We start from the raw sequence: 57181 nt of genomic DNA on the forward strand, positions 1-57181 counted from the left end.
AGGAGAAAGCAATAGCGCCCCACTAATCATAATAAAAACAGGGACACACCAACGCACCAGTGAATCATAGATATTTCCTGTCCACCAGGAGAAATTCCCAATATCGGCCAAACTCACAGTATAAGCAGAGACATGTAAAACAATAACAGCAAAAGTTGCTACAATTCTAGCTATATAGAGCCATTCCATTTTATTAACTTCTCTTTGTTATATATTCCATAAAATTAAGCTACATGTTATTTTTTATTTGAATCGGTCTCTATCAATAAGCATTCGTGCCGTAGCTAATGCACAAAAATTGAGCCAGCGACAAGAAAATTGTCCAACTCAATGGATAAACGTCGAGAGTAATCCATAGCGTGCGAATATATTGGAGACTACCCAGATTAAAAAATGACAATTGAAATAATCCTAATGGGACAATAGATTAATCATATCACAGTAGAAATAGCATTCCACGCATAAAACACACTACTGACAGAATCGTGAGCAAAGTAGTGTTGCCCAACCAGTCCAGCCAGCAGTTCGACTGTACACCAGCATTGTCTGACAGAATCCGCCGTTATGTGATCTGGCTCATATGGGGCAATCACGGTGCGAAATTCAATATCCCTACATTCAGTGGTACTCCCCCATTGTTCGGCCCCTCCGGTCAGTTAGTCATTTTTTATGCACAAAAAACCGGTCTGGCGTGTCGTCACCAGCTTCAATGGTAACGGCATCGTGCTGTTCTGGTTCAAATATCCCACATCGTCCCCAGGCTGCACCTTACTGCACCTCGCATCACTTTACGCTTCTTTATATTTTCTCATGTTATGCAGAATTACGGCGCTGTCACAGCCAGATAAATATAACCATCATACACTATGATTATACAGCTGTTTTCCTGATTCCAACCTCACCTGGATGTGCATATGACTCATACACAGCAAGAAAAATCACCAGGATTATTGGCTATTTCCGCCCTGGGCATTGTTTTTGGCGATATAGGTACCAGCCCACTTTATACCTTCAATACCGTAATAGAATTAGCTAACGATACCACGCAGCCAGACACTATCCTGGGCCTGCTTTCTACCTTGTTTTGGACGCTGATTATCGTTACATCGATCAAATATGCGCTATTCGCTATGCGGATCGACAATAAAGGTGAAGGCGGCGTATTGGCACTGATGTCATTGCTACAGAGTAACCAACCCAAACGTCAGAAATGGATTATTGCCGCCGGTCTGCTCGGCGCGGCATTTATCTACGGTGATGGCGCGATTACGCCAGCGATCTCGGTGCTATCAGCATTGGAAGGGTTGGAACTGGCCTTGCCCGAAACCGCCAACTACATCCTGCCGTTGACGCTGGCTTTGCTGGTTCTGCTCTTCGCCATTCAGCCGCTGGGCACAGCTAAAATCAGTCAATTTTTCGCTCCGGTGATGCTGCTGTGGTTTGCCGTATTGGCGCTGTTGGGGATCAGAAGCATCATTAATTATCCAACCGTTCTCCTGGCGTTGAACCCTGTTTATGCTCTGATGTTTTTCGTCACCCATGGACATATCGGCTTGTTAATTTTGGGCGGAGTATTTTTGTGTGTCACCGGGGCGGAAGCACTGTATGCCGATATGGGCCATTTTGGCCGCAAACCTATCTGGATTGCCTGGTATGTCATCGCCCTGCCTTGCCTGCTACTCAATTACGCAGGTCAGGCTGCGTTTATTTTATCCGGTGCTGATGTCAGCAATAATATTTTTTATCGTCTATGCCCGCCATCATTACAAATGCCATTGATTGTACTGGCAACCCTGGCCACCATCATTGCCAGCCAGGCAATTATCTCCGGTGCATTCTCGATGACTCGTCAGGCTATTCAGTTAGGCTGGCTTCCCAGGATGAAGATCACCCAAACCGCAGAGCAAAGCTATGGCCAAATTTATCTGGGAACCGTGAATTGGCTATTGATGGCAGTGACGCTGAGTCTGGTCATTTTTTTCCGGTCATCAGAGCGGCTAGCCGCTGCCTATGGTATTGCGGTTTCTATTACGATGTTGATGACCACGCTGCTACTGTATATGGCAATGAGGAAAATCTGGCACTGGAATCGGCTGCTGAGCCTGAGCATTACTGCTGTTTTCATCTTTATTGACGTAGGGTTTTTTGTTGCCAATATGCTGAAAGTATTCGATGGCGGCTATGTTCCGCTGCTGTTGGCCATTCTGATTTTCGGCATCATGTTTATCTGGCGTCGAGGCGCGACTCGTGTTTCACAAACCGTGGTGGAAAAAACACAATCGGTGGACGAATTTTTGTCGTCGTTACCCGCGAACGGGATTTCACGTGTGCCAGGTTTTGCCATATTTCTGACCCGTGTGCAGAATGTGGCTCCGCCAGTCATGCGTTGGCATGTTAAACGCAACCACGCACTACATGAAAAAATCATTTCTCTTACAATTCAGGTTCTTGATGTACCAAGGGTAAGACAGGAAGATAAGCTGGTTTTGATAGAGAAACACCCTGGGTTTTGGCAAGGTGTAGCTTATTATGGGTTTATGGAAAAACCGAATATTCCTGAGTTGCTAAAACAAACGCCGCCGTTACAAAATTGTACCGACCATGAGTCAGTGACTTATTATATTGGCCATGAATCTATTGTCGCCAAAGATGGTACCGATGCCCTGCCTCACTGGCAGTCCTACCTGTTTGCCTGGATGATGCGAAACAGTCTGCATGTCACGGAGTATTACCAGTTGCCAGGCGACCAGGTAATCGAAATTGGCCGACGTATCGCCATCTAATCACTTCACACTTCATTATGCAGGGGAAATTGCTCCCCTGCATACCGTTGATATGGCATTTGCTGAACAGAGTGACGCATTTGCGTGTAAGCCTGAATAAACTTCCCTGTCCGACGACTGAATCGCAGATGCTAATCCGGTAAGTTGTATGCCAGATTATTGTATGTTGTAACTAAAATAACATAACGACCTGCCGATGATCTTAGTAAACCGCATCGCCATGCTATGTAAATGATAAAACAGGGCAGATGAACTGCCCTGAACGATATTTTTAGGCGTTCATTATACGATGACGTCAGCCTGCGTCGCCTGACCGACTATACGTACCAGGAAATCGACCGAACTGTGGCCAGTTTCATGCAGCCACAGATTGGTGATGCTATTAGCCGCATCCCACTGCAGCATAACTTCCTGCCCTTTGCCCGTGAACTGGTCCTGCACAAAGCTCAGTTGGCCTTCACTGCGGAACGCAGACAGGTCAATTTTATCCACGCCTTTCTGGAAATCAGTAATCCAGTCGTAAGATGATACGGTGGAATCCTGACCACTACCGTAGACAAAAGTATCTCGGCCAGCGCCACCTGTCAGAGTATCTGCACCAGCAGCACCGTACAGCACATCATTGCCCGCACCGCCTTTCAGTACGTTAGCCACGCTGTTGCCCACCAGAAGATCGTTGCCGGAACCGCCAATCACATTCTCAATGGTCACGCCATGTGCAATCGATACGTTACCTTTCAGACCGCCAACATCCGAGAACGAGCCTTCATTGAGGTTGACGCGTTGGTTACTGCTATAACCGGAGAAGTCAAACGTGTCGTTGCCACCCGCATCCCATACCGAGAACATCAACGCTTTGTTGCTGCCAGTCGCGGTATAGAAATCACGATCAGTATTGGAATTGAAGCCATACACAGTATCACCAGTGCGAGTGGTCATATTGGCGCCATATAGCTTCTGGATCGCTGCAATATCATCGATCATCGGGCCGGCAGAATAGTGACCTCTAAAGTCGCCGCCGGTACTTTCCACATCCCAGTAGCTCATGATGCTGAACTGACGGGAGTCTTCCGCATAGGCAGCACTATTCTCGTAACTGATATCCCCTTCACCCGCGTTATATTCAGCAGGATGAGATAAACCCAGCGCATGACCGATTTCATGGGTAAATGTCTGGCGACCATACTCTTCGGCCCCCGGACTACGGATATTAGACTGATTATAGTTAAACCAGGTGCTGCCAGCCGCCTGATAATTGCCCGGATAATAGGCATAAGCCTGAGTGCCGTAGTCCAGATTGCCGCTCGCATCACGTGTGTAATTACCAAAAGTGATATTGGCTGATTTATTTCCCGTCACCTCGGTAAAGGTAAGATTTGCGAGATCTGACCATGATTGCAGAGCCAACTTCGCTTGCGCCACCTGCTCTGCATTGAATTTCACAAAGCCGGTATCGCCAGCCGGAGTTGAACTGGCCGATTGCAAAAACTTAAATGTTAGACTAGCTGATTTTCCAAATACATTGTTCCCATTCCAGCTAACATTTTCACGGGTAATTTGCGACGTCGCTTGTTCAGCAGAATAAGATGCTTTTCCGTTGACAGTGAGGTTATTGCCCCGATCATGATAATGCAGGAAATCATAAATGGAATTATACGTACTACTGGCATTTGCCGATAATGCGTTTTGAGCATCAATTTGACGTAACGGCAGATTTTTTTCCATAAAATCCTCCAGAGATAACATAACAGAATGTTGTCATTGTTATTCAGAGCAGGCAAAGCTCTGTCAGAATGACATTATTAATAAGATTTCCGCAGAAATCTTATTAAACAGGATAGTGATATAGTGATACCACCCTGTTTAATACCTTTAGTGGTTGTTTTTGCACTCCACTGCTTTATTTGTGATATATCTCGCCATTAAATCGTCAGCGTCAGAAATTATTCTAATCAGCGAATTTAATGACGCACTACACTTTCCCAACAGCCTGGGAAATCAATTTTGTGACAGTCATACGAATTAACGAAAAAACATTATCAGTTTGCTTTATTTCCGGGTGTCGTCTTTACCCTATTCTTATTAGCAGCAGCAACAGGTTGAAACCAGGCAGCCAATTGCATCATATCTTGTTCGTTCAACGTACCGGCGGTATAGCGCAGATTCAGCCACGCCTGAAGCCAACGATATTTAACCTCCGCCAGCTCGCGTCTGGCGTTGTACCATTCTTGTTCTGCCATCAGCACATCAAGATTGATACGCTCTCCTCCCGCAACGCTTTGCCGCGTGGCACGGATGGTTTCCTCTGCCGCAGCCACACTCATCTGCCAGGCACGGATTCTGGCAGCCCCGTTGGTACACAGATTGAACTGGCGGCGTAGCTCAGCGAAAGTCTGGCGGGTCTGATTATCCAGCTCAGCCTGACTTTGCTGGTATTCCGCAGCAGCCTGACGCATTGACGCGGAAACAGCGCCACCGGAATACAGCGGCACACGGACTTGCAATCCAACGGTCTGGGTATCGTATTTCTGATTATAGTTATATTCGGACTCCGACAAGCTGTTGCGGGTGGACGCGACCAGATCCAACGTCGGCAGATGACCCGCGCGGTTACGCTCAATTTCATAGCGACTGTAATCGACAGTTTCACGTTGCGCCGCCAGCTTCGCGTTATGCCGAACTGCCAGCTCACGCCACTGCGTCAACGAGCGGTTTTCAGTCACATTATCCGGCAACCCTTCCAGCACCAACGGTGATAAATCATGAATCTGTAGTGGTGAACCGAGCATGTTTTCCAGCGTGGTCATGGCGGCATCCAGCGTATCTTCCTGCTCAATACGCTGCGCTTCTGTGACGGTGTAACGTGCTTCCGTTTCACGCAGATCGGTCTGCGTTCCTTCACCCGCTGCCAATAAACGCCGGTTCAGCACCAGTTGCTCCTGATAGGCGCGGCGCTGCGCATCCAGCAGCATCAGTTTTTCCTGCGCCAACAGCGCTTCGCTCCAGGACTGATACAAACGTACCATCAGTTCCTGACTGCGATCACGAAATCGCTGATCGGCCATCAGTTTTCGGGTAATCCCCTGTTGGTAACGTGCCCAGGCGGCATAATCCAGCAGCGGCTGACGCAGCGTCAACGTCGAGACATAGTTATCGTAATCGCGTTGGGTCGTGTTATTCAGCGTCCGATCTCGTTGTGTCACTTTGGAATGGCTGTAATTGGCACCATAGCTGTACTGTAACGATGGCAGCAATCCAGCACGGCCAATTGCCACCTCTTCCTGACCAGCATCACGCTCAAAACCGGCAGCCCGAAGCTGTGCATCATTACGCAGTGCCAGTTCCCATGCATCCAGCAGCCCCATTGCCTGAGCAGTGCCGCCCGACAGAGATAACACAATTGCTAGTAATAACACTGTCCTTCGCATGTATTCCTTCCGCTATTCTTCCGTCAACGCCAGATGCATACGATCCATCAAAGGCTTAAACAGATAATTGATAAACGACCGCTCTCCAGTACGGACAAATCCCTGTACCGGCATACCGGGTTTAATTTCCAGCCCATGCAACGAGCGTTTGCCTTCTTCACTCACCTGAATACGCAGGCTGTAGTACGGCGTACCGTCTTTTTCATCCACCAGCCTATCAGCGGAAAGCAGGGTCACCGTACCCGGTACTCTCGGCGTGGTGCTCTGGCTGAACGCAGTAAACTGCAATTCCACCGGCAGTCCGGCCCTGATTTTGTCTACCATTTCCACCGGAATACGACCATCTACCAGCAGAGGTTGATCCTCAGGAACGATATCCATCATCACCTGTCCTGGGGCGATCACCCCACCCTCTGTGAAAATCTTCATATCCACCACGGTGCCGGCAACCGGCGCACGCACCTGTACATTGGCCAGATTGAAATCCGCCTTCTCACGCTGGCTGATCACTTCATTCAGCCTGGCCTGCACGTCCGACAATTCGCTGTTAACCTCTTTATCGTATTCCTGCTGGCGTTGAGCGATACGCAATTTTTGCTGCTGAATATCGCGTCGGGTTCTCCCCACTTCACCACTAATTTTCGCTAGTTCGCCGCTAACTTGTGCGAACATGCGTTCTGTCTCCAGCATTTTATTGCGCGGAACATAGTTATCCGCCGCCAATGGCCGCAACCCTTGCAACTGTTGGTTCAATGCCGTTTGCTCAGACTGCTTGCTGGTCATCACTTTTTCTAATGCGCTAAGGGATGTTTCCATACCATCGATACTGGTGCGAACCCCTTCGGTTTCCAGCTTCAGCACCCACTGACGACTGCGCAGCAGGTCTGCCTGCAATGCCATGATGGTGGCCATTTCCGGTCTCTGACGTGCCTGAACCAGCCGCGGCGTCTCCACCAGCGACGATTGGTTTCGTTGTTCCGCCAGTAACCGGGCTTCACGGGCAATCAGTTGATCATACTGGGCGCCCAGTCCTTCGCTGGTGGTACGTGCATCGACCTCATTCAGCGTTAATAGTATCTGTCCGGCAGCAACACGCTCGCCTTCCTTCACCTGTATCCGGTCAATAATCCCGCCTTGCATGTGCTGAATCACCTTGCGATTGCCGGACACCACGACATTGCCTGCGACCGCGACCCCTTTATCCAGCGGCGCCAGCAATGCCCACAGTAGAAAACCGCCAAAACCAGCAAACACCAGCCACCATCCCAACCGTAACGCCCGCTCTTCATCACGAATGGCACGATCACGCATTGCCGTTTCGTTTACTTCATCCAGTGTCGTTACATCCATGCTTGTCATCAGTTAATCCCTGTCATTGCGGCATCGCAGCCGGGGCGTTCATCCGGGCCTGATTAGCGGCGCTGCGCTGCTGTAATTCCGTCAGCACATCCCGCGCTAACCCCATACGCTGCTGCTGACCCTCATGAAGGATCAGAATTTTCTGCGCCAGCGTGGTTAATGCCGGACGGTGGGTAATCAGTACCACGGTGGCACCCCGTTTTTGCAACGCGACAATCGCCTGCATCAGGGCCTGATCGCCTTCACTATCAAGGCTGGCGTTCGGTTCATCCAGAATAAGCAGACAAGGTTCATCGTACATGGCGCGCGCCAGACCGATACGCTGTCGCTGGCCGCCGGACAAACCACTACCGCCCTCGCCCAATTCCGTGTCATAGCCATTCGGTAATGACAGAATCAGTTCATGTACTCCCGCCAGTTTTGCTGCCGACACCACTTTTTCCGCGACGGCATCGCCAAACCGGGCAATGTTTTCCGCCAGCGTTCCTCTGAACAACTGCACATCCTGCGGCAAATAACCAATGGCAGGCCCAAATACGGTTTTATCCACCAGATTAAGATCAGCACCATCCAAACGCACTTTGCCTTGTGTCGGCGCTTGCGCACCGGCCAGCAAGCGAGCCAGCGACGATTTGCCGGAACCGGATGCCCCCAGAATCACCAGAGTTTCGCCAGCCCGTAGTGAAAAATGGATATTCTGCAAGCGAGCTTTGCCATTGTCCTGTGCTGATCGCAGCAAAACCTGTTCGACACTCAGATTCCCTTCCGGCGCAGGCAACGCCATCCCGATTGAACGCGGTGGATAGGCGGCAATCAACCGGGTCAGACGTTGCCAGGCAATGCGTGCACTGCTCCACTGTTTCCATACTGCAATCAGTTGATCGATAGGGCTAAGTACCCGACCAACCAAAATTGAGCCGGCAATCATCATCCCCGGCGTAATTTTGCCTTCAATCGCCAGCAATGCTCCCAACCCCAGCATCAGCGACTGCAACGCAATGCGACTGTACTTGGATGCCCCACCGACCGCGGCGGCACGCTCACTGGCCAGGTTTTGCAGAGAAATAAAGCGATAATGACGCGCCAGCCAGCGCCGACGCAGATTGCTCAGCATTCCCATCGCTTCAATAACGTCGGCATTGCGCAACTGCGCATCCGCCAGGTGAGTCGCCTGCTGCGACTGCTGGTTGGCTTCCGCCAGCGGCTGACTGGTCAGGCGCTGGTTTAACCAGGTCAGTGCGACCAATACCACCGTTCCCCCCAGAGCCAACAACCCCAACCACGGGTGTAGCAAAAACAGCACCAGTAAAAACAACGGGAACCACGGCACATCGAAAAAGGCGAACAGGGCGTTGCCGGTAATAAACTGGCGTAACAGCGTGAGATCGGTCAATGCCAGCCCGGCACGACCATCGCCTGCTTCCAGATTACGGGCAAACGCCGCATTAAAGACATCCTGATTGAGCGCCAGATCAATACGGGTACCTAAACGTACGACCAGCAGGCTGCGAACCCACTCCAGCGCTCCCATGAAGGCACACAGCCCTGCCATCAGCAACGTCAGCATTAGCAAAGTGACGCCATTACCGGACGCCAACACCCGGTCATACACCTGCAGCATATAAACCGAAGGTGCCAGCATCAGCAGGTTGATGACGGCGCTGAAAATTCCGACGCTCCAGAAACTACGGCGGAACTGACGCAGTACGCCGAATAACGAACGATCTTGCTCAGAAGAAACATTCACGGCAGGCCTCTCTCCTTCAGGCTTTCTTTTTCAAAGTGCGAACGCGGCCATCGGTCAGCTTATGTTCGAAGTGATCGCGGTTGCGGCTGAAAAACGCCACTGCCGAGCCATCTGCCTGCGTCAGCGTCAAACCGTCGGGCGTAGGTCGCCAGCCGACCGGCGCCTGCGGCAGCAATGCCTGCAGGCACGAGTGGTCGCCAGTCAATGTCCAGGTAGTGCCGTCAAGCACATCCGTGTTCAGCCGAATATCGCAGTGCTGCTCCGTGCTGCTCAATACCCACTCGCCGCTCAGCTCAGCTGCGGATGGTAATCTCAGACTGCTCGCCATACATCCTCCACTCAGTGCACTCAGTAATGTTGCAATAATCAGCTTTTTCATGATATTTCCATCATTCGGTTATCAGAGCGCGCCATTCATGATTCAAGCTATCTGGTTAAATATATTGATAATGGCAGGCTCATCCATATGAAGCATGGCCTGCCATTATTGATGGCCTTGTAAATAACAGATTTTTTTCTATTTTTGTTAAAAACTCACACTGTCGTTAAACGAACACACTGTATTTAAACAATGAAATCCGACGGCTGTAATATCTTACCAACAATATTAACCATAAAATCAGCGGTGCTGTGTCCGCTTAAATGCATCCACATATTGGTTTGATTAGATTGATCATCCCAATTCAACAACACTTCGTTTCCGGCGCCGGAGAAATGCTCGACAAACTGGAGGTCATGATTCTTATTAAATGCGGACAAGTCGATTTTGTCCTGGCCACGCTGGAAATCAGTAATGGTATCCGGTGCCGATGCGAGTGAATCTTTTTCCCAAGCATAAACAAAAATATCTTTACCAGCCCCGCCAGTTAACATATCTGCGCCACCATCACCGTAAAGCACATCATTACCCGCACCGCCGTCAATACGATTATCAGACAGATTTCCCACAATCACATCATTGCCTGAACCGCCAATCGCATTCTCTATTACCGCACCCGCTGCAATGGAGACATTGCCTTTTAATCCGCCGACATCTGAAAAAGTTTCGCTGATAAGGCTGATGCGCTGATTAGCGCTATAACCGGAAAAGTCAAAGGTATCATTGCCGCCCGCATCCCAAACGGAAAATATCAGCGGTGTTTTACTGTCGGTCGCGGTATAAAAATCACGACCTGCATTGGAGTGGAACCCGTATACCGTATCGCCAGCGCGGGTAGTCATGTTAGCACCATACAGTTTTTGGATCGCCGCGATATCATCCATTAGCGGGGCAGCGGCATGATAACCATGAAAATCACCGCCGGTATAACTTTCATTCCAGTAACTCATGATACTGAACTGGCGGGTATCTTCAGCGTAGGTCACGTCTTTATAGCCCGGATTGCCATCGGAAGAATCATAATCGCCAGGGTGATACAACCCCAGCGTATGACCGATTTCATGCGCCAGCGTATTACGGCCAAATTCATTGATATCTGGCCGTTGATTATCCGCCTGATTGTAATTAAACCAGGCTGAACCAGCCCACTTCCAATTACCGGGATAGAAACCAAATGCCTGACTATCGTTATCCGTATAGCCATCCGAAGTTAATGTATAGTTACCGAATTTAATCGTAGCGCGTTGAGGATCTTTAACTTCCGTAAAAGTCACATTCGCTATATCCGCCCAGGATTGTAATGCCAGTTTGGCCTGCTGAATTTGTGCAGCGTTAAATTTGACGAAACCCTTGAAATTATCAGGCATGTTGGCATCAGAAACCGACTGAAGAAAAGCGTAAGTCAGTGCCGCAGGTTTACCGAAAACGTTTTCGCCATTCCAGGTGACATTGCCTCTGGTTATTTGATCTCGCGCCTGTTCCAGCGTATAGGATGATTTATCGCCAATATTGCCATCCCCACGGTGGTGATAATTCCAGAATTGATAGACATCCGCCACACCGGTATAACCGCCAGATGATGCGGAAGACAGATCGATTTTCTTACTATATAAAGCCATAGCATTTCCTCCATAAAATTCGTTTTACGCCTGATGCGTTGTCCTTTGTAGGGATGACATCCGTTGATCAAACCGTGACTTTCATAAACGACTTGCTAAACGCTAATCCTTCGTTTTGTGGAATGTTCCTTGTTATTGCGTTTATCAAATTGAGAATCAGCATAACCTGAAGATATAGATAGATTAGTGAAATAGAAAAAAAAGACAACGATACGAAAAAAAAATCGACAAATTATTACCCTGCTTCTAGGTTACAAAAAAAAACCAGATAGAACATGGCGGTAGGGAAAATTCACAGAATAAAAAGTGGCGCGACGGTAATCTGTCGCGCCACTTTTCATGATATGAAAATAAATTACAGCGATGCCAGCGTACTACGAATGACCTCGGCATAAGGCGTTGTCGGACGCCCCAGCAGCGCTGACAGCGCATTCTTATCATCAAACAACTCGCCTTTTTCCGCCCCCGCATCCGAATCAGCCAGCATATCGGCAATGCCTCCTGGCAAGCCTGCGCCTTTTAGCGCGTTGGCAAAATCGGCTGGTGACAGGTTGACATACTGCACCGGCTTGCCGCTCTGCCGGGCGATCTCGGCAGTAAATTCCGCCAGCGTGTAACTATTATCACCGGCTAGTTCATAGATTTTCCCTTCCTGACCGCTCAATTGCAGCACGATAGCCGCCGCTTGCGCATAATCGCTACGCGCCGCCGAAGCAATGCGGCCTTCGCCGGCGGCACCAATAAACGCCCCGTGTGCCAGTGCCGGGGCAATACTGGCGGCATAGTTTTCGGTATACCAGCCGTTGCGAAGAATCACATAAGGAACGCCGGATGCCTTCAGCGCCACCTCCGTCGCCAGATGCTCAACCACAAGCCCCAGCGATGAGGTGTCCGCATGTAGCAGGCTGGTATAGACAATCAGGCTGACCCCTGCTTCTTTGGCAGCGTCGATTACCGCTTTGTGCTGCGTTTCGCGTTTGCCGACTTCACTAGATGAAATCAACAGCAGTTTATCTACCCCGTTTAATGCCTTGACCAGTGTTTGCGGTCGGTCGTAATCGCCATAACGTACATGCACCCCTTTCGACGCCAGCCCATTGGCTTTAGCCGGGTCGCGCACCACAGCAACGATCTGTGCTGTCGGTACTGACTTCGCCAGCGACTCAATCACCAGACGGCCCAGTTGGCCAGTAGCTCCTGTAATAGCAAACATCGTTTACTCCCGTTAAATGAAAAACCACTGCACACCTAACCCGGATACCCCAGGCCCATACCAGCTGAAGTTCTTTCCAGCAGCATAAGCCTAAATTCATTTTTAGTAAGTACTCGCAGAAAGGTTAATCTAAAATAAAATTGTCGATAGCATCACAGAACACTCGCCATCTGCTTTCCGCAGGTGTGTTAGCGGCTCATCAGCGACCGGTTTTTTAGTTCCAGTCGCATCGTACTTATGCGATATTGCTTTCCCAGAGAGCTTATGGAGCAAATATTTGTCATATTTGTCACTTCTTTACGTATTTGATTCGCGCTCATCAGAATTATAATCGCAGATATTGAACATGATTTTCTGCCTTTACGGTTTATCACAAAGGGTCTCTTTGGCGTGGCAAAATTATTTTTACGCAGCGGAAATTTAGACGATTTTCTTGCGTTGGGAGAAAACGGCCAACCCGTTTATGCTTCAGCGCTGCAATTACGAGAAACACTGCGTCTTCGCAAACAACAGCCTATCGCTGATTGTCTGGCCATTCCGCAACCGAACGAAGAGGGTGACCGCATCGACTGGTATGCACCCTTCTCCGGTAAAATTACCTCCTGGATGGCAGCCAGCGACGAACAACGCGAACAGGCGTTGACGCTTCTGGAACAGTATCTCAGCACCGTTGACGCCATCAGTGAACGGGCGCGTCAATCCGACAAACCGGCACAGAAACTCTTTGGGGTGCTACTATCCAAAGCGTTCCAGTTTCCTGGCTCCAATCACGTCTATCTGGTGGATGATAAACCGGTTGTCACCTTCTGGGGATTCGTCAGCCTGGGCAAAAAATCCCGTGCTGATGTGCTGGAGTGTCTGCGTCCGGTCGAGCCGGTTGAAATCCCGGAACCCGTTGCGGAACCACTGCCGGAAGTCATTACTCAGGTAGCCGATCCCGAACCGGAGCAACCGCCGCAACCAGTTGAACCAGAACCGGTCATCATTGCAGATATTCCAGAGCCGGTCGCGCCTGTGCAAGCTACGCCAGCGCCGCGCCGGATGTGGACCAACATCTGGTGGCTGGCGCCGGGTGCCGCGCTGCTGGCAACGCTGGCGTTCCAGATCCGCGGTTGCGTCTCGCAGCCCGAAAGCAGCACGCCACCAGCCGTCACCGCTATCAAGCCGGAAAAACGTGCGCTGAGCGCAACGCCAACAGAGGCGCTTGTGCAGCCGGAACTGCCGCTGCATGTCGCCACCTTGTTGCCGCAGACCACCGTAGCCGAACAGAAAAAACCGGAAGAAAAAACAGAAAAAGCACCGGAAACAACAGCTCCCACCGTGTTGGCCGCTGCACCGAAGGGTGCACTGGTGATGCCTGCCGATGCGGTGAAAATCGGTTCCATCCGTTTCCTTGATGGCATCTGGCTGACAACCGTGTCGGTGAAAAATCCGCTAACCGGTAAACCACCGGTTCTCCGCTACCAGATCAAAGACGGCAAAGGCCGAGTGCGTTTTACCTACGGCGAGAATGTGACCTGTCATGCCGAGGTGGAAGCCGGGTTGCATCAGTCCGGTAATCTGGTGATCAACAGCCGCTATCGAGCGCGCTGCAGCGATGGTTCCCGTTATCCCATGCCGGAAATCGTCTGTACTCGCCAGGAATCGAGCGAGGCTGCGGAATGTAAAGGCCGCTATGATGCCGATACTTTGCTACCGGTGACGATTAAGCGTGAGAGCAAATAACCATGCTGGCAACCCTGACAGACTATAAACAACAGATTACGCTGATTCAGAATAGCGGTATTCAGTTTCTTGATTTTGCACTGAAGCTCACGCCGGCGCGTTCAGGCTTCGCTAATCGTTTTGTGCGCAAGAGCGCCAACGGGCCGCTGCTGCGGCTGACGTACAACGAACACAACGGAAAATACACATTGCCGAGTGCAATGCAGGTGCTGCCGGAAGCGGTCAATCCGGAATCCAGCTACACGCTGGAACAGTCACTGCACTTGTTGAGCAACGTGTGGTTGCCACTGCCCTTCTTCCGCTTCAATCCACCGCGCACCTTCATGGGCGGCCCGGATAACTGGGCGCGGGTACAAGTGCTGGAACTGGCTGAGCCAGACGATGACGGCAATACTCACCGCATTTGTCTGGCGTTCGATACCCGCGTTTACCCGGAAAGTCACGATCTGGAAGCGCTGGCGCCCAGCGAAAACGACATCAACGCCGGGCGCTTGTTCACACTGGCTTACCACAGTGAAGAACTGGACGATTTCCTCGACCAGACCTGGGTGGACGGCTGGCTACGCGAAGCATTTTCCCAGCAGGCGCTGGCGGTGGAAAACCGTAAGCCCCGCGATATTCGCCAGAACCTGCGCGAGTTCGAATATCAGGCGCATTACCTGAATCTGCTGGATATCATGGTGACACTGTTAAATGTGCCGGAGATTCGTATCACCAGCAGTACGCTGAAAGAACCTGCCATCAATGTGGACCTGATTCTTGATGTCGGCAACTCCCACACTGCCGGAATTTTGGTGGAAGACCACGCTGACGAGAGTAACGGTCTCAAGCAGACCTACGAACTGCAGATCCGCGATTTGGAACAGCCCCATTATCTGTACAACGAACTGTTCGACAGCCGGGTGGAGTTCGCACAGGCGCGGTTCGGTAAACAGAACTTTTCCTTCGAAAGCGGACGCGACGATGCGTTTGTCTGGCCATCGATTACCCGTGTCGGGCGCGAGGCCAGCCGTCTGGCGCTGCAACGTCAGGGCACCGAAGGCGCCAGCGGCATATCCAGCCCACGACGTTATCTGTGGGATGAAGAGCCGTACGCGCCAGGCTGGCGTTTCAGTCAGACCACCAGCCCGCGCCAGCAAGAACCGTTAGCGACCGCCATGCCGTTGACCATGCTGGTCAACGATGAAGGCCAGCCGTTGTTCAGCCTGCCGCTGGACGAACGTCTGCCGGTATTTGACCCGCACTACAGCCGCAGCTCGGTAATGACGTTCATGCTCTCCGAACTGCTGGCACAGGCGCTGATGCAAATGAACAGCGCCACTCAGCGCCTGAAAATGATTCACACCAACGCGCCGCGGCAGTTGCGCAATATTATTCTGACGCTGCCCTCGGCGATGCCCAAACCGGAGCGCGAGATCTTCCGCCGCCGCATGATCGAAGCGATAGGGCTGGTATGGAAAGCGATGGGCTGGCACCCCGCCGATGAAGATTTCCTGGCGGCAGACGACAAGCGCCACAGCAGCGTGCCGGTGCCGGAAGTCCAGATGGAGTGGGATGAAGCCACCTGTGGGCAAATGGTGTACCTCTATAACGAAGCACAGGTGAATTTTGGTGGCCGGGCGGAAGCTTTCTTCGCCAGTATGGCGCGGCCAGACAAAGAATTGGCGGATGATGAGCAACCGGGGAAAACCCTGCGCATCGCGTCTATTGATATCGGCGGCGGCACCACCGACCTGGCGATTACTCAATACTGGCTGGACGACGGCGTCGGCAGCAATGTCAAAATCATCCCCCGCCTGCTGTTTCGTGAAGGGTTTAAAGTCGCCGGCGATGACATACTGCTGGACGTGATCCAGCTGTATGTGTTGCCTGCATTGCAAGCCGCGCTGAAAAAAGCCGGCGTCACCAGCCCGGACAACCTGATGACCCGACTGTTTGGCAGCGAAGGCCGCATGGACGGCCAGTTGACGCTACGCCAGCAGGTGACGCTGCAAATGTTCATTCCTATCGGCCAGGCGATTCTGGAAGCCTACGAGCAGTTCGACCCGCTCGATCTCAATGCGGAAATCGACACCACGTTTGGTGAAGTACTGCTGCAAACACCGACGCGTAAAGTGCTGGAATACGTTAACAACGAGATTCAGCGCGAGCTGCCGGACGAAGAAAGCCCGTTCGATATTTTGCAGGTACCGCTGATCCTGCGTCTTGGCAAGCTGCACAGCGAGTTTCTGGCTAACCGCATGAGCATTACCCAGCATCTGCGTCTGATGTCGGAAGTGGTATCGCTGTATGCCTGCGACGTGCTGTTGCTGACCGGTCGGCCATCTCGTTTCCCTGGCATTCAGGCGTTGTTCCGCCACCTGCAACCGTTGCCGATTAACCGCATGATGTCGCTGGACGGTTATCACACCAGCGACTGGTATCCGTTTAACAAACGCGGTCGTATTGAAAATCCGAAATCTACCGCGGCGGTGGGCGCGATGCTCTGTCTGCTGGCGCTGGATCTGCGCCTGCCCGGTTTTTACTTCAAAGCCGGGGATTTCGAACCCTATTCCACGGTGCGTTACCTCGGCATGTTGGACAGCACGAACACGCTCACCGCTGATAATGTCTACTATAACGATATTGATCTGGATGATGCGGATTTCACGCTGGACGATCAGAGCGGTTTCGAAGTACGTGGTTCACTGTGTCTCGGTTTCCGCCAGTTGGATAACGAACGCTGGCCCGCCTCGCCGCTCTACTCGCTGTCGATTGTTGATCCGGAGTTGGCTCGCAAGGTCGCCGGTGACAGCGTACTGCATGTACGACTGAAAGTGGTGCCGGGCGACGATAACCTGACGCCAGAACGTTTCGAGATAGCCAATGCGGTGCTAGGCTCCGGGCATACCATTTCACCACATCAATTGAGGTTAAAACTGAATACCTTGTCCAGCACGGTTTCCGGCACGGCACACTATTGGATCGATAGCGGGAGCGTCTTCAAGAAATGAAACCATTAACGCCCAAACAGTTGTCGAGCCGCCTCAGCCGCCAGTTGCAATCCGTTTCGCAAGGTGTGGATCAGGCGATCACCTGGGTGGAGGAAACCCGGCGTAACGTTCCCCGCCTGGACATGGAAGCCGATAGGCTCATCATCAAATTGCGGCGTTGCCGCAACAAAGCCCGCGGGTTGTCTGACTCATCACTCAAAGAGATCGCCATGGGGATGTTCGGGCTGGCGCAAGGCGGCAAAACCTACCTGCTGACCTCACTGGCTGGCGGAGAAAACGGGCGCATCGAAACCTCCGTCGGCGGTGTGACGCTGGATTACCAGAAAAATATTAATCCAGATAACCAGCAACCGGCCTTTGTCACCCGTTTTACCCGGCAGGCTGAAGGCAAAAATACCCCGAACCCGGTGCAACTCCAACTGCTTAACGAAGCCGACATCGCCCGTATTATGGCCTACGCTTTCATACTGGACGATAGTCAGAACAATGCGCCGGAACTTGATGAGCAACATATTGCCGAACACCTGAAAACCCTGTCGCGGCATCGCCAGCAGGAACCCGTAGCCGGGCTGAGCAGCGATGATGTGGTTGCGATATGGGATTACCTGATGCGCCATGACGCCCGGCGGCAAAAACCACTGGAGCGAAAATTCTGGCCGCTGGCGGTCGAACTGGCACCGCACCTCGGTATTGATGACCGCGCCAGCCTGTTCTCGATTCTATGGGGTGAGCGGGCGGAATATACCTCACTCTACCGCCATTTTGCCCACACGCTGGAACAATTGTCCGGCGCACGCAAAGTACTGGCGCCGATTAGCCTGCTGGTAGACGATGCGCTGCAACCTGACAGCGGCATTTTTAATGCCAATCAGTTTGATCGCCTCAACAGCCCTTCCGATCTCAGCGCGCAGGTCCGCCCTATCGTCAATGGCAGAGCCGCCAGAACGGTAGAGCTGTCGCTGGCAGAACTGATCATGCTGACCGCTGAAGTACAGATTCCGCTGTTATCGCCCCCCAAAGAAACACTGTTCGGGCAGGTCGATTTGCTCGATTTTCCAGGTTTCAGCCTGCAGGACGAGCCAGAATTCGAATCGGACGACGAGAATCCAGACCGATTGTTGCGACTCAAACCGCACCCGCTGTCTCGTGCATTGCTGCGCGCCAAACGTGCCTATCTGCTGGAGCGCTATACCGACGATCAGGAAATGAACCTACTGATGGTCTGTACTGCCGCCGCCTGCAAAGCGGACGTGCGCCATGTTGGTCGGGCGTTGGATTTCTGGGTACGCCATACTCAGGGGGAAAATCCGCAAATCCGCAGCCGCCGTAAACCCGGCCTGATTTGGGCGGTAACTCGCCATGACCGGCGTTTTACCCACGGTCAAAACAACGATGAGGCGGTACAACGTTATGTGGGCAACCCCGGTGATGCCTGGGGCACTATGCTGGCAATGGACAAGCGCGGTATCAACCGGATGGCCGCGTGGCTGGATACCGAAGTTCGCCGTGAGGTCAAATTGGGTCGCATCAACGAACAATTGAGCGAGTTACAGCGTGAGTTGTCCGATAATCTGCTTGGTAGCTGGTATCAGCCAAGCGGTGCCGATGACCCGGCGCACAAACAACGGATCGCTGAGTCGATGCTCAAAGCGTTGCAGACCCGAACCGGCGTACACGGCGAATTGCTGGAACGGTTGCTGCCCTCCCGCGATGAGCTGCGCCGCCTGTATCTGCAACAGCAAGAGCAACCACAGCGTAACTTTGCCTCCTATCAGGAAACACCGGATACAGCAGTACCACTGGTCAGTTACGAACCGTTTGGCGTCGGACTGGATATCGACCTGTTCAGTAATGATACCGAACAAGCCGACAGCGAAGAAAAAACGCTGCTTGCCGCCCCGGTACACACCGATGAAGATCAAGCCGAAAACCACAGCTACGAGACAGAGTTTGCCCGTAATCTGTACCGGTACTGGGTCAACCACCTGCGCAATCTGCCGGAAAACACCGCCATTATCGAATTGCTGGGCATCAATCGCCCCACTATCGAAATGTTGGTGGAAGAGTTGATCACCGCCAGCGTCCGATTGAGGATCGAGGACGATCTACAAATTATGCTGGTGGATTCGGGGCAGTTGGGGGTTAACCGTGAAAGCAAGGCGGATCGTCAGGTGTCACGTGCACTCAACGTACTCGGCGACTTCGTCGCCTGGCTGGGCTTTCAGCAAGTATCGGAATCTCTGCGCCCAGATAGCCGCGTCAACAAAGGCAACAAGATCTTTGCCAAACCGGAGAAGCAGACAGCCAACTTTGGCTCCTCACGACGGCTGACCAAGTTATCGGCAACACCGGTCAACAATACCGCGTATTACATCTATGACTGGCTGATAGGCCTGAATGAGATGATCATCCAGAACGCCGGTTACGCCGCTGGTCGTGATATCAAACCCAAGCAGCGTGAACGGCTGGGAACCATCCTCAGTTTGATCAAACCAACTGAAGGCTAACGCGTGGGCGGAGCATTACGCTCCGCCTTCCACCATTCCATGGTGCAAAAAGTTAAGCAATCAAATAATTATATTGTTTTCCTTGCTTATTCTTTCGACAACATCACGTTATAAATCAGGCTGATCTTGCAAAAATGCAGCGCTCACGTCATAGTTTTAGTCAGGGTGCGTACTGTTGTTCCGAAAGTTGTACCACATGTTGTATCGAATATTGTTATTGTCATGTTTTTTCTTTGATTCGCCCGGTTTAAAACACACTGTTTATTCAAAAAAGGAACACAGGCCACCCCGTTCTTTTTCCACCATCTTTCTTTATGCCGCTCTGTTTTCTGCCAAAGAGAACAGTAAAGGCACCACTTCCAGGGATACCGGTTGCCGTTACCTGTTAGGTATGTTCCAGACATACAGACTAACCCCGTACTGGCATACCAGGCTGCTGCTGAGATCGCTTTACCGGCTAACGGCGCTGTAAAACGATTGCTATAAATAGTGAGATAAATAATGCATTTCCCGTTCCACGACGTCTGATACCTGACACAGACGCGCGGTTTTCTCTTGGCTGTTCACGACATGGCACAGGTAACGCATCATGAGTAACAGTAGTGAATCCGACACCGCATTCGACGATTTTCTAACGCTCTCCGCCCTGCTTACCGGTTTTAGCCGATTTGAGCTGACCGGAACTGGGCTGGCCCATGACTATTTCACCTGGCTGCAACAGGCTGCTGCCATACCGTTCAGGCAACTGCAGCACGATTTTTCGGCACAACCGGATGACGAAGCGATACGGCTCAACTGGCTGCAAGCCACAGTACTGACATCGTCGTCGCTCGGCCCGGTCACACGCAGCTTGTTGCGGTTGTGGTATACCGGACAATGGGTTCCCGTTAGCCCGGCACCGAACGACACCGCCACATTCCTTAGCGATGCCGCCTGGCGCGAAGCGTTGATCTGGCAGGCCATCCATGCTCATCCTCAGGCTATCCGTCAACAGGAATTCGGCGCCTGGGCCGAACCACCGACGGCTGAATGGGGAGCACACGAATGAATTTCGTCACCCCTCATCAGGCTGAACAGACTGATTACGACGTGGTGATTGTCGGCGGCGGCATCGCTGGTTCACTGTTGGCCAAAACCCTGACCCATGGGGGAAAACGCTGCCTGATACTGGAAGCCGGCGACGCACAGAATCAACATTACACCGGCTACCGGCATACACTGCAGCGCTATCGCCAACGGGCGGATAAAAACCATCAGGTACCCAGCCCACATAACGTCAATGCACCGGTGCCGCACGATACGGCATTGCACCCGTTAATACCTGATGGGTATGACGATCGCGGCTATCTGGTGCAACGGGGACCATTGCCGTTCAGTTCTACCTATTGCCGGCAACTTGGCGGTACTTCGCTGCACTGGCTTGGCAGCGCCATGCGTATGCTGCCGGAAGACTTCGAATTGCAAAGTCGCTATGGCATCGGGCTGGACTGGCCACTGCGTTATAACGACCTCGAACCCTGGTATCGGGCCGCCGAATATGAACTGGGGGTATCGGCCAATGTGGAGGAGCAGGCTTATCTGGGCATTCGCTTTCCACCAGATTATGTCTATCCGATGCAAGGGCTGCCGCCTGCCTGGAGTGACCGACAGCTGGCACATCGCCTCACCGACATGGTTATCATGGAAGACGGGCGCTCAATACCGTTACCTTTGCGCAGCACCCCATCAGCCCGTAATGGCGTGCCCCACCCCGGTTATGACCATGGCCACGGTTATCACCCCCGCGGTGCGGCAGGCGGTTCGCCTCTCGGCTTACGCTGTACCGGCAGCAGTCACTGCACGCCGCTGTGCCCAACGCAAGCGCGTTACAATGCGTTGAAAACACTGGAAGATGCCGATCCGGCATTGTTGGATATTCTTACCTGTAGCGTGGCACACAAGTTGCTGATTGACCCATCCACAGACGCTATTACCGGCATCCAGTTTCGTCATTATGTGCACCATGAAACCGCGTTACATCATCTACATACCGTCAGTGCCCGGCGTTATGTATTGGCCGGCAACGCCATCGCCAATGCGGTTCTGCTACTGGCATCCGGCGCTTGTAAAGGCAATGATCTGGTAGGACGGCATCTGATGGACCACCCGGTACTGCCGGTATGGGGCCGGGCCGATATGCCGTTGTGGCCGATGCGTGGCCCGCTCACCACCTCAGGAATTGAAGCCTTGCGAGGCGGCCCGGCGCGAGCGAATCGGGCGGCATTTCGCATTGAATTGAGCAACGACGGCTGGCGCTGGCCGGTCAACACGCTCTATCAGGATGTCGAACAGCTACTCGATGAACCGTTGTGCGGTCCCCGCTTACGTAGCCAGATGCGTGAACGGCTGTCACGGCAATTCAGCGCCCGCTGTCTGGTAGAACAACTGCCTGAATACAATAACCGGGTAACGATTCATCCTGACTACCGCGATGCGCTGGGCAATTACCGCCCGGTGATTCACTACGATTTATCGCTGTATACCCGCTCCGGCATTGCTCGCGCAGGCTGTGTCATGCGCCAGATTTTCCGGCACATCGGTATTCGTGATCACAGCCACTATTCGCCCACTGAACCAGGTTATTTTACCTGTCAGGGACAGCCGCTGGCATTTGTTGGCGCCGGACACATCGCCGGCACCCACTGTATGGGTAATTCACCCCATCATTCGGTGGTTGATCGCCAGCAGCGTAGCTGGATTCATAAGAATCTCTATCTGGTAGGCGCCGGAAACATGGTTAGCATGGGAACAGCGCCGCCAACCCTGACGCTGGCAGCGCTGACGCTATGGGCAGCGCACACAATTCTTTCCGAACTGGACAGAATGTGTGCCAGCACACGTTAAACGCGAAAAAAACGCTACAAAAGATGATGATATTCAAGTTTCATGCTAGGAATAAATAGATAAGACTAACTACACACTTCGTCACTGCTGTTACTGACTAAGACGGAATAACACCATGAACTTAAACGAACAAACCCAAAAGCACGATTTGGAAACTACATTCAGGGAACAGGGCTACGTTAAATTAAACAGTCACAAGGATTTGGCCCATGAACTGGATGACATCCGTGATCTATTGCAAAAGGCCATGGTGCTGGAGCACGCGGTCATTCCCCCTTACCTGACCATGCTTTATACCGTGGATGATGATATCGATCCGCGAGTTCCCGACGTCATCCACTCCGTTGTGATTGAAGAAATGTTGCACTTCGTGATGGTCGGCAACTTGCTTAACGCGGTAGGCGGCACACCGGAGATCAATAGCCCCAGCTTCATGCCTGATTACCCAGCCACGTTGCCGTTCGGCATTGAAGACATGGAAATTCAGTTACATCCGTTTTCCCAACACGCCATACATCAGGCGATGCAAATCGAACACCCCAAATATGTCCGCCCGGAAGTGGTAGCCAGCCATGTCTGCAGTGACATGTCCATCGGCGAATACTATATCTACATCGAGTCACGCCTGCGTGCAGCGGTAGAATCCTTTGGCGAAAAAGCCGTATTCTGTGGCGATCCCACACGTCAGATTGAATCGGAACAATTCTGTCACGGCTCATACGGCCAGATCACGCCGGTTGTCGATTTGGACAGCGCGGTAAAAACGCTGCGTCAGATTTGCGATCAGGGCGAAGGTTCGCCGCACAATATTTGGCAAGGCGATGAAAATAATGTGCCGCATTACTACCGATTCAACGAAATCTACTGTGAACGCCTGTATGCGCATGGCGACACCATCGCCAGCGGCCCGACCGGCGAACCCCTGGCTATCGAATGGGATAAAGCAGTCAAAACCCATAGTGCGGCCAAGATCAGTGATTATCCGGAAGGTGAGCTACGCAAGGCGATTGTGCGTTTCAACCGCCGTTACAGCGAACTGCTGGAAAACCTGCAACTGGCGTTGTCTGGTCGCCCACTAAAACTCACCCCAACGGTAATGGCGATGGGGTCGCTGCGTGAAGATTTTCGCGCGATTGTTACCCACCCGTTCCCCGGTGATAACGCGTATCGGGCGGCGCCGACATTCGAGTATACCCCGCCGCCGCCGCCGCGCTTCCAGTCCAAGAGTCAGGCAGTGACGTTCTCCAACAACCAGGCCACGCTGGAAAAACTCTCCCAGGCTTATATTGCAGGCGATCTGCAAATGGCGCTGGCTTGCCTGAGCGAACAACTGGTGTGGGATATGACCGGTCCGGTAGATGTCCCCTATACCGGCGTTTTCTATGGTCACGAAGGTTTCTCACGCTTCTGGTCGCTGATGAGCCAGACAGTGGAATTCAGCAGCGAAGTGGTGGAAAAAGTCTTCTTCAGCGACAATCAGGCAATGGCTTACGGCAGTCAACAAGGGATCACCAAATCTACCCGTGTCCCTTACAGCTACGACTGGGCGATACGTTATGAATTCACCAGCGATCACCGCATTCGGCTGATGCGTCATTATTTCAACCCGATGCGTATTCAGGCCGCGCTGGCTGCCGCACCGTCAAAACCGCGGTCATTCATCAATAAATAACCGCTTCTGCACCATCACTCTCCCCGCACCGCCAGTCTGGCGGTGCTTTTTTTGGGGAAACGTACATCAGAGACTGAAAAACGGCTCCACTATCTGTTGAACATCGGGGATAGCGTTAGCGACATGCATCCCCCCTGACTCATAATTTCCCCGATACTTCACCACCAGTCCGGCTTCTGAACAGATAACCACCCCGGCAGCGATATCCCAAATGCTGGTGTTTTTTTCCACGTAACCATCAGTAAAGCCCAACGCGGCAAAACTCAATCCGACTGTGGCGCAACGATAACGAGCCACCGCCCAGCCCTCATCACGCAGGTAACCATCCAGAATGGCCACTTCCGCCGCAGGCCAATTATTGCTTTCACCCAGTGCCACTAACCGGACTTCGCTGAATGGCACCTGACGGCGATAAGGCATTCCGTTACGCCATACGCCACACCCAATTGCCGCAGACAGCGTCAGGTTCATCATCGGCAACGCAATAGTCCCTACCATCGCCAGCCCGTTCTCGATGTAGCCAAGTGAAATCCCCCACAACGGCAAGCCACGCAAAAAGTTGGTGGTACCATCTATCGGATCGATAGCCCAGAAACTGTCGCCGACTTCGCCCCCCATTTCCTCACCCAGAATCGCGTCCTGAGGAAACACTTCCCGCAGGCGATCACGGATTAACTGCTCTACCTGACGATCCGCATCCGACACAAAATCATTGGCGGATTTCTGTTCAACCACCACAGTGTCACGCCGGGCAAATAACTGTCTCGCCAACAACGTGGCTTCTTCCATGACGGTATTGGCGGTTTCAAAGCGCAACTGCAAATCAGACATCACATCCTCCGGTTACTAGCCCAGCAAGTCAGGAATATCAGACAGCACCGTCTGAGCGCCATTGTCCAGAAAGCGCCGGGCCTGAGCGGCGTCATTAACAACCGCCACCGCGTATTCGATACCACTGTCTGACAAAATGTGCTGGGCTTCGTCATCCAATAGTTCCGCCAGACAGTGCAATATCTGACAATGTGTTTCCTGTAATAACGCTACCGGTTTTTTCGGCGGCACTACCACAGCAAAGGCGCGTGGCACATCCGGCATCAAGCGCGCCGCCGTCTGAATCGAACGAACGGAAAAACTCGACAGAAACAGGCGATCACGACGGTTGGCTGGCCACATCTTCAGCACCCCCAACGCCACTTCCGCCGTTTCTACGTCATCTCCCGCCGTTGGTTTCAGTTCGAGCTGCAACCCCACATCCAACTCCAGCACGCAGGTGATAAGCTCCGGCAACGTCGGGATAGTCACACCGGCAAATGCCTCACCGAATTGCGCACGCGCTTCCAGTTGGCGAATCTCCGCCAGAGTCAACGCGGCGACCAGACCATGACCGTTGGTGGTGCGATCTACCCGATCATCATGGATGATCACCGGCTGACCATCCTTGGTTAGTTTGACATCCACCTCCAGCCACTTCGCGCCACAAAGCACGGCTTTGTGCATGGCGACCAGCGTATTTTCCGGCGCCAACGCAGAAGCGCCACGGTGGGCGATTAACGCATCATTTACCACGCGCTGACGGCGCAGATAATCAGTTACAGCATCAGACATAATGGTTTCCCTGGTGTTTCAATGCATCGGTGTTAAGTAAGAAAGTATGTTGAACCAATGGACATGTTGCCTTGCCCGCATCAGATACAAACAGGTTGTTCAGACGTCATAACAAGGCATCGTGATGTCATTTCAGCATCACGTTTTGAATAAACTGTTTTTTAATTTCGTCACCCAAGGGTTTGGCCGCCCAGGCAAAGCTATGCGACCTATCCAGCGAGTCTGTCGCAGATATCTCTTCCCCGGCTGGCATTAGCGGTGCGGTACCGAATTGCGTATGAAAACGCAATTGCGTTTCTGGCTGCGTCAAGTAGTGAATAAACAGTAATGCCGCTGCCTTATGTTTGGCGTTGGCCGGAATCCCCACCACATTACCGCCTCCAGGCATACCAAAATCAGGCAGGTAGAACTTGATGTCCGGCGACACTTCACCTTTGTGTTGCAGAGAGAGCACCAGATCCTCCCATGAGGCGGCAAGTTTGAATTCGCCGGCATTCAGCCGGGTCATGCTATCGGCATTAGACGCACTGATGACAAGGCTATTTTTATAACGGTTGAACCACTGCCAGGCCGGCGTGAGCCGTTGCAGTATCTCCGGCGTGACACTGCCGTTGCGGTAGTCAACATTGCTGACCAACGCACGGGTAATAGATTCGATAAACGCCGGGCCAGAACCGCCATTTTCCACGTTAAAGACGAATTCACCGGGATTCTTAATCAGAAACTGTTCGAACTGGGGTAATGAATGCGGCAAGGCGGCAGCATTGATGCGTGCTGAATTGTAGGCAATGACGGTCTGATTAGCCCAAAACGCAACGGCATAACCCTGAGTATCGACCCCTTCTATCTGATAGGTCAGCTTATCGCCAGCTGGCAAGCGGGAAGTGAGCGGTCCCCAGAACAGTCTGGGACCGTTAAGCAGCCCGAACTGGCTACCGCCTACCGATATGACATCGATATCTCCTTGCTGACGGTTCTGCTCCGCCAGCAGCTTATTGATGCTGGCTGCTGCTTCGCCATCCGGAATGGTGACCCGGATGCCATACTGTTTCTCAAACGCTTTAACTTCATCGCGCAGTCGATCCTGGTAATACCAGTTAAACCAGGTAAGTTGCCCTTCTTTACGCGCCTGCGCCTCTACTTCCTGCCAGGACATCGTTTTCAAATCTGCCGCCAGAGCTTGCGCCTGATACAACGGCAACAGTAATAACGGCAACGCCGCCAGCTTGCGCAGGGCCGACAACGTAAATCGAATACGCATACAAGACTCCCCTGAATGGTTAAGCCGCATCATCGCTATCCTTTATTGACGAAGGCTGACACGGGCACATTTTTGAGACAGCGCTCCATCAGCAGCATCAGCACGACGTTGGGCACCACCAGAATCAGAGACACCACTGCCGCGTTGGGCCGGATGAAGTTGTAGCCAAGGTATGAATAGAGAATGGTTGGTACGGTGACAAAGTCAGGCGCTCCGACGATGTAGGAGACGGAGAACTCTTCAATCGACAGGATAAACACCATAATTATCGCCGCCATAGCGCCAGACTGGAGCGATGGCCAGTAGGCGACCCGGAACACATCCCGTTTGGATGCCCCCAGGTTGCGCGCCGCATCCACCAGATCCTGCCGAACCTGGCTAAAAGAGACACTCAAAATACGAATGGCGTACGGCAGAAACAGCACCGTATGGCCGACAAAAATCCCCATAAAGCGGGAATATACCCCCAGTCGTATCAGTAGCGAGGAGAAGAACACCGCCACCACAAATCCCGGCAGCACAATCGGCAACAACGTCAGCACCTGCGCCAGCCCTTTGCCGGGAAACGTCATACGGCCAAACGCATAGGCGGTCGGCATTGCCAGCAACAGGCATGTCAACGTCACTACCGGTGCCAGCAGATAACTGTGCAGCAACGCATCGGGCAATGAAGTGTTATTCCATAACTCAACCCAACGCAACAACGACAACACCGGCGGAAATACATGTGGGTAAGACCAAGGGTGAGAGGGGTCTACCAGTGACCATAGCACCGCCATGGCGAACGGCAGAATCAGCCAGAGGCACCCCAGCAGCAGGAACAGCACCACCAGCAGGCGATTGAGTCGGTTAATGGCTGTTTGTTGCATTGATTATCCCCTCATGCCGCGCACAACCACACCGGCGGCCATTGCCAACAGCCCGGCCCCTGCCAGCGACAACAGCATCAACATCATCGCCACCACTGCCGCCTGATTCCAGCCGTCAGTTCCTGATTGCTGTACGCGGAACATCAGTTGCGACATGGAATACAGGTTGACCGGACCCGCGACTGACTGAAAAGAAAAGTCGCCAGCCGCGCCGATAAAGATCAGCATCATCGCCGTCTGCAACGCCCGTAGTGTTAACGGCAGCACAATGCGGCGAAAGCGGACCCATACGCCAGCACCAAGATTCCGGGCAGCCTCCAGCACCGTTTCTCCGATGGCCTGCACCGACCCACTCAACAACAGCAGCGCAAACGGCATCTGCTTCCAGACCTGCAGCAGAATCACGCCGATACCGTTGGCGTCGTTCTGCATACGAATTGGCCGTTCCGTCAGCCCCAGCCGTAACATCACCACGTTGAGAAATCCCTGATAAGAAATGAAATTGACGAACAAAAACGCCGCCGTCAGCCCCGGCACCAGCAACGGCGCTTTTAACATTGCGCGCAGCGTCATCGCCCCCGGAAACGGTTTGCGCAGCCAGATAGCCAACGGATAAGCCAGTGCCACCGACAACACCGCACTGAGCAACGCAATACGTGCCGAATAAAAAAAAGAGCGCCACAGCTGCTCGTCAGTCAGCATGACTTGCCAAAAACGCAGCGATAACCCACTGTCGCCGGCAAAATTGAAAAAACCCAACGACTGAGAAAACGCCATGCACAACACCGCCCCCATCGCCAGCACGATGATTCCCACCCCCGGCAGTATCAACAGATAGGCCATGAACGGCGATCTCATGCCACCCCCTCGCGCAAGAACCGCAGTGCATCTGGCGCCAGCGAAAAATAGTAGGTTTCACCCTCCAGTAGCGGCTGGTATCCCAACAACTGGATGCGGAAACACAGGGTATTGTTATCGGGAAGACAACCTTCGACGTCCGTCAGGTTGCCAAGAAAGGTATGGCGCTTAACGCGCAACGCAAAGATGTTCTGCCCCAGCGCAGACGTTGATAGCAGACAGGCTTTTTCCGGACGCCAGCATAGATAAATACGCTCATGAGCTGGCGGATCATCCGACGTCACCACGAATTCACCCAATGCGGTCACCACCCGGTAGTATCCGTTATCGTCATCCCGCGATGTGACCGTGCCTGTCATGATGTTGGCCGTACCAATAAAATCAGCGACAAAGCGATTGACTGGCTGGTGATAAATTTCCTGCGGCGTGCCGGTCTGAATAATACTGCCGCCGTGCATGACTATCACCCTGTCGGACATTGCCAGTGCTTCAGCCTGGTCATGCGTGACATAAACCGCGGTAAAACCGTGTTTACGTTGCAGAGTGCGGATCTGTAACCGCAGTTGCTCACGCAGCCGGGCATCCAGATTGGATAGCGGCTCATCGAACAGCATCACATCCGGTCGCACTGCCATTGAGCGCGCCAGCGCCACCCGCTGTTGCTGCCCACCTGATAACTGAGCAGGTAATTTGTCCAGATGCCCGGCCATTGCCACGGTCAGCGCCATTTCCACTACCCGGTGGCTTAGTGTCTCCCGTGGTGTATTCCGTTGTTGCAATCCAAAAGCAATGTTTTCCGATACCGTCAGATGCGGAAACAACGCATAGGATTGAAAGCACATCGCCGTATTGCGCTTTTCCGGCTCCAGGCCGTTCATGTTTCGTCCACCAATACAGATGCGTCCGTCGTCCAGCGGCACAAACCCGGCAATAGCACGCAATAACGTGGTTTTGCCGCACCCGGATGGTCCCAGCAAGGTAACGAATTCGCCTTCATTAACATCGAACGATACTCCCTTGAGAACGGGCACATCGCCATAAGCCACGCTGGCACGTTCTACTTCCAGTCTACCCATTCACATGCTCTCCAGTAGGTCGCAACGCGCCTATTCCACAAGGTAAAAACACTGCCAATTCAATTTATAATGCATTATGCATAATAATGATGACAGATATGTTGCGAATATGTCACTGGAAGTGAATGAAATAATAAACTGATATGTAAATGAATATATAAAAATAACCTATAAATGCAGGTACAATCGACTTCATTTATCAGGTTGTATACGATGAAAAATGTAATTATCATTCATAATGTTTAATTATTGACATTATCTAATTTATAATATGCCATTATGAACCAGAGGCTAACTGCACAATCTGGCAATATAAAAAGGATCTACACACTATGAGCATACGCGCGGGAGTCTGTCCCTGATGCGGCCAATACTTCACGATAACGAAAGTGCCACCGTGAACGAACGCATGATTCTGGATATTGTCCGACGTCACCGAAGCATCATGCGTTCTGCGATTTCACCGCAGACCAATCTCACCCAACCGTCCGTGCATCGCATTATTGATAGCCTGCTGGAGCGCGGATTGCTGCAACTGGGCGAAAACATCGTACACGGGCGCGGCAAACCCAGCCCGGCGCTGGAACTGGCACCAGCTGCGCGTTACAGCATCGGCATCTCGGTGAATACCGATACGCTGGCATTTTGCTTGTGTGACTTCAGTTGCCAGGTGTTGCACGAAGAAACGCTGGATATTCCGCTGGATGACCGTACGCGGGCCATGTTTACGCTAAAAGAACGGGTACGTAAGGCGCTGCACCAATATGCTATTCCTGCGCCAGCCGTTGTGGGCGTCGGGTTTGCCATCGCCGGTTATCTGATAGGAGATAACCGGTTGTTCAATGCACCGGAGCCGCTGCGCGACTGGTCATTGGTTGATCTCAAAAGCGAACTGGAAACCCTGTTTGATCTCAACGTCTGGACGGAGAACAACTCCACCACCGGTGCGATTGGTGAATCCGTACTGGGCGCAGGCCTGCACTACCCAACCTTTGGCTACCTGTCATTCAACTATGGCTTTGGCGCAGGGCTTATCCTTAACGGTCAACCCTTTTCCGGTTCGTTCGGCAATGCCGGGGAAATCAGCCGTATTTATACCGAACAGGAATTCCACTCAAGGCCGGCGTTGGGAGAGTTGCTCAAGCGGCTCAACGCGCACGGTATCGATATCCAACACGTGAGCACACTGCGCCAGCAGTTCGACCCGCAATGGCCGGGTGTACGCGACTGGGTGGAAGAAATCAGGCCCTACCTGAATCGGGCGATTGATGCGATGCGTGCGGTAGTAGACCCTGCCGCCATCGTGTTTGGCGGCGAACTGCCGATGGCATTAGGTGAGATGCTGCTCAGCGTACCGCCAACCGAGCTGCCGCCTCGGTATGGCCATGCCGCTCATTATCCGCGACTCTTGCTGAGCCAGATCCAGCACGACCCGGCGGTGCTGGGTGCGGCGTTAATGCCATTAAAAGCACGTTATTTTACCTGAATTCGGTTTTACGGCAGTGTGTACTGCCGTAAAAGTGACAATGTCACTCAGAATTCAGCGTAGCAGTTGCTTCCGTCAGCAATGATACCAGCGTAGCGACTTCGGTATCACAGGGTTGCTTTTCTTCCTCCACTACCAGATACAGCGGCGTAAAACGCCGCCCACCTTGCGGTAATGGCAATAATTTCAGTTCACCCGATGCCAGCCCAGATACGATACGGGTTTCCGGCATCCAGCCGTAGCCAACGCCATGCATTACCGCTTCCAACGCCGCCTCCACCGTCGTAAACGTCCAGTTTTCAGCGTTGGCCGGTTTATGCAGACTGTCTTTCTGCTGTTGTCTATCAATAATTTCAATCAGCGGATACGCGCCAAGATCCGCAAACGACAACGGTGCGGCCAGTTGGTGCAACGGGTGGTCAGACCGGGCGACGGCCACAAACGCCATTTCCATCAGCAATCGCCCCCGATTCACGCCCTCCCACGGTTGGGAAATCAACCAGATATCTGCCTGATACCCCGCCAGTTGCGCCCGGCTTTCGCTGCGCAGCACTTCCATCAGATGAACCTGCGTATGTGGATAACGCAACTGGAAGGTGCGCAGCGCAGAAAACAAGGTCGGTTTGGGGAAAATGCTGTCCACTACCAAATCGATCCTCGCTCGCCCACCTCTGCGCAGCACATCCGCCCGCCATTCTAACGCCTGAAAGGCATGTAGCAGCGGAATCACCTGCGTCAGCAGTTGCTGCCCTTGCGCGGTCAGCACCGTCCGACGTCCGGATGGTTCCAGCAGCGTCACCCCCAACCGCTCCTGCATCAACGACAATTGATAACTGATTGAAGACTGGCTGCGATTAAACGCTTGTGCCGCCGGGGCAAAGCCACCCAACTCCACTACGGCCTGTAGCAGTGTCCATTGTTCCAGTGTCGTTTTCGTCAACATCATGTTTCAACTGCCCTTCACATCACGCTCGGTTCATCTCTTTATTCATCTAATTATCAAATCAATTAGCGCTAAAAACAGTGTTATTCATCAACTTAACTCGTCTTTATACTGCTCTCCAGCCAACAAAAAGGAAAACAGTATGAGCAATTTCGACAAACAGGATCTCAGCGGTTTTGTGGGAAAACATCTGGTTTATACCTACGACAACGGCTGGAATTACGAGATCTACGTGAAAAATGACCACACGCTGGATTACCGCATTCATAGCGGTATTGTGGCCAACCGCTGGGTGAAAGATCAGCAGGTGTTTATCGCCCGCGTCGCCCGCGACGTCTACAAAATATCCTGGACCGAACCAACCGGTACCGACGTGAGTTTGATCGTCAATCTGGGTGACCGGATTTTCCACGGCACCATATTCTTCCCTCGCTGGGTGATCAACAATCCGGAAAAAACCGTGTGCTTCCAGAATGATCACATTCCGCTGATGGAATCCTATCGTACGGCAGGCCCGGCCTACCCGACTGAAGTGATTGACGAATTCGCTACCATCACTTTTGTGCGCGACTGTGGCGAAAACGACAATAGCGTTATCAATTGCCCCGCCAGCGATCTGCCGGCCAATTTCCCGCAAAACCTGCGCTAACGCACCCGACGGCGCACCGCCCGGTTCGCCGTTTTTCCCATTGCCCTATTTTCTTCACGTCATCATCGGCATCATCGGCATCAGGGTAGACCGCATCACAGGCTGAATATAGAACGCTCAAATATCCCCCTATAACACGCAACGGCAGGCCATCAGGCCTGCCGTTTTTACTCGTCATCCTGAAAACAAGACTCAGAACGTTGTCCAGTTATCCGCTGATACACTGGCTGAACGATTGACCGGCAATATCGCTGGCCGACTGGCGGTATCAGCAAGACGCGGATGACCAGCCATATAACCTGAGGCCTGTGGTTCATCCTGCGCCGACAGACGGAATACCGACACAAGCCGTGATAGTTTCGCTGCTTCATCTTCCAGTGAATTCGCCGCCGCGGACGACTCATTCACCATCGCAGCATTTTGCTGAATAGTGGTATCCATTTCTGACACCGCCGCGCCAATTTGCGCGATGCCGCGACTTTGCTCATCCGACGCGGAAGCGATTTCCCCCATAATGTCGTGTACCCGCTTGACGGACGACACAATATCATCCATTGCACTTCCCGCATCCGAAACCAGCACCGTACCCGTGCTAACCCGTGAAACCGATTCTGAGATCAAGCCTTCAATCTCTTTGGCCGCCTGAGAACTCCGTTGTGCCAGATTGCGCACCTCGCCAGCGACGACGGCAAAACCACGCCCTTGTTCCCCTGCACGTGCCGCTTCTACCGCAGCGTTAAGCGCGAGGATATTAGTCTGAAATGCAATACTGTTGATGACGGTAGTAATATCAGAAATCTTTTTCGAACTGCCGGATATGTCATCCATCGTCTGAATGACCTTATGAATAATCTCACCGCCCCGATTGGCATTATCAGATGCCTGCTCGGAAATCTGGCTGGCATGGCGGGCATTGTCGGCATTATTTTTCACTGTGGCGGTAAGTTGTTCCATGCTGGCGGCGGTTTCCACAATGGCCGACGATTGCTGCTCAGTACGCGAAGACAGGTCGTTATTGCCGGCTGCGATATCCGAAGAGGCTTTCGCCACGCTGTAGACACTGTGCCGGATATCGGCAATCAACTGACGCAGCTTTTCAGTCATTAACATCATAGCCTGGGTCAGTTGCCCCAGCTCATCATGCCGCTCTACCGTCACACTGGCAGACAAGTCACCACCGGCAATTTTTTCCGCCAGTTTCAGGTTAGCAATCACCGGTCGGGTTATCTGGCGAGTGACCGACCAGGAAATAAATACCCCCATAATCACAGCGGCAATACCAGAAATGACCGTCTGGAACACTGAATTCTCGATAACATCGTTATTACGGGCACCAATTTTTTTAAGAATCACACCGATGTCATTAATCAATTTATCTCCAATTGCCCTGAGATCGGAATCAGACGCTCTTAACTGATTAAGTTTATCGCTATATTTCACCCCGCTCTGGTTGTAATGCTCAATTCGGTTACCAAGCTCGCTGACGCTATTTCTCAACTCGGCAGGAAGTGCCCCATTCAGATTATCGAAGGATTTTTTCGCCTGCTCATAAACACTCTGCATGGCTTTGAACGCAGCGTCGCTGTTTTCTTTTTGCAACAAGTGCACTTTATCCACCAGTTGTGCATAGAGTATGCTGGTCTGATGATACTGGCGTAACAGATTGATATCATTAGAGCTGGTGTAAAGCACATCGCTCAGGGCAGCTTTCTGGTCAAGCGCCGTGATGTCTTTTGTGACCTCGTTCATACCATTAACACTGGTTTTGATACGATCAATATTTTTGCCGTAATCGGTGAAATCCTGCGCTACATTTTTAAAATCATTCTGGTAAGTCTCATCCCAATTCAGTGCATTCACTTTTTCATTTAACCGACGAGCTTGCTCAAGATATTTGTCCAGATTGGTGAGGTTTTCGTTATTGAGGGTATAGGCGAATTTAATTCGGGAAATTCGGGTGAGATCAATAAAATTTCCCATTTCATTCATAATCGAGCTTTTACTATACAAGTCCCGAATCATGAAAAAACGAACCGAACTAAAAGTTGACGCCAAAATAACCAGCAGCAACACAATGCCAAATCCGCCATACAGCTTGTGAGAGATCTTTAGATTCCTCAGATAATTCCCAAACACACTCATCCTTAACGTCTCCAACTGGGTGATAACATCGTGAAAAAATTGCACGCATATTTTTATTTATCGGAAATAATTGGTTTTTTTGCAGCAACAAAACGTGATACTTGTCACATTTTTATTGAAATAGTGATTTATAAAAATCAAAAATGATTTTTTTTCATCAAGTTTCGGGAGGAGACCAAAAAAACCCCGCCATCAGGCAGGGCTACACGCTCACATTGCAGTCTGTTATTTGGCTGGTGTCAGCAGGTTTTTCCCAATAGCCAACACCGCACTGGCCTGACGCTGTTGCGCCGGTTCAAACATTTTATTATCCACCAGTGTTACCGGCTGGATTTCCACCACCCGGCCTTTAACCACAGCTGAACACAGTGAGTGCACCACCTGGTCATTCAGAATCGTCAGCAGACAACGGAATTTAGGTGCGCCCTCCGCAACCAGTTCCTTTTTTTCTGGTCGAATGCGTTGGCGTAACATCTCTTTCTCAGAACTGGCAACAGCGGCATCCAGTTCATTTTCACTCGTGGCTTGCTGCCCGTTAGCCAACGGCGGCATATAGATAGTTACCAGCGCCTTACGTTTCGTTGCGGTATCCACATATTCAGCCTGTACCGAATGCTCTTTCGCATTCACTTCCACGCCTCGGCGTTTAAGTCCGTCAACCGCTGCCGGTAACGCATCCGCCAGTTGTTGAGAAGTATAACCGGCAATCAGGTCCGGATTATTATTGTCGGCAAAACCATAGAGCGGCATCGTCAGCAACAGACCACATAGCCCTTTCATTATCAAACCTTTACTCATTTTTTCGTCTCCTTCTGCCTAATTTTTTCATCATATTTCATCCCCTGATAACACTATATATCAAATTGTTGCTTTATCAGTGTGATAGCGCCTGTTTTTACCGTGATTTAGTCATTCCGCAGCCCATGATGTTCGATACGCCGTGGTAATCCCGCGTAACCTCCAGATTGACAGCAGTAATAAGTGACGTTGTCACTATAAATACTGGCGTGCTTCACCCTGCCAACTATAGTTTTGTTGGGTGAAGCAATTTTGTTGGGTAAATCGACACCGAATATCTTCCGTATGACCGCCGGTTTTTCCGCGTGATGCCCACAACGCAGCAAAACCGATAATGGAAAAGAAGGGAACATCATGACACTAAAAGTATTGATTCTGGCTGGCTTGTTCGTCAGTGCGCTAGCTCACTCGGCCAGCACCACGGTCACGCTAAAAGAGGCGTTGCCGACAGGAGATGGCAATACGCTTGGCGATATCACCATTACCGAAACAGAATATGGCCTGCTGTTCAGCCCCAGTCTGAAAGGATTGCAGCCTGGCATTCACGGCTTCCACGTCCATACCAATGCCAGTTGCGCACCGGGTGAACAAAATGGCAACAAAGTACCGGCGCTGGCAGCCGGTGGTCACCTGGACCCGCAGAAAACCGGTCAACATCTCGGCCCCTACAATAGCAAAGGCCACCTTGGCGACCTGCCGGGATTGGTGGTCAATGCCGATGGCACCGCCAATTACGAGGTGCTGGCTCCACGGCTGAAATCACTCTCAGAGGTAAAAAACCATGCCTTGATGATTCATACCGGCGGTGATAATTACGCGGATATGCCGAAAGAACTCGGCGGCGGTGGTATGCGTATCGCCTGCGGCGTCATTCAATAATCTGTTGTTGACCGATCAATGTATTGGTAACCAATCAATGTATTGGTGACCGATGATGTTTCGCTGGCCGTTGCAGGCAACATGGCGACAGCATCGGTCATCTTTATATGTATTGTTTAACCCGTACTGTTTGTAGTGGTACAGTTGACGGCACGTTAAAATACATTAGCTAACCTTTTTTGTTGCGCAGTGTTACAAATTGTGTCATTGCCACGTAACAATGTGGTTTCACCGCACTCATTAGCGGTGTGATCCCGTACACGGAAATGAATTTCTCGCTTATTTGGGGTATGACAGGTGATCGGGATCACCCTATACGCTGACTGCATCTCGTAGGATTATTTGGGCTTCCCATTAAATTAATTTAAATATAGGAGTGGGAATATCATGTCATCTTTCCTGAATCATATCGCCATACCGGGTTTAAAAAGGAACGGCCCGGCTCGTGGTACTTATCGCTGTGATGCGTTGCCTACGTCACTGTCAGCGCTCGGATTACCGTCAAAATCGGGGTTAATGTTGGTATTTGTGCCCCCTGAAGCCAATTTTTCAGAGGTCAATCGCGCCTGGCAACGTTTCTCAGCCCCCAATCGTACCGTTATTACGCTCTCATCCACGGGTGCATTATGCAGCCAACGCAATAGCTCCACCTACTGCGACATGAATGGCCCGTACGGCAGTTGGCTATGGATGCCCCAGACGCTGATCGCTAAACACGAAGTGCATCTGGTAGATTTGCACACGCATGACAAACCCAGTGCCCGTGTCAGGATCGAGGCTATCCGGCGAGAACTGGAGCGTATGGACGTGAGAATGCCGCTCTCTTCAGATAACACCTTCGCGTTGATTTATTGTGATGGCATGGCCGCGTCGGAAGGGTTTCTGATGCAAGCCTGGTATGCCTGTCGTCGTTTCCCCTGCCTGACCATCGGCGGGGCGGCAGGCGGACGGTTGGATTTCAGCGGAACTTACATTGGCGCTGACAATGCGGTACTGCAAGGAAAAGCCGTGATTGTGTTCTGCCAGATGGCGCCCGGTAAATCCTTTGCGCCGTTCAAGAGCCAGAACTTTGAACCGACAAAACAGAGCTGGCTGGTAGCAGAGGCTGACCCGGTTGCCCGCACGGTTAAATCCGTCTTTGACGCCAGCGGCCATGAGCAACCCATCATTGAGGCAGTCGCTTCATGCCTGCGCTGTCCGCCGCATCAGGTCAGCCAGCATCTGACGGGAAAAACCTTTGCGGTTAAAGTCAATGACGAATACTTCGTTCGCTCGGTTGCCTCTATTAAAGAAGACCACATTGCCTTTTTCTGCGATCTGGAGTTTGGTGACCGTCTGTATCTGATGCAAGCAACGGATTTCATCGCCACCACAGAGCGGGATTGGCAACAGTTCATGTCGCAATATGGTAAACCCGAACTTGTGCTGCTCAACGACTGCGTGCTACGCCGGGCCGGCAACAACAATCTGGAACAGGCCCAATTCTTTAATCAGATCCCTGCAGCGGGTTTTTCCAGCTTTGGTGAAATTCTGGGGGTGCCGATTAACCAGACGCTGTCTGCACTGGCATTTTTCAGTCATAACGTTAAAGCGATGACACATTTCCCAGTCGAATACGCCGCGTATGCCGGACACTATGCTCAACGTGCGCTTCGGCGTTGGGAAGCGCTTCATGACATTCAGTCTGCGGTGGTCAAACAAGTGGTCGATTACGAGCAGGCACTGGCTCCCCTGCTCACAGCCATGCCGCAATTGGAACAGGCGACGCTACGACAAACCGATACGCTGGATGTAGCACAGACCAGTATTCGTGCGATTAGCGAATCTGCATCAAAAACACAGGAAGCACAAATACGGCTTGAAACCGGACTCAACGATCTGGAACGCATTTCAAAAGGCATCAGTGAGATCACCAACGGTATCAACGCCATTGCGGATAAGACCAATCTTCTGGCGCTGAATGCAGCGGTAGAAGCGGCGCGGGCTGGCGAAGCAGGCCGAGGGTTCGCCGTGGTCGCTGACGAGGTACGTAAACTGGCCAGTTCGTCCAAAGAGCAGGTCGATGCCACCACTCACAGCATCAACGAAGCGGTTGAAACCATCGCGCATATTCGTGCCATTGCCCAGCAGACGGTTACGACGACAACGCAGATGGCGGATAAAAGCATCTCAGCGGCCAATCAAATTGCCAATATGAGTGCGGAAACAGATAAAGATCGGGTCAATATGACCACCAACCTGAGCAGTCTGAAAGATCTTGCCATGGGTATGGATGCTATGCAGGATGCGGTCAACCAGTTGACCACCCTGCAAAAACTGGCTTCGTCCTGACACCTGCCAACCTAAAGTGATGGTCGTTCTCCCGACCATCGCTTCCTGCCTCCTGACACGTCATGCAGTTTTTGTGTGACACACAACATTATTAAAGCGACAATGCGGACTATGTTTAAATTCAGGTTAACGTGCAACTGCAGTTAACCGATATTTCACAACACGATATCCATGCAGACATTTTTATTTGACACGCTCTCCACACCTATTGGGGAATTATTATTGATTGCCGATATAAATTATCAGCTACGAGCGGTGGAATGGCGTGAATATGAAGAAAACTTATATCAATCTCTGAATAAACGTTATCGTCATGATCCGTTTGTGTTGAAAGGCCATAATAATCCTGGGGGATTGACCGATGCGCTACGTGCCTATTTCGCTGGCGATCTGAAAATTATTGAATCCCTACCGGTAGCCGCCGCCGGTACTGATTTTCAGCAACAAGTATGGCAAGCACTGCGCACTATACCTTGTGGTAGTACAACCACTTACGGCGAACTGGCTGCCAGACTCGGCCACCCAGGCGCCGCCCGTGCCGTTGGTCTGGCCAATGGTTCCAACCCTGTCAGCATTGTGGTTCCCTGCCACCGTGTTATTGGCGCGCAAGGCGCACTCACCGGTTATGCCGGCGGTATTCATCGTAAACAATGGTTATTACTCCACGAAGGATATTTGCCGCAGCAGGATCTATTTAATACCGGACATTGAGTTACCGTGACTGTGGAGTTGATGGGCAAAAACTTCAAATGTCATGGTAAAAATATTAATAAGCTCACTATTTACTGGTTAGTTCCTGAGATAGTGGATCTTATCAGACCCAATAAAAGCTGTTAAAATTGACCGATATCAATTATCGCCTGAGTAAAGTCTATGATTCCTGAAAAGCGAATAATCCGACGCATCCAGTCTGGCGGTTGCGCCATCCACTGTCAGGATTGCAGCATCAGCCAGCTCTGTATTCCGTTCACGCTGAATGAGCATGAGCTCGACCAACTTGACAACATCATCGAAAGAAAAAAACCCATCCAGAAAGGGCAAGCGTTGTTCAAGGCCGGTGATGAACTGAAATCATTGTATGCCATCCGCTCAGGCACCATAAAAAGCTACACCATCACCGAACAGGGTGATGAACAAATCACCGGTTTCCATCTGGCCGGTGATCTGGTTGGGTTTGACGCCATCGGCAGTGCTCAGCATCCTAGTTTTGCTCAGGCACTGGAAACCTCCATGGTATGTGAGATCCCGTTTGAAACACTGGATGATTTGTCCGGCAAAATGCCTAACTTACGCCAGCAAATGATGCGGCTGATGAGCGGCGAAATCCGTGGCGATCAGGACATGATCCTGCTGTTGTCGAAGAAGAACGCTGAAGAGCGGCTGGCGGCCTTCATCTACAACTTGTCCCGTCGTTTTGCGCAGCGCGGTTTCTCGCCTCGTGAATTCCGGCTGACCATGACACGCGGTGATATCGGCAACTATCTTGGTCTGACGGTGGAAACTATCAGCCGTCTGCTTGGCCGTTTCCAAAAAAGCGGTATGCTGGCCGTAAAAGGCAAATACATCACCATCGAAAATACCGAACTTCTGGCCGAACTGGCAGGCTCAGCACGCAGTCAAGCGTAATATCTCCTCTTCTGACACCGGATCAATGATTGCTCTGAATTGTTGATCCGGTTGTCATCAACCAGTTGTTCAAAGTGATTTCCTTGCGTTACTCTTAACGAGCAGGCTGCAGAGTGACAGCCCATCAGGAGGAGCTATGGCGAAGTATCAGAATTTACTGGTAGCTATTGACCCCAATCAGGATGACCAACCCGCACTGCGGCGCGCCGTTTATCTGGTCCAGCGACTCGGTGGTCGTATCAAGGCGTTTTTGCCTATCTACGACTTTTCCTATGAAATGACCACCCTGCTCTCTCCGGATGAAAGAACCGAGATGAGGCAAGGAGTTATCGCCCAACGAACCGAATGGATTGCGGAACAATGTAAATACTACCTTGATGCGGGTATTCCCATTGATATCAAAGTAGTCTGGCATAACAAACCTTATGAAGCCATTATTCAGGAGGTTATTGCCGGTAAACACGATTTATTGCTCAAAATGGCACACCAGCATGACAGGCTTGAGGCGGTTATCTTCACGCCTACCGACTGGCAGTTACTGCGTAAATGCCCTTGCCCGGTCTGGATGGTGAAAGATCAGCCATGGCCGGAAGGTGGTCGTGCGCTGGTGGCGGTCAATCTGGCCAGCGAAGACCCGTATCATGATCCGCTTAATATCAAACTGGTTTCGGAAACGCTGGATTTGGCTCGTCAGGTTAACCAAACTGAAGTCCATCTGGTCGGCGCGTATCCGGTTACGCCCATCAATATTGCCATTGAATTGCCGGATTTCGACCCTGGTGTTTACAACGGCGCCATCCGCGGCCAGCACCTGCTGGCAATGAAGTCTTTGCGTCAGAAATTCAATCTGGATGAACGGGTTACTCATGTAGAGAAAGGTCTGCCGGAAGAGGTGATCCCTGATCTGGCAGAACATCTTCAGGCTGGTGTAGTGGTGTTGGGATCGCTGGGCCGCACTGGTTTGTCCGCCGCATTTATTGGCAATACCGTGGAACATGTTATTGACCATTTGAAGTGCGATCTACTGGCGATTAAACCGGACGATTTCGTCTCTCCGATCTCCTTGCAGGGAGAGAATGACGCCGGTAATCAGGAAAAAGCCAGCTGACCGCCACGTTATACTGCTCAGTAACCACACTAATAACAACAGGGGCCATTGCCCCCTGTTGTTATGTTATACTGATGTTTACCCGTATGACGTGACGACTGGCTTATAACGCTTTCAGAATCGCTTCCACGCTTTCTTTGGCATCGCCAAACAGCATCTGCGTGTTTTCCTTGAAGAACAACGGATTCTGCACCCCAGCATAACCGGTATTCATCGAGCGTTTGAACACGATAACATTCTGCGCCTTCCACACTTCCAGCACCGGCATACCGGCAATCGGGCTATGTGGATCTTCCTGCGCAGCCGGGTTAACGGTGTCGTTAGCGCCAATCACCAGCACAGTGTCGGTATCGGTGAAATCATCGTTGATTTCATCCATCTCCAGCACGATGTCGTAAGGGACCTTAGCTTCGGCCAACAGCACGTTCATATGTCCAGGTAACCGACCGGCAACCGGGTGAATACCAAAGCGCACAGTAATCCCGCGAGCACGCAATTTAGCGGTAATGTCATGCACCGGATATTGCGCCTGCGCCACCGCCATGCCATATCCCGGCGTAATGATCACCGACGTGGAATTTTTCAGCAATTCCGCCACCTCTTCCGCCGTGGTTTCACGATGTTCACCCACCGCCTCATCGCCACCTGCAGAAGAACCATCAGTACCGAAACCACCGGCAATCACACTAATGAACGAACGGTTCATCGCTTTGCACATAATGTAGGACAAAATGGCACCGGAAGAACCCACCAGCGCACCAGTGACGATCAACAGGTCATTGCTCAGCATGAAACCTGCCGCGGCGGCAGCCCAGCCTGAATAGGAATTCAGCATGGAAACCACTACCGGCATATCCGCGCCACCGATAGACGCCACCAGATGCCATCCAAACACCAGTGCAATCATCGTCATCAGCAGCAGCGCAAACACTTGCATTGCAGTGCTGCCGGTTTTAACAAATACCAGCAACAGCAGGAATGACAATACCAGCGCCAGCAGATTCAACTTATGACGGTTAGGCAACATCAACGGCTTGGATGACAGTAAGCCGCGTAGTTTGCCAAACGCGACGATTGAGCCGGTAAAGGTCACCGCACCGATGAAGACCCCCAGAAACACTTCGGTCAAATGGATATTTTCCATGATCGGGTCAGCAATATCGCCTTCGCCGATAAAGCTGTTAAAACCGACCAATACCGCTGCCAAACCGACAAAACTGTGCAGAATCGCCACCAGTTCTGGCATTTCAGTCATTTCAACCTTGCGAGCCAGATGCACGCCGACAGCGCCGCCAATCACCATCGCCGCGATAATCCACCCCACGTTACCGGCATTCGGCCCCAGAATGGTCGCCAGCAGTGCAATGGTCATCCCGCTAATGCCGAAAATGTTCCCCTGACGGGACGTCTCGTGTTTGGATAAGCCAGCCAGACTGAAAATAAACAAAATTGCAGCAACGATATACGCTGCAGTCACTAATCCTCCAGACATCCGTTACCCCTTAATTCTTGCGGAACATTTTCAGCATACGCTGAGTGACGGTAAACCCGCCGAAAATATTGATGCTGGCGATCAGCACGGCGATGAAGGAGAAAAAGGATACCCACCCACCATGGCCAATCTGCAACAACGCGCCCACCACAATAATGCCGGAAATGGCATTGGTGACCGACATCAACGGCGTATGCAATGCGTGACTGACATTCCAGACCACGTAATATCCCACCACGCAGGACAACGCAAACACGGTGAAGTGCGACAGGAACTCTTTCGGCGCCACATTCGCCAGCCAGCCAAACAGCACAATCGCAATAGCGATGAAAATAAATTTATTCAACGGTGAAGCGGGTTTAGCCTCTGGCTGAGCGGTGGCAGCAGCGGCAGGTTTAGCCTGTTGCGGCTGAGCAGAAACCTGAATCGGCGGTGCAGGCCAGGTGATTTCACCCGCCTTGATGACGGTTACGCCACGAATAACGTTATCTTCGAAATCAATGTCGATCTCACCGTTTTTCTCTTTACACAGCAACTTCAGCAGATTCACCAGATTGGTACCATACAGCTGTGAAGACTGGGTCGGCAAACGACTTGGCAGATCAGTGTAACCGATGATTTTCACGCCATTTTCCGTCACCGTGACCTGATCCGCGACGGTTAGCTCGCAGTTACCACCGGTCTGCGCCGCCAGATCGACTATCACGCTGCCGGGCTTCATGCTCTGTACCATCTCACGGGTGATCAGACGTGGGGCTGGTTTACCAGGGATTAGCGCGGTGGTGACAATAATATCCACCTCCTGCGCCTGTGCGGCGAACAATGCCATCTCCGCCTTGATAAAGGCTTCAGACATCACCTTAGCATAACCATCGCCACTACCCGCTTCTTCTTCGAATTCCAGTTCCAGGAATTCGGCACCCATGCTTTTAACCTGTTCCTTCACTTCCGGGCGAGTATCAAACGCACGTACAATCGCACCCAGGCTGCCAGCGGCACCGATAGCAGCAAGGCCTGCCACACCAGCGCCGATAATCAGCACCTTGGCTGGCGGCACCTTGCCTGCCGCCGTGATCTGGCCGGTAAAGAAGCGCCCGAATTCATGCGCCGCTTCAACAATGGCGCGATAACCAGCAATGTTCGCCATCGAACTCAGCGCATCCATAGACTGGGCGCGAGAAATACGCGGTACCGCATCCATCGCCAGCACCGTCACCTGACGCGCCGCCAGCGTTTCCAGCAACGATGGATTCTGGGCCGGCCAGATGAAACTGATGATCGTGCTACCGGAGCGGGTTAATTCTATTTCCTCGTCTAGCGGCGCATTCACCTTGAGCAGAATATCACTCTGCCAGACATCTGCCGTATCCAGAATCGTCGCGCCCACTTGCTCATAAGCGCTATCTTCGAAACTGGCGAGCTTTCCCGCCCCACGCTCAATAGCGACCTCAAAGCCCAGTTTCAGCAGTTGCTCCACCGTTTTTGGCGTGGCTGCGACACGGGCTTCATTGGCCAACCTCTCTTTTGGTACACCAATACGCATTGTGAATCCCTTTTCGTTGTCACGAAGATGTTATATAGGCTGTATCAATCACCTTAAAGATAACTTATCGCTGTTGCCAGCACCCTCGACGGCAGCGATAAGTCCCTTTATAACCTACTTAAAATGGAATTAATGATCCACTGTTAAAACTATTAGGTTATAAAAGCAGAGTTATGGTAGGCAACAGCGCCTGTTTATGGTCAAAAATCACAGCTAAAACAATTTTTTCTACCATTATTGCTATCGCAATGTTCAAAGATATCTCACAAAAAGGCAGTGTTAACGCTTTGTTAATCACACTAACCAAGATAAATGTCGCTTATAAAATGAATTCGATTATTAATGGTGATTATTTGCATTTTTTCCTATTCCCGCATCCACTCTGAGGCCTTGCGGAATTTAGCTTAAAATGCAGAGGCATAACCTCAGGTTCCATGCCATAATCAGCGGCTACCACAGAAAATGGCTTGGTACGTATTCACCGTATGCGTCAGGCGAAAGGATTTTTTATGAAGCTGAAAACTAGCGTTGTTGCATCCACTCTTCTATCAATAGTAGCGTTTTCGGCGCAAGCTGCGCAGGAACTTACGCCAGAGAAAGCACAATCACTCCAGCCCTTTGAGCGTATTACCTTTTTTGGTCGCTACGATGCTATCTACGAAGCGGCGGCCGATGCCTCCCTGAAGGCAGATGCACGCGGTGCCGCGGCGTTTTACATTCAAGGCACATCTGAAGTGAACGGTGGGCGCTGGCAGGTAACGGTTGACTTGTATAAAAAAGATGCGCCTGCCGCAACCAAAGAGACCCAGTATCGCCAATTCAGTGGTGTCAGAGAATTGCCAAAAGATGATGCGGTCCGCCTTGAGCCTTTCGATACCGTAACCGTGAACGGCGCGTTCAATAATCAACCAGAAGTGAATGAAGCCATCGGTAACGCAGCCAGAAAGAAAGGGGCTTACGCGTTCTACATCGTTCGTCAGGCGGATATCAACTCAAGCGGATCGACCCAAACTATTACTGCTTTTGTCTATAAAAAGGATGCGCCTAAGCGCCAGGTACAGAGTCCGGATATGATCCCTGCCAACTCCGAAGCAGGCAAGGCTGCGATTGCTGCCGGCGGTGCTGCTGCCTCTAAAGTGGAAATCCCCGGCGTAGCAACCTCTTCAAGTCTGAGTGATAAAGTGGGTAACTTCTTCCAGACCCAATCTTCTAACGTCGGTTCCCGCTACACAGTCACGATGTCTGACGGCACCAAAATTCAGGAACTGAATAACGCGACTGCGGCCCAAATGGCACCGTTTGATTCCATTAGTTTCCGTGATAGCTTCAGTAGCCCAACGGACATCTCTGAGGCCGTAGCCAAGCGTGCTTACAAGAAGGGAGCCAAATTCTACCACATCACCAAACAGTGGCAGGAAAATGGCGACCACTACACCATCAGCGCCGACTTATACAAATAACCGACGCATGATGCATAAAAAAACCGCCGGTTGGCGGTTTTTTTGTCTCTGACAACCGGTTCAGTTGCTGGTATCCAATTCAGGAAATCCCTTGACCAGCTCATCAATCGCTTTCATCTGTTGCAGGAACGGTTCCAGTTTGTCCAGCGGCAACGCGGACGGGCCATCGCATCTGGCGCTGTTTGGTTCCGGGTGAGCTTCAATAAACAACCCGGCAATTCCAACCGCCATACCGGCACGCGCCAGTTCAGCCACCTGGGCACGACGCCCACCAGATGCTGCGCCAAACGGATCACGGCACTGCAACGCATGAGTGACATCGAAAATCACCGGTGCACCATGAGAAACCTGTTTCATGACATTAAAGCCCAGCATATCTACTACCAGGTTGTCATAACCAAAGTTGGTGCCACGATCACACAGAATCACCTGCTCATTACCGCCTTCGCGGAATTTATCCACGATATTGCCAACTTGCCCAGGGCTGATGAACTGCGGTTTCTTGATGTTAATCACCGCGCCCGTTTTTGCCATCGCCTCCACCAGATCGGTCTGGCGTGCGAGGAATGCCGGTAACTGAATCACGTCAACCACCTCGGATACCGGTTGCGCTTGCTGCGGCTCATGCACATCGGTAATGATTTTGACGCCGAAGGTGTGCTTCAACTCCTGGAAAATCTTCATCCCTTCTTCCAGACCCGGCCCACGGTAAGAGTTGATGGAGGAACGGTTCGCTTTATCAAAGGAAGCCTTGAAGACATAAGGAATGCCCAGTTTTTGCGTCACCGTGACATAGTGCTCGCAAATCCGCATCGCCAAATCGCGGGACTCAAGCACGTTCATGCCACCAAACAGCACAAACGGCAGATGGTTGCCGACCGGGATAGCCCCGATGTTAACCACTTTATTGTTCATAAACTTACCTTTTTGTCGGATAAATCATGTCGGATAAATCAGATGATCGGGTTTCAGGTGTTTACCGAATTCAGGTGTTTTCCCGAATTAGTGCAGCACAATCTGCTTTTGTTCAATGGAGTGAATCTGCACTTTAATCATTTCGCTGACCGGGTCTTCCGGGCACTGCTCCACAAAATAACTCAGGTCTGACAAGGCGATATGGTCACAATCCAGTTGCGCGTAAATCAATCCTCGATCACGGATTTCATACGGATCTTCCGGGTCGAATTGCAATACGACTTCACTGGCACGCAATGCCAGTTCCATCTGTTTTTCTTCCATCAACGCGACCTTGAGGGTATCCAGCAGTTTGCGGACAATCATTACATTTTCCGCCTCATCCAGATCGCTATCCATCAACCGGGCAGAAAGGCCAAGATTGCCTTTCAGCCACACCTCCAACACATGCTCGCTCAACGTGTCGCCATTCAGCGGATTAATCAGCCACATTTCATCATCGAGCCAGTCAGCGCGCAGAATTAATTGAGTGGGGAAAATTACTGGCATCAGCGGTAGATCCAACTGATGTGCGATATGCAGGAAGATAATTCCCAGCGATACCGGCATCCCCTGCCGGGTTGCCAGCACTTTGTCCAGCCACAGTACGTCGGTCAAATGGTAAACACCACTGGCACCGCCAAACCCCCAGGTATGGAAAAAAAGCTCAATCAGCCTTTCCAACTGTTGGTCCTGATCCAAATCAGCGGGGATGACCGACCGCGCTTCTTCAACGAGCTGTTGCAGATTTTGTTTCACTTCCTGCGCAGAAAAATCGCAGCGTATTGACTGGGAAACCAGAATCACACCTTCACTTAAAGGTGACTGGTTAAATTCAAAATCAGCAATAGAACTCATAGTTATTCCATCAAGCAAAGATAACGTCAGCGGCGCATCTGAAAAAGCAAACTTCACATTAGCGGCCCACGCACGCCCTGCGTGTCCGCTTACTAGCGGATCCGATAATAATGCCAAACCGAGTATTCGTCAGCAGCTCTCTCAGGAAGATAAGCGATAATCACGGCTAATCATTACCAATGTGATCCTGCTCAAGCTGCATTGCAGTTGATTCAACGCCCGCAGGTTGCTCCGGCTGACCATTGTCCCAGCGTTACGCGTTCATTATCGCCATAATCGCGGTGGGTTTTCACTTGTACAAAACCGTATTGCGACAGCAATGCCCGAACCGCTGCGCCCTGTTGCCAACCGTGCTCCAACAGCAGCCAGCCTTCATCCAGCAAAAATGCGCCTGCCTGCCGGATAATTTGCTGTAAATCAGCCAGTCCTTGCGCTCCCGCAACCAGCGCGCTGGCAGGCTCGAAACGCACATCGCCACGCGACAGATGCGGGTCATGCTCATCAATGTACGGCGGGTTGCTGACAATCAGTGAAAAACGTTGCCCATCCAGTGGCGAAAACCAGTCTCCCGACAAGAACTGAGCATTAGTGATCCCCAACCTGCTGGCATTATGGCTGGCCAGCGCCACCGCCTCATGCAGGCGATCAATCCCCACCACCTGACAATCGGGTCGCTCATGGGCTATCGCCAATGCGATAGCCCCGGTGCCGGTTCCTAAATCCAGCACTGCTGACGGGCAATCAGGCAGATGCGCCAACGCGTGCTCAACCAGACATTCGGTATCAGGCCGTGGGATCAGCGTCGCGGGGGAGACAGCCAGCGACAACGACCAAAACTCCCGGTGCCCGACCAAATAGGCAATCGGCTCACCGGTTACGCGCTGCGCCAGCAAGGACTCAAGTGTCAGGCATTCCTCATCAGTCAACGCAGTTTCACCAAAAGCCAGCAGAAACGTGCGCCGTTTACCGGTTACATGCTCCAGCAGGATCTCAGCGTCCCGCTTCGGGCTGTCGCTTGCCTGAAGCCGGGCCGTCGCCTGTTTCAACCAGTCCTGATAATTCATTGATCCTGCTCGGCCAGCGCCGCCAGTTGATCAGCCTGATATTCCTGCACGATAGGCTGAATCAGCATATCCAGCTTACCTTCCATCGCTTCATCCAGCCGGTAGAGCGTCAGGTTGATGCGGTGATCGGTCACCCTTCCCTGAGGAAAGTTGTAAGTGCGGATACGGTCGGAGCGGTCTCCACTGCCTAACAAATTACGCCGGGTAGAGGCTTCTTCCTGCTGACGCTTTTGCATTTCTGCCGCGCGAATACGGGCAGCCAGCACCGACAGCGCTTTGGCTTTGTTCTTGTGCTGCGAACGCTCATCCTGACACTCCACCACAATACCAGTCGGCAGGTGAGTAATTCGGATAGCGGAATCAGTGGTGTTAACGTGTTGCCCGCCTGCACCTGAGGAACGGAAGGTATCAATTTTCAAATCGGAAGGGTTGATATCCGGCAATTCCGCTTCCGGCACTTCCGGCATCACCGCTACGGTACAGGCGGAGGTATGAATACGTCCCTGCGACTCGGTGGCCGGTACGCGTTGCACACGGTGGCCGCCAGACTCAAACTTCAGTTGCCCATAGGCGCCGTCGCCGACCACCTTGGCAATCATCTCTTTGTAACCGCCATGTTCCCCGTCGTTTGCGCTCATGATTTCAACCTTCCAGCGACGAGACTCGGCATAACGGCTATACATACGGAACAAATCACCAGCAAATAGCGCCGCTTCATCGCCACCCGTACCGGCACGAATTTCCAGGAAACAACCTCGTTCATCATCCGGATCTTTCGGCAACAGTAACACTTGCAGTTGCTGCTCCAGCTCTTCACTGGTTATTTTGGCTGTTTTCAGTTCATCCTGCGCTAAATCGCGCATTTCAGGGTCATCCAGCATCAGTTCGGCTGTAGCGAGATCGTCCTGCGTCTGCTGCCAACACTGAAAGCAACGGGTAATGTCGGTAAGTTGCGCATATTCGCGGGACAATGCCCGGAAACGGTCTATATCGGCAATCACGCTGGGTTCCCCCAGCAGCGCCTGCACTTCTTCATGGCGCTCTTGTAACGCTTCCAGCTTAGCAACAATAGAAGACTTCATTCGGGCAGTTCAATCCTGTGTCGAATCATTAATGGGGGAAGAAGAATGCTAGTTCAGACCGAGGCTGTCACGTAAAATCTGCAAACGGTCCAGATCGCCGTCGCGGGCGGCCTGCTGCAATGAACGGGTGGGCGCATGGATCAGGCGGTTAGTCAGGCGGTGCGTTAATTCCTGCACAATAGCATCGACATCGCCGCCATTCTGTATTGCGGCCAGCGCTTTGGCGGTCATCTCCTCACGCAGACGATCTGCCTGGGAACGATAATCGCGGATAGTATCCACCGCCGACTGCGCACGCAGCCATGCCATGAATTCTGAACATTCCTGCTGCACGATAGATTCAGCTTGAATGGCCGCCGCCTTGCGCTGCGCCAGATTGTGCTGAATGATAGCCTGCAGGTCATCCACGCTGTACAGGTAAATGTTCGGCAACCGACCGACTTCCGGTTCAATGTCGCGCGGTACGGCGATATCCACCATCAGCATCGGCTGGTTGCGGCGGGTTTTCATGGTACGCTCCATCATCCCTTTACCGATGATCGGCAAGGTACTGGCAGTGGAACTGATGACAATGTCCGCCTGCGGCAAGTGCGCATCCAGTTCCGCCAGCGTAATCACTTCAGCGCCCACTTCTTCCGCCAGCACCTGAGCGCGCTCGCGTGTCCGGTTGGCAATGACCATCCGCTTCACGCGGTGCTCGCTCAAATGGCGGGACACCAGTTCGATGGTTTCACCTGCGCCGACCAACAGCACATTGACGTCTGACAGCGATTCAAAAATCTGCCGCGCCAGCGTACACGCAGCAAACGCCACTGACACCGCGCTGGCGCCGATATCCGTTTCGGTACGTACCCGTTTGGCAACGGTAAATGATTTCTGGAACAGGCGCTCCAGGTCGCCTGACAGCGACTGCTCGCGCTGGGAGTCAGCAAACGCTTTCTTGACCTGCCCCAGAATCTGAGGTTCGCCTAACACCAGCGAATCCAACCCACTGGCAACACGCATCAGATGGCTGACCGCAGCATTGCCTTCATGCCAGTAGAGATTTTTGCGGATGTCATCAGGATTCAGTTGGTGATACGCACACAGCCAGGCGATCAATTGCTCGTGCCGATTTTCCTGTTCTTCCACACTGAGGTAGAGTTCGGTGCGGTTACAGGTAGACAACAATACACCGCCCTGGACCAAGGGTTGTTGTAACAGACTGTGCAGCGCCTGCCCCTGTCTGTCCGGCGAGAACGCGACGCGCTCCCGCAGAGAGACTGGTGCTGTTTTATGATTAATACCAAGCGCAAGCAGGGTCATGGTCTACAGAGTAATCCCGGTGTTAGTATGGGTTTCATCTGAGTGGCATTCTACTTGAAGCCTGCGGGCAAGAAAAGTGACCCTGTTTGACCTCGCTCACGTCATTAACGCCTTGCCGGATAACATCGCAAACATTGACGCTGTCAGCCAACCCCGTTAGCGTGACACCTTGTTGTAAACCCATGATGCTTGTAACAGGACCTCTTCAACATGCCCAATAAACCCGCCCGCGCCTTACGGTTACTGCCTTTGGCGAGTGTGTTACTGACAGCCTGTACCCTGACGCCGTCTACACTGACAGGCAAAAAACCCACCTCCCCAGAGTGGCGCGAGCACGAGCAAAAAGTACAAAATTTGACCCAGTATCAAACCCGCGGCTCATTCGCCTATCTTTCCGATAGGAAAAAATTGTACGCCCGGTTCTTCTGGCAGCAATTTTCGCCGCAGCGTTACCGTCTGCTGCTGACCAGCCCACTAGGCAGTACCGAACTGGAACTACAGGCCAGCGCGAACAGCGTTCAAATTACCGACGGCCAGGGTAAGCGTTATGTGGGTAAAGATGCGCAATACATGGTTCAGCAGTTAACCGGCATGGCGATTCCGCTTGATAACCTGCGTCAGTGGATGCTCGGCCTGCCGGGCAACGCACAAGATTTCACACTGGATGAACACGCCCGACTGCGCAACGTGAACTATCAGCAAGGCGACCAGCACTGGAGCGTCACCTATCAGTCCTATACCAATGACCTGCTGCCGTTGCCGCAAAGTCTGGAGCTGACTCAGGGCGAACAGCGCATCAAACTGAAAATGGACAACTGGACAACGCAATAAATCATGTCGATCACCTGCAACGACTGGCCCTCCCCGGCCAAACTGAATCTGTTTTTGTACATCACTGGCCGTCGGGCTGACGGTTATCATAATCTGCAAACGTTGTTTCAGTTTCTGGATTACGGCGACACCCTGACCATCACGCCGCGCCAGGATAAACAAATCGTGCTGCTGACGCCGCTGCCTGGCGTCCCCGATGAACAGAATCTGGTGATCCGCGCCGCACGACTGTTGCAGGACTGGTGCCAGCACGCCGGCCTGCCGTTTGCCGGCGCTGACATCGCCGTTGATAAACGCCTGCCGATGGGCGGCGGTCTGGGCGGCGGCTCATCTAACGCAGCTACCGTATTGGTGGCGCTCAATCAGTTGTGGCACAGCCGGATACCGGTCGATACACTGGCCGCGCTGGGCCTGAAACTGGGGGCGGATGTCCCGGTATTTGTGCATGGACATGCCGCGTTCGCCGAAGGCGTGGGAGAGCAGCTTACCCCCGTCTCACCGCCGGAAAAATGGTATCTGGTGGTCCACCCCGGCGTCAGCATTCCAACCCCACTCATCTTTGCCGATCCGGATTTGACACGAAATACGCCAGTGCGACCACTATCGCAATTACTGACACAAACTTTCAGCAACGATTGTGAAGCCGTTGCAAGAAAACGTTTTCGTGAGGTTGAAGAGCGACTTTTATGGCTGCTAGAATACGCACCGTCACGCCTGACTGGCACGGGCGCTTGCGTGTTTGCTGAATTCGACACCGAGTCTGCCGCTCGTCAGGTGCTAGACCGGGCCCCGGAAGGATTAAATGGCTTTGTTGCACGTGGAGTGAACGTTTCTCCGTTGCAACAGCGGATTTCCGGGCAATTCAAGGGTTGCTAAAACACCACCGCCGACCGTGGTGCTCTAACGATCTTTTCCATACACCCGTATGTATATCCTGCTTGCGGTACGACACACGGCCTTCCGCAGGCGGAATATTTCTCTGGACGCAAGCTTGAGGTTCTTCTCGTGCCTGATATGAAGCTTTTTGCTGGTAACGCCACGCCGGAACTAGCACAACGTATTGCCAACCGTTTGTACACCAGTCTGGGCGACGCTGCTGTTGGTCGTTTTAGCGACGGCGAAGTCAGCGTACAAATCAACGAAAATGTACGCGGTGGTGATATTTTCATCATCCAATCGACCTGTGCTCCCACCAACGACAACCTGATGGAACTGGTCGTTATGGTTGATGCCCTGCGCCGCGCTTCCGCAGGACGTATTACCGCAGTCATCCCTTATTTCGGTTATGCCCGTCAGGATCGCCGTGTGCGCTCCGCGCGCGTGCCGATTACCGCCAAAGTTGTAGCTGATTTTCTTTCCAGCGTCGGTGTTGACCGTGTACTGACGGTGGATCTTCATGCCGAGCAGATTCAGGGGTTCTTTGATGTGCCGGTAGACAACGTGTTCGGCAGCCCAATCTTACTGGAAGACATGCTGCAGCAGAACCTGGACAACCCAATTGTGGTTTCTCCGGATATCGGCGGCGTGGTTCGTGCACGTGCTATCGCCAAATTGCTCAACGACACTGACATGGCCATCATCGACAAACGTCGCCCACGCGCCAATGTCTCTCAGGTGATGCACATCATTGGTGACGTTGCTGGCCGTGACTGCGTACTGGTCGATGACATGATCGACACCGGCGGCACACTGTGCAAAGCGGCGGAAGCGCTGAAAGAGCGCGGCGCTAAACGTGTTTTCGCTTACGCCACTCATCCGATTTTCTCCGGCAACGCGTGCGATAACATCAAGAACTCTGTCATTGATGAAGTGATTGTCTGCGATACCATTCCGCTGTCGGAAAATATCAAGGCACTGCCAAATGTACGCACGCTGACCTTATCAGGTATGCTGGCAGAAGCTATCCGCCGTATCAGCAACGAAGAATCTATTTCTGCGATGTTCGAGCACTAATCGATATTTCAGCCGTGCTATTACGCCATCGGATAATCATTATTCGATGGCGTTTTTAATGAAACCGGAATATTACAACGCGTATTATTTATTTCCGTTTCCAACCACTACAGGTTAGCAAAATAAACCTATCAATGAATAAAACGCATTGCCGAGATGTCACCGGCTGGTGCTGGCTTGATATCACCATTACTCAAGGATGCCGTTCGCGGCGACAACGCTTATCAAAGTGTTTAAGCCACCAATAACGGTCCGTCACAGTTTCCCGTCCGCTAATACGTGCGCCTGCCAGCCACAAAATAGCACCGGCAAAAATAGCCAGCAGTTCCACGAAATAGAGCGAACCCGGCAAATGTAATTCAGGCAGCTGATTAGCAATCGAATACGCTATTCCGGAAATCATAAGCAACAGACCTAATCCCATAAATGCGTTGCCCACCATCACAGCATTTCTACGTTTCATATTTCACCTCCAGAAATATCCAGTGGAAATAATCAGAATATAGCTGCATATTTCCTGATCTATTAATAGTATAAACAGCCTCCGTACCATTGGATTGCGGGCAGGATCACATGTTGGTGATCAACTGGCCCTGCGTTACACTAGCGACTTTGTCAATTATCCTGACGGGTTGCGTTGTCTTCAGCACCTCACCCCCGGAAATGTATCGCGTGAGTCGTATCAAATTATGAGTGGTATCAAACTGATTGTAGGTCTGGCGAACCCCGGCGCCGAGTACGCCGCTACCCGCCATAACGCCGGTGCCTGGTACGTTGACCGCCTGGCGGAAGCTTATCGGCAGCCGCTGAAAGAAGAGAGCAAATTTTTTGGCTATACCGCACGCCTGACGCTGGCAGGTAAAGATGTGCGCCTGCTGGTACCCACCACGTTTATGAATCTGAGCGGCAAAGCGGTAGCAGCGATGGCGACCTTCTACCGCATCCAGCCAGATGAAATTCTGGTAGCGCATGACGAACTGGACCTGCTGCCCGGCGTTGCCAAACTGAAGCTCGGCGGCGGTCACGGCGGCCACAATGGGCTGAAGGATATCGTCAGCAAACTCGGTAACAACCCCAATTTTCACCGTTTGCGCATCGGCATCGGCCATCCGGGCGATAAAAACAAAGTGGTGGGATTTGTGCTGGGCAAGCCGCCCACCAGCGAACAGGCGCTGATCGACCAAGCCATTGATGAATCATTGCGCTGTACCGATATCCTGATGAAGGAAGACATGATCAAAGCTATGAACCGCCTGCACGCCTTCAAAGCGTCATAGTGAGTGATCGGGCGGATCGAGTTCATGCCGCATTATGTGTATAATTGGCATTAAGACTGACTTTTTCCATTCTGACAGGCTTTTTCCAATCTAAAGCCTGATAATTAGTGATTTTTAAGGTGACATAAACATGGGATTCAAATGCGGTATCGTTGGGCTGCCTAACGTGGGTAAATCCACTCTGTTCAACGCGCTGACCAAAGCCGGTATCGAAGCGGCCAACTTTCCGTTTTGTACTATCGAACCCAACACCGGCGTCGTGCCGATGCCGGACCCACGTCTCGACCAGTTGGCCGAGATCGTCAAACCACAGCGTACCGTCCCCACCACCATGGAATTTGTGGATATCGCCGGTCTGGTAAAAGGTGCGTCCAAAGGCGAAGGTTTGGGCAACCAGTTCCTGACCAACATCCGTGAAACCGAAGCCATCGGCCACGTGGTACGTTGCTTTGAAAATGAAAATATCATCCATGTTGCTGGTAAAGTGAATCCGGCGGAAGATATCGACGTCATCAACACCGAACTGGCGTTGGCGGATCTGGAAACCTGCGAACGCGCCATTCAGCGAGTGCAGAAGAAAGCCAAAGGCGGCGATAAAGACGCGAAAATCGAACTGGCGGCACTGGAGAAATGCCTGCCACAGTTGGAAAACGCCGGCATGTTGCGTTCACTGGACCTGAGCACGGAAGAAAAAGCCGCTATCCGTTATCTCAGCTTCCTGACGCTGAAACCGACCATGTACATCGCCAACGTCAATGAAGATGGCTTTGAAAACAACCCTTATCTGGATCAGGTGCGTGAAATTGCGGATAAAGAAGGTTCCGTGGTGGTCGCCGTGTGTGCCGCCGTTGAATCGGACATCGCCGAGCTGGACGACGCCGAGCGCGACGAATTCATGGCTGAGTTGGGTCTGAAAGAACCGGGGTTGAACCGCGTAATTCGTGCAGGCTATAAACTGCTGAACCTGCAGACCTACTTCACTGCCGGTGTGAAAGAAGTCCGTGCCTGGACCATCCCGGTCGGTGCTACCGCCCCGCAAGCCGCTGGTAAAATTCACACCGACTTCGAAAAAGGTTTTATCCGCGCCCAGACCATCGCTTTTGATGACTTCATCACTTACAAAGGTGAACAAGGTGCCAAAGAAGCCGGAAAAATGCGTTCAGAAGGGAAAGAATATATCGTTAAAGATGGCGATATTATGAACTTCCTGTTTAACGTCTAAAAATAAAATCTGTTGTCTCATGAGGCTTCACGGAATCTCATGATAAGCAATAAGCTCAGAAAATCCACGCAGTTGCGTGGATTTTTAATTTCATAGCGTCTCAGATGAGATAGTACGAGTGCAGCTAAACCATTTTTTAAAAAAGTGAAATATGTATTATTTTGTAAAGATAAAAATAATTAGCAAAATAACAACCAGCAT

At 52.0% G+C, this 57181-nt stretch carries 45 protein-coding genes; 20 read left to right on the forward strand and 25 right to left on the reverse strand.

Annotated elements, in window-relative coordinates:
• Positions 1-189, reverse strand: a 189-nt coding sequence (locus tag Dpoa2040_RS06015) for an acyltransferase family protein (RefSeq protein WP_168640636.1), incomplete at its 3' end; no start/stop codon positions are given.
• Positions 190-914: 725 nt separating this feature from the next.
• Here Dpoa2040_RS06015 and Dpoa2040_RS06020 point away from each other — a divergent pair.
• The gene (locus Dpoa2040_RS06020) at positions 915-2783 is read left to right on the forward strand and encodes a potassium transporter Kup (protein WP_168640637.1); all 1869 of its coding nucleotides are present in this window, start codon (positions 915-917) and stop codon (positions 2781-2783) included.
• 282 nt (positions 2784-3065) lie between these two features.
• Here Dpoa2040_RS06020 and Dpoa2040_RS06025 read toward each other — a convergent pair whose 3' ends face one another.
• The 7 genes from Dpoa2040_RS06025 to Dpoa2040_RS06055 form a co-directional block, all read right to left on the reverse strand.
• Positions 3066-4508, reverse strand: coding sequence for a serralysin family metalloprotease (locus tag Dpoa2040_RS06025; protein WP_168640638.1), 1443 nt, complete (start codon positions 4506-4508; stop codon positions 3066-3068).
• 314 nt (positions 4509-4822) lie between these two features.
• Positions 4823-6211 carry a TolC family outer membrane protein gene (locus Dpoa2040_RS06030; RefSeq protein WP_168640639.1) on the reverse strand — a complete coding sequence of 463 codons (1389 nt, stop codon included), beginning with the start codon at positions 6209-6211 and terminating at the stop codon, positions 4823-4825.
• A gap of 12 nt (positions 6212-6223) precedes the next feature.
• Positions 6224-7570: an HlyD family type I secretion periplasmic adaptor subunit gene (locus Dpoa2040_RS06035; protein WP_168640640.1), complete on the reverse strand. Its 1347-nt coding sequence runs from the start codon at positions 7568-7570 to the stop codon at positions 6224-6226.
• A 13-nt stretch (positions 7571-7583) separates the two neighbouring features.
• Positions 7584-9317 (reverse strand): type I secretion system permease/ATPase, encoded by a 1734-nt coding sequence (locus Dpoa2040_RS06040; protein ID WP_168640641.1) that lies wholly within the window; start codon positions 9315-9317, stop codon positions 7584-7586.
• 16 nt (positions 9318-9333) lie between these two features.
• Positions 9334-9696, reverse strand: a complete 363-nt coding sequence (locus Dpoa2040_RS06045) for a protease inhibitor Inh/omp19 family protein (RefSeq protein WP_210423844.1) — start codon at positions 9694-9696, stop codon at positions 9334-9336.
• Positions 9697-9881: 185 nt separating this feature from the next.
• A complete protein-coding gene (locus Dpoa2040_RS06050) occupies positions 9882-11315 on the reverse strand; it encodes a serralysin family metalloprotease (protein ID WP_168640642.1) in 1434 nt (477 codons plus the stop codon).
• Positions 11316-11670: 355 nt separating this feature from the next.
• Positions 11671-12528, reverse strand: coding sequence for an SDR family oxidoreductase (locus tag Dpoa2040_RS06055; RefSeq protein ID WP_168640643.1), 858 nt, complete (start codon positions 12526-12528; stop codon positions 11671-11673).
• Between the two features lie 390 nt (positions 12529-12918).
• On the opposite strand from Dpoa2040_RS06055, the gene Dpoa2040_RS06060 reads away from it, so the two are divergent.
• The 6 genes from Dpoa2040_RS06060 to Dpoa2040_RS06085 all read left to right on the forward strand — a co-directional run bounded on the left by Dpoa2040_RS06060 (position 12919) and on the right by Dpoa2040_RS06085 (position 24308).
• Positions 12919-14253, forward strand: a complete 1335-nt coding sequence (locus tag Dpoa2040_RS06060) for an SrfA family protein (RefSeq protein ID WP_168640644.1) — start codon at positions 12919-12921, stop codon at positions 14251-14253.
• Positions 14254-14255: 2 nt separating this feature from the next.
• Complete coding sequence (locus Dpoa2040_RS06065) at positions 14256-17246, forward strand: virulence factor SrfB (protein WP_168640645.1); 2991 nt, start codon at positions 14256-14258, stop codon at positions 17244-17246.
• Positions 17243-19753, forward strand: coding sequence for a putative virulence factor (locus tag Dpoa2040_RS06070; RefSeq protein WP_168640646.1), 2511 nt, complete (start codon positions 17243-17245; stop codon positions 19751-19753). Before Dpoa2040_RS06065 ends, Dpoa2040_RS06070 begins: the two co-directional genes overlap by 4 nt.
• A 589-nt stretch (positions 19754-20342) precedes the next feature.
• Positions 20343-20801, forward strand: coding sequence for a hypothetical protein (locus Dpoa2040_RS06075; protein WP_042870578.1), 459 nt, complete (start codon positions 20343-20345; stop codon positions 20799-20801).
• On the forward strand, positions 20798-22636 hold the full coding sequence (locus Dpoa2040_RS06080; RefSeq protein ID WP_168640647.1) for a GMC family oxidoreductase: 1839 nt from the start codon (positions 20798-20800) through the stop codon (positions 22634-22636). Before Dpoa2040_RS06075 ends, Dpoa2040_RS06080 begins: the two co-directional genes overlap by 4 nt.
• Positions 22637-22751: 115 nt before the next feature.
• A complete protein-coding gene (locus Dpoa2040_RS06085) occupies positions 22752-24308 on the forward strand; it encodes a ferritin-like domain-containing protein (RefSeq protein ID WP_168640648.1) in 1557 nt (518 codons plus the stop codon).
• Between the two features lie 66 nt (positions 24309-24374).
• On the opposite strand, the gene Dpoa2040_RS06090 is transcribed toward Dpoa2040_RS06085, so the two are convergent.
• From Dpoa2040_RS06090 to Dpoa2040_RS06115, 6 genes are all read right to left on the reverse strand, one after another.
• Entirely contained in the window at positions 24375-25139 is a 765-nt protein-coding gene (locus Dpoa2040_RS06090) for an inositol monophosphatase family protein (protein WP_168640649.1), read from the reverse strand.
• Between the two features lie 15 nt (positions 25140-25154).
• Complete coding sequence (locus tag Dpoa2040_RS06095; RefSeq protein ID WP_168640650.1) at positions 25155-25913, reverse strand: glycerophosphodiester phosphodiesterase family protein; 759 nt, start codon at positions 25911-25913, stop codon at positions 25155-25157.
• Between the two features lie 127 nt (positions 25914-26040).
• Entirely contained in the window at positions 26041-27174 is a 1134-nt protein-coding gene (locus Dpoa2040_RS06100; RefSeq protein ID WP_168640651.1) for an extracellular solute-binding protein, read from the reverse strand.
• A 35-nt stretch (positions 27175-27209) separates the two neighbouring features.
• On the reverse strand, positions 27210-28043 hold the full coding sequence (locus Dpoa2040_RS06105; protein ID WP_042870589.1) for an ABC transporter permease: 834 nt from the start codon (positions 28041-28043) through the stop codon (positions 27210-27212).
• Positions 28044-28046: 3 nt separating this feature from the next.
• A complete protein-coding gene (locus Dpoa2040_RS06110) occupies positions 28047-28901 on the reverse strand; it encodes an ABC transporter permease (protein WP_168640652.1) in 855 nt (284 codons plus the stop codon).
• Positions 28898-29977 carry an ABC transporter ATP-binding protein gene (locus Dpoa2040_RS06115; RefSeq protein WP_042870592.1) on the reverse strand — a complete coding sequence of 360 codons (1080 nt, stop codon included), beginning with the start codon at positions 29975-29977 and terminating at the stop codon, positions 28898-28900. Before Dpoa2040_RS06115 ends, Dpoa2040_RS06110 begins: the two co-directional genes overlap by 4 nt.
• Before the next feature lie 361 nt (positions 29978-30338).
• Here Dpoa2040_RS06115 and Dpoa2040_RS06120 point away from each other — a divergent pair, with 361 nt between their 5' ends.
• Positions 30339-31463, forward strand: a complete 1125-nt coding sequence (locus tag Dpoa2040_RS06120) for an ROK family transcriptional regulator (RefSeq protein ID WP_168640653.1) — start codon at positions 30339-30341, stop codon at positions 31461-31463.
• Between the two features lie 43 nt (positions 31464-31506).
• Here Dpoa2040_RS06120 and Dpoa2040_RS06125 read toward each other — a convergent pair whose 3' ends face one another.
• The gene (locus tag Dpoa2040_RS06125) at positions 31507-32406 is read right to left on the reverse strand and encodes a LysR family transcriptional regulator (protein ID WP_168640665.1); all 900 of its coding nucleotides are present in this window, start codon (positions 32404-32406) and stop codon (positions 31507-31509) included.
• Positions 32407-32548: 142 nt separating this feature from the next.
• On the opposite strand from Dpoa2040_RS06125, the gene Dpoa2040_RS06130 reads away from it, so the two are divergent.
• Positions 32549-33055: a phenolic acid decarboxylase gene (locus Dpoa2040_RS06130; RefSeq protein WP_042870596.1), complete on the forward strand. Its 507-nt coding sequence runs from the start codon at positions 32549-32551 to the stop codon at positions 33053-33055.
• A gap of 192 nt (positions 33056-33247) precedes the next feature.
• Here Dpoa2040_RS06130 and Dpoa2040_RS06135 read toward each other — a convergent pair whose 3' ends face one another.
• Together Dpoa2040_RS06135 and Dpoa2040_RS06140 are read right to left on the reverse strand one after the other, a co-directional pair.
• The gene (locus Dpoa2040_RS06135; RefSeq protein ID WP_168640654.1) at positions 33248-35197 is read right to left on the reverse strand and encodes a methyl-accepting chemotaxis protein; all 1950 of its coding nucleotides are present in this window, start codon (positions 35195-35197) and stop codon (positions 33248-33250) included.
• 225 nt (positions 35198-35422) lie between these two features.
• A complete protein-coding gene (locus tag Dpoa2040_RS06140; protein ID WP_168640655.1) occupies positions 35423-35995 on the reverse strand; it encodes a hypothetical protein in 573 nt (190 codons plus the stop codon).
• Between the two features lie 354 nt (positions 35996-36349).
• Between Dpoa2040_RS06140 and sodC the strand changes: the two genes are divergently transcribed.
• The 5 genes from sodC (at position 36350) to uspE (ending at position 41939) form a co-directional block, all read left to right on the forward strand.
• Positions 36350-36874, forward strand: a complete 525-nt coding sequence (sodC, locus tag Dpoa2040_RS06145; RefSeq protein WP_042870600.1) for a superoxide dismutase family protein — start codon at positions 36350-36352, stop codon at positions 36872-36874.
• 387 nt (positions 36875-37261) lie between these two features.
• A complete protein-coding gene (locus tag Dpoa2040_RS06150; RefSeq protein ID WP_168640656.1) occupies positions 37262-39205 on the forward strand; it encodes a methyl-accepting chemotaxis protein in 1944 nt (647 codons plus the stop codon).
• Between the two features lie 171 nt (positions 39206-39376).
• Positions 39377-39916 (forward strand): methylated-DNA--[protein]-cysteine S-methyltransferase, encoded by a 540-nt coding sequence (ogt, locus tag Dpoa2040_RS06155; RefSeq protein WP_042870603.1) that lies wholly within the window; start codon positions 39377-39379, stop codon positions 39914-39916.
• 162 nt (positions 39917-40078) lie between these two features.
• Positions 40079-40831, forward strand: coding sequence for a fumarate/nitrate reduction transcriptional regulator Fnr (gene fnr / locus Dpoa2040_RS06160; protein WP_042870605.1), 753 nt, complete (start codon positions 40079-40081; stop codon positions 40829-40831).
• A gap of 136 nt (positions 40832-40967) precedes the next feature.
• Positions 40968-41939, forward strand: a complete 972-nt coding sequence (gene uspE / locus Dpoa2040_RS06165) for a universal stress protein UspE (protein WP_042870606.1) — start codon at positions 40968-40970, stop codon at positions 41937-41939.
• Positions 41940-42042: 103 nt separating this feature from the next.
• Here the strand turns inward: uspE and pntB are convergent, their stop codons facing one another.
• Positions 42043-43431: a Re/Si-specific NAD(P)(+) transhydrogenase subunit beta gene (gene pntB, locus Dpoa2040_RS06170; RefSeq protein WP_042870608.1), complete on the reverse strand. Its 1389-nt coding sequence runs from the start codon at positions 43429-43431 to the stop codon at positions 42043-42045.
• A gap of 10 nt (positions 43432-43441) precedes the next feature.
• Positions 43442-44974, reverse strand: a complete 1533-nt coding sequence (gene pntA, locus Dpoa2040_RS06175; protein ID WP_042870610.1) for a Re/Si-specific NAD(P)(+) transhydrogenase subunit alpha — start codon at positions 44972-44974, stop codon at positions 43442-43444.
• 509 nt (positions 44975-45483) lie between these two features.
• Here pntA and ydgH point away from each other — a divergent pair.
• The gene (ydgH, locus tag Dpoa2040_RS06180) at positions 45484-46434 is read left to right on the forward strand and encodes a DUF1471 family protein YdgH (RefSeq protein WP_042873910.1); all 951 of its coding nucleotides are present in this window, start codon (positions 45484-45486) and stop codon (positions 46432-46434) included.
• A gap of 60 nt (positions 46435-46494) precedes the next feature.
• On the opposite strand, the gene kdsA is transcribed toward ydgH, so the two are convergent.
• From kdsA to hemA, 5 genes are all read right to left on the reverse strand, one after another.
• Entirely contained in the window at positions 46495-47349 is an 855-nt protein-coding gene (kdsA, locus tag Dpoa2040_RS06185; RefSeq protein ID WP_168640657.1) for a 3-deoxy-8-phosphooctulonate synthase, read from the reverse strand.
• 87 nt (positions 47350-47436) lie between these two features.
• Positions 47437-48246 (reverse strand): invasion regulator SirB1, encoded by an 810-nt coding sequence (gene sirB1, locus Dpoa2040_RS06190; RefSeq protein ID WP_042870615.1) that lies wholly within the window; start codon positions 48244-48246, stop codon positions 47437-47439.
• 212 nt (positions 48247-48458) lie between these two features.
• Positions 48459-49310 (reverse strand): peptide chain release factor N(5)-glutamine methyltransferase, encoded by an 852-nt coding sequence (gene prmC / locus Dpoa2040_RS06195; protein WP_168640658.1) that lies wholly within the window; start codon positions 49308-49310, stop codon positions 48459-48461.
• Positions 49307-50392 (reverse strand): peptide chain release factor 1, encoded by a 1086-nt coding sequence (prfA, locus tag Dpoa2040_RS06200; protein ID WP_168640659.1) that lies wholly within the window; start codon positions 50390-50392, stop codon positions 49307-49309. Before prfA ends, prmC begins: the two co-directional genes overlap by 4 nt.
• Positions 50393-50440: 48 nt before the next feature.
• Positions 50441-51697, reverse strand: coding sequence for a glutamyl-tRNA reductase (gene hemA, locus Dpoa2040_RS06205; RefSeq protein ID WP_168640660.1), 1257 nt, complete (start codon positions 51695-51697; stop codon positions 50441-50443).
• A gap of 210 nt (positions 51698-51907) precedes the next feature.
• Between hemA and lolB the strand changes: the two genes are divergently transcribed.
• From lolB to prs, 3 genes are all read left to right on the forward strand, one after another.
• Positions 51908-52528, forward strand: coding sequence for a lipoprotein insertase outer membrane protein LolB (gene lolB, locus Dpoa2040_RS06210; RefSeq protein WP_168640661.1), 621 nt, complete (start codon positions 51908-51910; stop codon positions 52526-52528).
• Between the two features lie 3 nt (positions 52529-52531).
• A complete protein-coding gene (ispE, locus tag Dpoa2040_RS06215; RefSeq protein ID WP_168640662.1) occupies positions 52532-53404 on the forward strand; it encodes a 4-(cytidine 5'-diphospho)-2-C-methyl-D-erythritol kinase in 873 nt (290 codons plus the stop codon).
• A gap of 129 nt (positions 53405-53533) precedes the next feature.
• Complete coding sequence (prs, locus tag Dpoa2040_RS06220; RefSeq protein ID WP_042870628.1) at positions 53534-54481, forward strand: ribose-phosphate diphosphokinase; 948 nt, start codon at positions 53534-53536, stop codon at positions 54479-54481.
• A 193-nt stretch (positions 54482-54674) separates the two neighbouring features.
• On the opposite strand, the gene ychH is transcribed toward prs, so the two are convergent.
• A complete protein-coding gene (gene ychH, locus Dpoa2040_RS06225) occupies positions 54675-54944 on the reverse strand; it encodes a stress-induced protein YchH (protein ID WP_042870630.1) in 270 nt (89 codons plus the stop codon).
• A gap of 226 nt (positions 54945-55170) precedes the next feature.
• On the opposite strand from ychH, the gene pth reads away from it, so the two are divergent.
• Both pth and ychF read left to right on the forward strand, forming a co-directional pair.
• The gene (gene pth, locus Dpoa2040_RS06230) at positions 55171-55758 is read left to right on the forward strand and encodes an aminoacyl-tRNA hydrolase (RefSeq protein ID WP_042870632.1); all 588 of its coding nucleotides are present in this window, start codon (positions 55171-55173) and stop codon (positions 55756-55758) included.
• A 130-nt stretch (positions 55759-55888) separates the two neighbouring features.
• Positions 55889-56980 (forward strand): redox-regulated ATPase YchF, encoded by a 1092-nt coding sequence (gene ychF, locus Dpoa2040_RS06235; RefSeq protein WP_168640663.1) that lies wholly within the window; start codon positions 55889-55891, stop codon positions 56978-56980.
• Positions 56981-57181 lie beyond the last annotated feature (201 nt).

This window comes from Dickeya sp. CFBP 2040 (assembly GCF_012273755.1).
Classification (GTDB): Bacteria; Pseudomonadota; Gammaproteobacteria; order Enterobacterales; family Enterobacteriaceae; genus Dickeya; species Dickeya poaceiphila.

Coding starts and splice junctions, on each gene's coding strand:
- Dpoa2040_RS06130 (WP_042870596.1), top strand. CDS start 32,549: ATGAGCAATTTCGACAAACAGGATCTCAGCGGTTTTGTGGGAAAACAT.
- Dpoa2040_RS06020 (WP_168640637.1), top strand. CDS start 915: ATGACTCATACACAGCAAGAAAAATCACCAGGATTATTGGCTATTTCC.
- Dpoa2040_RS06025 (WP_168640638.1), bottom strand. CDS start 4,508: ATGGAAAAAAATCTGCCGTTACGTCAAATTGATGCTCAAAACGCATTA.
- ogt (WP_042870603.1), top strand. CDS start 39,377: ATGCAGACATTTTTATTTGACACGCTCTCCACACCTATTGGGGAATTA.
- sodC (WP_042870600.1), top strand. CDS start 36,350: ATGACACTAAAAGTATTGATTCTGGCTGGCTTGTTCGTCAGTGCGCTA.
- Dpoa2040_RS06140 (WP_168640655.1), bottom strand. CDS start 35,995: ATGAGTAAAGGTTTGATAATGAAAGGGCTATGTGGTCTGTTGCTGACG.
- prfA (WP_168640659.1), bottom strand. CDS start 50,392: ATGAAGTCTTCTATTGTTGCTAAGCTGGAAGCGTTACAAGAGCGCCAT.
- ychF (WP_168640663.1), top strand. CDS start 55,889: ATGGGATTCAAATGCGGTATCGTTGGGCTGCCTAACGTGGGTAAATCC.
- sirB1 (WP_042870615.1), bottom strand. CDS start 48,246: ATGAGTTCTATTGCTGATTTTGAATTTAACCAGTCACCTTTAAGTGAA.
- ychH (WP_042870630.1), bottom strand. CDS start 54,944: ATGAAACGTAGAAATGCTGTGATGGTGGGCAACGCATTTATGGGATTA.
- Dpoa2040_RS06120 (WP_168640653.1), top strand. CDS start 30,339: ATGCGGCCAATACTTCACGATAACGAAAGTGCCACCGTGAACGAACGC.
- Dpoa2040_RS06135 (WP_168640654.1), bottom strand. CDS start 35,197: ATGAGTGTGTTTGGGAATTATCTGAGGAATCTAAAGATCTCTCACAAG.
- pth (WP_042870632.1), top strand. CDS start 55,171: ATGAGTGGTATCAAACTGATTGTAGGTCTGGCGAACCCCGGCGCCGAG.
- Dpoa2040_RS06110 (WP_168640652.1), bottom strand. CDS start 28,901: ATGAGATCGCCGTTCATGGCCTATCTGTTGATACTGCCGGGGGTGGGA.
- Dpoa2040_RS06125 (WP_168640665.1), bottom strand. CDS start 32,406: ATGTTGACGAAAACGACACTGGAACAATGGACACTGCTACAGGCCGTA.
- Dpoa2040_RS06090 (WP_168640649.1), bottom strand. CDS start 25,139: ATGTCTGATTTGCAGTTGCGCTTTGAAACCGCCAATACCGTCATGGAA.
- Dpoa2040_RS06085 (WP_168640648.1), top strand. CDS start 22,752: ATGAACTTAAACGAACAAACCCAAAAGCACGATTTGGAAACTACATTC.
- Dpoa2040_RS06070 (WP_168640646.1), top strand. CDS start 17,243: ATGAAACCATTAACGCCCAAACAGTTGTCGAGCCGCCTCAGCCGCCAG.
- Dpoa2040_RS06075 (WP_042870578.1), top strand. CDS start 20,343: ATGAGTAACAGTAGTGAATCCGACACCGCATTCGACGATTTTCTAACG.
- kdsA (WP_168640657.1), bottom strand. CDS start 47,349: ATGAACAATAAAGTGGTTAACATCGGGGCTATCCCGGTCGGCAACCAT.
- ydgH (WP_042873910.1), top strand. CDS start 45,484: ATGAAGCTGAAAACTAGCGTTGTTGCATCCACTCTTCTATCAATAGTA.
- Dpoa2040_RS06095 (WP_168640650.1), bottom strand. CDS start 25,913: ATGTCTGATGCTGTAACTGATTATCTGCGCCGTCAGCGCGTGGTAAAT.
- fnr (WP_042870605.1), top strand. CDS start 40,079: ATGATTCCTGAAAAGCGAATAATCCGACGCATCCAGTCTGGCGGTTGC.
- Dpoa2040_RS06080 (WP_168640647.1), top strand. CDS start 20,798: ATGAATTTCGTCACCCCTCATCAGGCTGAACAGACTGATTACGACGTG.
- Dpoa2040_RS06035 (WP_168640640.1), bottom strand. CDS start 7,570: ATGACAAGCATGGATGTAACGACACTGGATGAAGTAAACGAAACGGCA.
- Dpoa2040_RS06100 (WP_168640651.1), bottom strand. CDS start 27,174: ATGCGTATTCGATTTACGTTGTCGGCCCTGCGCAAGCTGGCGGCGTTG.
- Dpoa2040_RS06030 (WP_168640639.1), bottom strand. CDS start 6,211: ATGCGAAGGACAGTGTTATTACTAGCAATTGTGTTATCTCTGTCGGGC.
- uspE (WP_042870606.1), top strand. CDS start 40,968: ATGGCGAAGTATCAGAATTTACTGGTAGCTATTGACCCCAATCAGGAT.
- hemA (WP_168640660.1), bottom strand. CDS start 51,697: ATGACCCTGCTTGCGCTTGGTATTAATCATAAAACAGCACCAGTCTCT.
- Dpoa2040_RS06115 (WP_042870592.1), bottom strand. CDS start 29,977: ATGGGTAGACTGGAAGTAGAACGTGCCAGCGTGGCTTATGGCGATGTG.
- lolB (WP_168640661.1), top strand. CDS start 51,908: ATGCCCAATAAACCCGCCCGCGCCTTACGGTTACTGCCTTTGGCGAGT.
- pntA (WP_042870610.1), bottom strand. CDS start 44,974: ATGCGTATTGGTGTACCAAAAGAGAGGTTGGCCAATGAAGCCCGTGTC.
- Dpoa2040_RS06150 (WP_168640656.1), top strand. CDS start 37,262: ATGTCATCTTTCCTGAATCATATCGCCATACCGGGTTTAAAAAGGAAC.
- prmC (WP_168640658.1), bottom strand. CDS start 49,310: ATGAATTATCAGGACTGGTTGAAACAGGCGACGGCCCGGCTTCAGGCA.
- Dpoa2040_RS06055 (WP_168640643.1), bottom strand. CDS start 12,528: ATGTTTGCTATTACAGGAGCTACTGGCCAACTGGGCCGTCTGGTGATT.
- ispE (WP_168640662.1), top strand. CDS start 52,532: ATGTCGATCACCTGCAACGACTGGCCCTCCCCGGCCAAACTGAATCTG.
- Dpoa2040_RS06050 (WP_168640642.1), bottom strand. CDS start 11,315: ATGGCTTTATATAGTAAGAAAATCGATCTGTCTTCCGCATCATCTGGC.
- Dpoa2040_RS06105 (WP_042870589.1), bottom strand. CDS start 28,043: ATGCAACAAACAGCCATTAACCGACTCAATCGCCTGCTGGTGGTGCTG.
- pntB (WP_042870608.1), bottom strand. CDS start 43,431: ATGTCTGGAGGATTAGTGACTGCAGCGTATATCGTTGCTGCAATTTTG.
- Dpoa2040_RS06065 (WP_168640645.1), top strand. CDS start 14,256: ATGCTGGCAACCCTGACAGACTATAAACAACAGATTACGCTGATTCAG.
- Dpoa2040_RS06045 (WP_210423844.1), bottom strand. CDS start 9,696: ATGAAAAAGCTGATTATTGCAACATTACTGAGTGCACTGAGTGGAGGA.